The sequence below is a fragment of the Blautia sp. AF14-40 genome (assembly GCF_003479665.1).
GTDB lineage: Bacteria > Bacillota > Clostridia > Lachnospirales > Lachnospiraceae > Fusicatenibacter > Fusicatenibacter saccharivorans.
Window position 1 is genome coordinate 60799 of the sequence record NZ_QUHK01000003.1, and the last position, 57468, is coordinate 118266.

The window sequence follows — 57468 nt, forward strand, 5'->3', positions numbered from 1 at the left end:
TCGCTCTCCATCAGACACCCGCACAGCTGTCTTCCCCCCACAAATTCACACCGAACCACCCTCCTGACGAATCCAGACTCCTTTCCATCCGTCCTCCCAACCCCACATGCTCACGCCGATCCGCCTCCTGGCGGATCCAGACGCTTTACCCCCGTCCCCACCGTCAGACCTCGCGTGGCTTCGTACCTGCGGTGCAGCGGGCATAGAAAAAGAGGGCAAGAACTGTGAGCGCAGAAGGGGCCCGGAAAAATGGGATGACCTCTGGTGCACAATACCAGAGGTCAAAACGCACTGAGTCGGGAAAACATCAGGTTTCCTGACGAATTGCGTTGATTCTCATTTTTCCGGGCCCCTTCCGCGCCACAAGTTCCGCCCTCTTTTTCTCGCCCGCTGCACCGCAGGTACGAAGCCACGCGAGGTCGTCCGAGGTTGTCCGAGGTCGTCCGTATTCACCTCTACGCCTTCAGAATCGCGCTCAGCACATACTGATTATTTGAGAAGTTTTTCTGCGAAATATCCCCGAGTCTGATCAGGTCAACATCCAGCCACAGCTCCTCTGCTGCCACCATCATATTTGCAAACATAATCCCGAAATTCACCTCATCCCACTTCCGAAGCTTCTCCACACTGTGCTTCTTCGAGAAAATATGAATCCTGTTATCATACACCACAAATCTCCACGGCTGGCTGTTCATACTGGATGGCGACAGTCTCGCCGCTTCCAGCATCTGCGTCATCCACTGTCGCGGCACCTCTTTGAACACACAAAGATCCTCCAGCGGCAGTCTCTTTGCTTCACTTTGCCGTCTCGTATGCGAACCATGACTCTTACCAAAAGCGACGATCCCCACCAGCCGCTTTCCGTTCTTCTCAAGCTCCGCCTTTTTCACACGATTACTTCCGATAAAGCAGGTTCCCAGTCCGATACTGCACAGATACAGCACCATCTGTTCCATAATATAACCCACGTTCATCAGATATCGTTCTGACTCCTCCGAATAAAAAGCCATATAATACGGCGCCTTCACACTGAACATACTGAGCATTCTCTCCTGCCCTTTTCTGTTGTCCAGAATCGCCATATCCACACCGATGCCCGAAAACAGTGCCGGCATCTCCTTATAATGCTCCCAAATCTTATCCAAAGTCTGCGGCGGAAGCGTATCAAAACAATAATTCCTTACTGATTTTCTAACAAAAATAGCCTCATATAAATTCATACTCTCACCCTTACTTCATCTGCTATCCGTCTGTTTTTGTTACAGTTCACTGCTGAATGAACAGTAATATTTCTTTCATAGCCGGCCGCGGCCCGCTCCCCATTTTTACAGGAGCAAAGCCGCATTCCGAAAAATTTACGTTTAATCTTCCGCATTCGACAGAAATACGGAAATTCTCCCTCTTAATCGCAAATATTTTTCAATTTCCAGCTCATCCATTTTTACTCTGTAATAATATTGTAACATATTCAAAAACTTTTTCAAGGGAAAAACGCGCCAAATTTTGTATATTTTTCACACATATTTCCCATCAAATTTATGCAACTTTAAAACCTGTGCTTACGCTTCCGCGGTCAGCTTCTCCAGCTCCTCCACATAAGAAGCAAACACATCCAGCGCCTCTTCCACCGGCTCCGGCTTCGTCATATCGACGCCGCAGATCTTCAAAAGGTCGATCGGATCCATCGAGCAGCCGCCGCTTAAGAATTGTTTGTACTTCTCCACGATACCCGGCTCCCCTGCCAGGATCTTGCTGCTGATCGCAATCGCCGCCGAAAATCCCGTTGCATACTGATATACATAGAACGGTGTATAAAAATGCGGAATTCTCGCCCATTCCAGCGCGATCTGCGGATCCGAAATCATATCCGGTCCGAAATACTCCTTGTTGATCGACAGATACAGCTCCGAAATACCGTCCGCCGTCAGCGTGCCTTCCTCTGCCATCTTCTCATGAATCCGCTTCTCAAACTCCGCAAACATCGTCTGGCGGAACACCGTTCCCTTAAACTGATCCAGGAAATAATTCAGCAGGAAAATCTTCTCCTCTTTTTCTTTCGCATGCTTCAGCAGATAGCGGATCAGCAGTGCCTCGTTGCAGGTTGATGCCACCTCAGCGACAAAGAGGCGGTACTCCGCATACGTAAACGGCTGTGTATGGTTCGAATACCAGGAATGCAGCGAATGGCCCATCTCATGCGCCAGTGTGAAGACCGAATCGATATTTCCGTTAAAGCTCATCAGCACATACGGATGGGAATCGTAAGAACCCCAGGAGTAAGCACCGCTCTTTTTTCCTTCGTTCTCATAAACATCCACCCAGCGCTCCGAAAAGCCCTTGTCCAGCAGTGCCACATAATCATCCCCGAGCACGGCAAGCGCTTTCTTCACGATCTCGATCGCCTGCTCATACGTATATTTCTGCTCGTACTCTTTCGTCAGAGAAACGTAAACATCATACATATGAAGTTCATCCACACCGAGCAGCTTTTTACGCAGTGCCACGTAGCGGTACATCGCCGGCATTTTTGCATGAATCGCCTCGAGCAGCTTGTCGTAAACCGAAACCGGGATATTTCCGCCATCCAGCGATGCAGCCAGTGCAGATGGATATTTTCTTACATCTGCAAAGAATGCGGCCTGTTTCAGATTGGCACCGAACGTTGCGGCGAGCATGTTTTTGTGTTTTTCATACTCCGCATAATACTTCTCAAACGCTTCTTTTCTGACCCGGCGGTCCTTCGACTGTAAAAATCCGACGAAGGTGCCGTGGCTCAGTGGAACCTGATTTTCCTCTTCATCCGTGACCGGCTGGAATCTGAGGTCTGCGTTCGAAAATGCCGAGAAAATCTGATCCGGGCTGGATGCCATCTCTCCGGCTTTTGCAAGAACCGCCTCCATCTCCGGCGAGAGAATGTGCTCTTTCTTGCGGAAGTTTTCTTTTAATATGCGATCGTACAGACGGAGCGGCTCATATGCTTTTTCAAATTCTGTAACCGTCTCCTCGTCAAGCTCCAGGATCTCCGGCTCTACGAAAGAAGAGGCATCCGCAAGAACAGCCATCATGCTGTCCATCTTTCCGGCATAGCCCTGATACTTCTGATTTCCCATATCCTGGTGATATTTCTGGCTTGCATAGACATACAGGCTGGAAAAGACGCGGCTGATGTCATCAAGACCGGAAAGAACGTCATACAGCGCTTCTGCACTCTCTTTCATTGTTCCCTGTTTTGCGCGGAACGCTTCTATTTTCTTCGCAAGCTCCTGCTCTGTTTTCTCAAATTCTTCATCACTACCAAACAAACTCGAAAGATCCCAGCAGTACGCCGGATCCATCTCTTCTCTTTTTTTCAGTTTAATTTCTGCCATATTTCTCCCTTCATCCATCTTTTTAGACGGAACTATTTCTGCGGTTTTTCTTCTAATACTAATGTGCCGCACTTACGCTTAGTTTACCACAATTTAACCTCTAAATCTAAAATTTTTTCTTAATTTTCTTGACAAATCCATAAACCGATTGTATGATTGTACTATCAAATTAATACAGTAGTACAAAAGGAGTGAATGCCATATGCCATGGAATCTTGATTCCTCGCGGCCGATCTATCTGCAGATCATCGAGCGGGTACAGATGGACATCATCACCGGGCGCTATCAGCCGGGCGATAAGCTTCCGTCCGTCCGCGATCTCGCGCAGGAGGCCGCCGTCAACCCGAACACAATGCAGAAAGCGCTTTCCGAACTGGAACGCAGCGGACTGATCTATTCCCAGCGGACCAGCGGACGCTTTATTACCGAAGATAAGGAGTTGATTCATCAGATGAAAAAAGAACTTGCCGCCGCAGAAGTATCTGCTTTTGTTGCCCACATGAAACAGCTCGGCATAACCCCGGAGGAAATCCGGCAGCTACTTGCCGAAACGATTGAGGAGGAAGAAAATCATGAGTGAACTTGTAACGTGTAAAGACCTGACGAAGCGCTTCGGAAACCACACCGCGCTCGATCATCTCAACCTTTCCCTGGATTCCGGGAAAATTATCGGACTGCTGGGGCCCAACGGAAGCGGAAAGACGACGCTCTTAAAGCTGCTGAACGGACTGCTGACCCCGAGTGAGGGTGAAGTCCTCATCGCCGGAAATCATCCCGGTATTGAGACAAAACGGATCGTCTCCTATCTGCCGGATAAAATGTATCTCGGCAGCTGGATGCGCGTCTCGGATCTTTTAACGTATTACAGCGATTTCTTTGAGGACTTTGACATGTCCCGCGCCAATGCCATGCTGGAATCCTTAAAAATCAGCCCGAAGGACCGTTTGAAAACGATGTCGAAGGGAACGAAAGAGAAAGTCCAGCTCATCCTCACGATGAGCCGCCGCGCAAAGCTCTACTGCCTCGACGAGCCGATTGCAGGCGTCGATCCGGCAGCACGCGATTACATTTTATCTACGATTTTAAACAACTACGAACCAGACGCATCCATCCTCATCTCAACACATCTGATTTCCGATGTCGAAAATATTCTCGATGAGGTCATCTTTATCCAGGAGGGCCAGTTAAAACTGCACGCCTCGGTTGAGGATATCCGGATGCAGGAGGGTGAATCGATTGATTCTTATTTCAGGGAGGTATTCAAATGTTAAAAAAATGTCTGAATCATGAGTGGAAAGCATGCTGGAAAAACATGGCGCTGCTGAACGGTGCCGCCATTTTCATGGGCGCTCTCGGAGGCTTCGGATTCCTCTTTTCCCAGATTTCTGAGCTGCCGGATCTGCTGATCGTCCTCTATCTGTTTGCATACGTTTTGATTGTGATCGCCGCATCCGTCATGACACAGGTGCTGATGATCCAGCGCTACTATAAAAATCTTTTTACCGACGAAGGGTATCTGACCAACGTCCTTCCGGTATCGGCAACGGATCATATTCTCTCCAAAATGCTGGTTTTCGGCGCATGGAGCATCTTAAACGCACTTTCCGTTCTCGCTTCCTTCGCTTTTTTGCTTCTGCCGTCCGCAATCCGGTATTTTACCGCAAACACCCTGCTTTTTTACAACAAGACCATGACCTTTTCCGATTTTCTGTCCTATCTCTGGGCACAGATTACCGGTGTTGCCGATGCTGCTTTTTCCCTGATCGGCATCACGAACCACATCGGTATGGCACTGTTTTCCATCGTTGGCTTCTTCGCTTCGCTGTTCTTTGGCATTCTTCTGTTCTATGCCGCCATCAGCATCGGAAGCCTGGTATCCAGCCACAAAATTCTGACGGCTGTCCTCTCTTACATCGGCATGACTACCGTGATCCAGATCTTCGGCGGAATCAGCATCGTCCGTGTTTTCCAGGACTCCACACCGACTGCTGTGGTTACCACATCCTCGGTTTCCACACTTATCATCACCGTGGTGCTCTGCGTTGTTCTGTTCCTGATCTGCCGCTATATCTTAAGCAGACGGCTGAATCTTTCATAAAAATTGCATTAAAAAACGCCGCCGCGGACGAACCGAATCGTCTGCGGCGGCGTTTTGTATGCATGTTCTGCACTTATGCCAGATGCCAGATATCCTCGTTGTACTGTGCAATGGTACGGTCGGAGGAGAAGAAGCCTGCTTTTGCGATGTTGATCAGGCACTTCTTGTTCCATGCATCTTTGTTCTCGTAGTCTTTGTATACTCTTTCTTTTGTCTTGATGTACTCTTTCAGGTCGAGCAGCGTCATGAACCAGTCTTTGTTCAAGATCTCTTTGTAGAGTCTCTCCAGGCAAACCTTGTCGCCGATAGCAAGAAGCTCATCGCTGACGATGAAATCAACCAGCTTTGCAATCTCCGGATCTTCGTCATAGATGTCTTTTGAGCAGTAAGCAGCATCTGCGTACAGGTCGATGACATCCTGCGGTTTCTTTCCGAAGATGTAGATGTTCTCTTTTCCGACAAGATCGCCAATCTCAACGTTTGCACCGTCTTCTGTTCCAAGCGTCAGGGCACCGTTCAGCATGAATTTCATGTTTCCGGTTCCGGAAGCCTCTTTGGAAGCCAGGGAGATCTGCTCGGAGATATCTGCTGCCGGGATCACCTTTGCAGCTTTTGATACGTTGTAGTTCTCAAGCATAATCACTTTGAAGTACGGGCTTACCTCAGGATCGTTATCAATCAGCTCCTGCAGGCACAGGATCAGATGGATGATATCTTTTGCGATGATATAAGCCGGTGCAGCCTTTGCACCGAATACCATGGTGATCGGGGTTTTCGGCTTGTTGCCGCTCTTGATATCCATGTATTTGTAAATAGCGTACAGGGCGTTCATCTGCTGGCGTTTGTACTCATGAAGACGTTTTACCTGTACATCGATGATGGAATTTTCATCCAGCGCGATATTCTGTGTCTCATACAGGAACTGTTTGAGATCCAGTTTGCGGTTGTGTTTGATCTCCTCAAGTTTTGCAAGAACCTTCTTGTTGTCTTTGTATTTGAGCAGTTTTTCCAGCTCGTCGGCATCTTTTTTGAATCCCGGTCCGATCAGGCTCTCGATATACTGTGCCAGTTCACGGTTGCAGTGCAGCAGCCAGCGGCGGAAAGTGATTCCGTTTGTCTTGTTGTTGAATTTCTCCGGATAAATATCGTAGAACGGTTTCAGCTCGGAGTTTTTCAGGATCTCGGTGTGCAGTGCTGCAACGCCGTTAACAGAAAATCCGTAGTGGATATCCATGTGTGCCATGTGGACGCGCTGATCCTTGTCGATGATCGCTACTTTCTCATCTTTGTATTTCTTCTTTGCCTGTGCGTCCAGCTCGTGGATAATCGGCATCAGGTGCGGAACAACCTCCTCGAGGTAATCGATCGGCCATTTTTCCAGTGCCTCTGCCAGGATGGTGTGGTTGGTGTAAGCACAGGTCTTGCTTACAACATCGATGGCTTCCTGCATGGTAAAGCCTCTCTCCTGCAGCAGACGGATCAGCTCTGGAATGACCATGGACGGATGAGTATCGTTGATCTGGATCACAACGTGATCATACAGCTTATGCAGATCGTAGCCCTTCTGCTCGCACTCCATCAGGATGAACTGTGCGCCGTTGCTGACCATGAAATACTGCTGGTAGATACGAAGCAGCTGTCCGGCACGGTCGCTGTCATCCGGGTAGAGGAACAGTGTCAGGTTTTTCTGGATCTGATGCTTGTCAAAGTTGATGCTGTCTGATGGAACGATACTCTCGTCTACCGTATCTACATCGAACAGATGCAGACGGTTACAGCCATTGTTGTAACCCGGTACGTCGATATCATACAGGGTAGAATGCATCGTGAAGTTTTTATACGGAACTGCAAAGGATACCGGCTGTCTGACGAGCCAGCTCTCATTTGTGATCCATGGATTTTTCACTTCTTTCTGTTTGTGGTCGACCAGAAGCTGGCGGAACAGGCCAAAGTGATAATTAAGGCCGATACCGTCTCCCGGCAGGCCAAGCGTTGCGATGGAATCAAGGAAGCATGCTGCCAGACGGCCGAGACCTCCGTTTCCAAGGGACGGCTCCATTTCCATCTCCTCGATCTCGGTCAGCTCTCTTCCGTGAGCTGCAAGTGCTTTTTCAACTTCCTCGTACATGCCAAGGTTAATCAGGTTATTGGACAGCAGTTTTCCGATCAGAAACTCTGCTGAAATATAATACAGCTTCTTACTTCCGGTGTTTCTTTTGCGACCTGCCATCTCCTGTTTGGTGATAACCATCAGGGCTTCAAAGATTTCGCTCTTTGTGCAGTTGTCCAGATCTCTTCCAAAACGCTCTTTTAAGATTGCCTGAATTCTTTCTTCCATTTTTTTCTCCTCGTATTGCTGTGGATAAATTCCCACAGTGTCATTTAGTTGCGCTGCCATTCCGGATTTCCTGCAATTGGCAGCTTTCGCAGTTCCATTCAAAGCTTTTCCCTGAATGGGACGGTTCACTTCTGAATCACTTTTGGGGGCAGCGAAACAGCAAATATTTTACTGCTGCGCGATCCGCGACTTCGTAGATTCCCTTACGACGAGTTCCCCATCGTATACTTTGCTGCAGGGTTCTTCTTTTCCTGAAATTAAGGAAAACAGCATCTTTGCCGTCTCTGCAGCAAGCTGCTCCACCGGCTGGCGGATCGTTGTGATACTGGGTATATAATACTCTCCCGCATCAATTCCGTCAAATCCTGCAACGGAAATATCATCCGGCACGGTAAGCCCGGCCTCTTTTAAGGCACGGCACGCACCGATTGCCAGCGTATCCGCGGTGGCATACAGCGCGGAAAACTCCGTCTTTTTTTCCAGAATTTCTTTTGTTATCTTGTACCCTGTGGCGAAAGAATACGTGTCGTCCTTCGTCATATGAAATACCAGATCAGGGTCATAAGGTATCCCATGATCCAGTAAAGCCTGGCGGTACGCATTCAGACGGAGGCGTCCGATACTGATGTCGTCCTCGCAGGCGGTAATGATGGCAATGCGCCGGTGCCCGAGACCACAGAGATAATCTACCATCTTATAGCTTTCCCTGTAGTCATCGACCGATACGCTCGCGCACGGTTTTCCTCCGTCTGAAACCGCCCCGATTGTACTGATCACGTACGGAACCGGGATCTGCGCCATTTTCTCATGCGGATGCGTAAAGTTTCCGCCGAGGAAAATGATGCCGCGCAGCCGTTTTTCTTTGACGATCTCGATCGCGGAGTCTACCTCATTTGCCTTTTCCTCTACTCGCTCAATAATGCAGGCGTATTTCTTTTTTCGCACAACCTCTTCAATCACACTGATCATGTTGTTGAAGAACATGTTGTCCATGCCTTTTACCAGAATGGCAATCGCTTTGGCATTCGACCGCTTCAGGTTTCTGGCACTGTTGTTCGGTACGTAATTCGATTCGGCAATCACCTTTAAGATCATCTCTTTTGTTTCCGGATTGATGTCCGGATGATTGTTCATCGCTCTCGATACGGTACTCACGCCTACCTTACATTTGCGGGCAATGTCCCTGATTGTTACCTGTTCCATATTCTGCAGGCCTCTCCTTTAAACTCTGTACCTGTTCTGCCGGAATCTCTTCCGGCTTGTTTCCCCGGCCTGTTTTGCTTTCTTTCCAGCGCGTGTTTTTATTTTGTAATACGTGCTGTAATCTGTGTCAGCCGATGAATTCTCTTGGCCAGCTCCGGTGTAAACTGTCCCGGAAACAGGCGCCATTTCCAGTTATTTCCAAGTGTGGACGGATAGTTGATTCTTGCCTCCGTGCCAAGGCCTAAAAACTCCTGCATCGGAGTGACAGCCAGATTTGCCACACTCTCCATTGACATGCGGATAAAATCCCACGGCAGCTCCTCATCGGTACTCTTTGCATTTCCCATATACTCTTTGGAGAATTCGCGGTCTTCCTCACTCATGACATAATACCAGCCAAGAATCGTATCGTTGTCGTGTGTTCCGGTGTAAACAACACAGTTTCTCTCGTAATTGTGCGGCAGATAATCGCTCTCCTCACGGGAGTCAAAAGCAAACTGCAGCACCTTCATACCAGGATAGCCGGACTCTTTTACCATTTCGATCACGCTCTCGGTAAGGTATCCCAGGTCTTCTGCGATAACGTCCACATCGCCGAGCTTTTCTTTGACGGTATTGAACAGGTCCATGCCCGGTCCTTTTTCCCAGTGGCCGCGCTCTGCCGTCTGATCACCGAACGGGATGGAATAATATTCATCAAATCCGCGGAAATGGTCGATGCGGACAGTATCGTACAGTTTAAACACGTGAGCCAGACGTAACAGCCACCATGCATAACCTGTGCTCTTATGATAGTCCCATTTGTATAACGGGTTGCCCCAGAGCTGTCCGGTTGCGGAGAACGCATCCGGCGGGCATCCGGCAACTGCTTTTGGCTGGTTATCCTCATCAAACTGGAACAGAACCGGATTTGCCCAGGTATCGGCACTGTCAAATGCAACATAAATCGGAATATCACCGATGATGCGGATACCCTTTTCATTTGCGTATGCCTTCAGTGCTTTCCACTGTTTCAGGAACATAAACTGCTGGAATTTGTAAAATGCAATCTCCTCGGCAAGTTCTTCCCGTTTCTGATTCAGTGCTGCTTCTTCTCTGTCCTTTAATTCTGCCGGCCACTCACTCCAGCTGATTCCGCCGAGTGTATCCTTAATCGCCATATACAGCGCATAATCTTCCAGCCAGTAACCATTTTCCGATACAAATGCATCATATACGTCATCTGCCGCAAATCTTTCAAATGCTTTTCTGAGTACTTTGAAACGGGACAGATAAATCTTTTCGTAATCAATATACTCTGCATTGTCGCCGAAATCGCACGCATCACACTCTTCTTCTGTCAGAAGTCCCTCTTTTACCAGGGTCTCCAGATCAATAAAATATGGATTTCCTGCAAAAGTAGAGAACGACTGGTACGGCGAATCTCCATATCCCGTCGGTCCAAGTGGAAGAATCTGCCAGTAGCTCTGGCCGGCCTCCTCCAGGCGATCCACAAATTCATATGCTTCTTTCGAAAAACATCCGATTCCATATCGGGACGGCAGCGAAGCTACCGGAAGTAAAATACCACTTGCTCTCATTTTTTAACCCTTTCTCCTTGTCGTTTTTTCTATCCATCCGACCCCACAAATACATAATTCCTGTTCACGGATACGCAGCAAATTGTAACTTATGCAACCCCTATAGCCAGCTCATTTTGTTTCGTAAAAACAGGGCTGTCGGTATCTCGTCTGTATTTCCGGAAACGGTGTCGGTAACGTTTCCGGAACTCGTTATATTTACAATACCATACTCTGCATCAAAAAACAACCCCCAACCCCCTTATCATATTTACCAAATATTGAATACTCTGTTTATTCAAAACAACGAATTTGCATTTTTGTAACGATGCAAAGCCATACATAAAAAGACAGCATGCGGGGACGGAACCGCTTTGGTCACTTAAAAATCATGAATTTTTCAAGCCTCCCATATAGGTTCTGTCCCCGCATGCTGTCTTTTGCGGTATCTGTTTTTCACTTAAAACTCCAGAATAATCTTTGTTCCAGTTCCAAGTGTACTCTCAATTTTAATCTTCGCATCATGAAGAATCGCTCCATGCTTCACAATGGAAAGTCCAAGTCCCGTACCTCCCGTTTCACGGGAATGACTCTTATCTACACGATAGAACCGTTCAAAGATCCGCTCCTGATCTTCCTTTGCAATTCCGATTCCGGTATCTGCCACAGATACCACTGCCCGTCCGTTTCTTCCGCGGGAAACCGTCACTTCGACCTCACCGTCCCTGCGGTTGTACTTGATCGCATTGTCGCAGAGATTGTAGATCATCTCATAAAGAACCTGCCGTGCACCTTTGATCCGGCAACTCTCTCCTCTCAGTGTCATCTTCACCTGCTGCTCCTTTGCCCGTATGGAAAGATGTCCCTCGACATCACGGCAGATCTGCATCAGATCCACTTCCTCCATCGGGATCGACTGGTCGTTCTCGTCCAGTCTGGACAGCTTGATAATATCCTCGACAAGAGAGCTTAACCTGCTCGCCTCACTGTGGATTCTGCCCGCAAATTTGGGAATATCCTCCGGTTTTACCATGTTATTTTCGATGATCTCCGCATATCCGGAAATCGACATCAGCGGTGTTTTCAGCTCATGTGACACATTGGCTGAAAACTCACGGCGCATCACCTCGGCTTTCTGTTTTTCCGTCACATCCAGCACCAGGATGACCGCACCGGATACAACACGGTCCACACGCACCGGATTTGCAAGAAGCTGATAGACTCTTCCATTTATCTCCAGCATCCGTTCCTCGGAACTGCCCTCCAGCGCATGATCCAGTGCCTCCTTCAGCTGCTCGTTGCGGCTGACTGTCACGATATTGTGGTTAATGCACTCCTCCGCTGTCACATCAAACAGATTCTGTGCCGAACGGTTGATGGAAAGTACGACCGACTGGTTTGTCACGATCAGACCATCCTTCATATATTCCGTGATGGCAAGATACTCCTCCTGATTATGGCGGAGCTCCTCCATCTGCTGCTGAATCTGCTTCTGCTGCTGATGAATTCTTCCAAGCAGCGGACTCAATTCCTCATACGCTTTGTTGTCCAGCGGATGATTCAGATCAATCTCATTGATCGGCTTTACAAGCGCCTTTGTCATATGGCTGACCATCAGCAGCTCCACGACAAGGACTGCCGCAATCAGCACAGCCACCAGCCATATATTCCGCAGCATCACACCGAACACACTGTCTGTTGTCAGGGAAACACGGATGATTTTTCCATTGTCCAGGCGCAATGCCGTATAATATGTTTTGCTCCGCAGGGTCTCGGAATAACGGGAAATATTGCTTTCCCCGGTCTTTTCCGCCTCAATCACCTCCGGCCGCCCGGAATGGTTTCCCATCATGTTCTCATCCTCGACCGAATCAAACAGAACGGTTCCGTCCGTGTCAATCAGGGTAACCCGGCTTGCCGTAATCTTGCCGGCCGGTTTATCCAGACTGTCATCACCCATCTTGTCCAGAAAATACCTGTAATACTCACATTCATTTCTCACCGAAACACGAAGCTGCTCCGCCGTATTGTTGTACATTGCCCAGCTCATGGTGAAAAAAGTCAGGATAATCGCAGCGATAATCAACGCTCCCGCATGTTGAAAGACTTTTTTACGCATCTTACTTTCTCAGCCTCCTATCCGGTATCCCACGCCGCGGACCGTCTCGATCAGCTCGCCGCATTCGCCCAGCTTCTGGCGGAGTGTACGCACATGAACGTCTACCGTACGGGTTTCTCCGTCAAAATCATAGCCCCAGACATGGCCGAGCAGACGGTCTCTCGTAAGGACAATTCCTTTATTTTCCATTAAAAATTTCAGCAGTTCAAACTCTTTTAAGGTCAGGGTAACCTTCTCCCCTTTGGCCAGAACCTGATGCTGTTTCACCTGGATCTGCAGATCCCCGGTCTCCAGCACATCGTTTTCCTTCTCTTCTTTTCCGGCACGGCGCAGCACGGCACGTACCCTTGCGATAAATTCCATCATGCCGAACGGCTTGGTAATATAGTCATCGGCTCCGCAGTCAAGGCCCATGACCTTATCATACTCAGCGCCCTTTGCCGTTACCATAATGACCGGAATTTCCTTTGTTACTTCCGATGCCTTGAGGCGTGAAAGAATTTCAAGACCATCCTCTCCCGGAAGCATGATATCCAGGAGAATCAGATCCGGAAGCTGTTCTGCAATAGCTGCATTCAGCTCTTTTCCGCTTTCCAGGCCTCTTGCGGTAAAACCGCTCGATTCCAGTGTGTATACGATCAGTTCCCGTATATTTCTTTCATCTTCCACGCAGTAGATCATCTGTTATTCCCCTTTATGGTGACCGTTAATGGAGTACACAACCCATTCCGCAATGTTTGTTGCATGGTCACCGATTCTTTCATAATATTTTGCAATCATCAGATAGTCCAGAGACTGGACATCTGTGGTAATTCCCTTTCGCATACCCTGCAGAATTTCATCCTTGACCTCATCAAAAAGATCATCCACGATATCATCGAAATCGATAACCTCCCGTGCAAGCTTCAGATCCTGCTTAACGTATGCATCGATGCATTTTGTTACCATAGAAGCTGTTACTTTCGCCATATCCTTCAGACGGATGCTTGCATCCGGCACACCAAGACTCGTTACTTTTACGATATCCGCAATATCCGCTGCCTGGTCTCCGATCCGCTCCATATCGGTAATCATTTTTAATGCCGCAGATACCTGGCGCAGATCACGTGCTACCGGCTGCTGCTGTAAAATGATGCGGAAGCAGAGATCCTCGATCTCCCGTTCTTTCGCATCGACAACCTGGTCTTTTTTGATAATCTCTTCTGCCGCTCTCTGGTTTCCCTCCAGCAGAACCTCATATGTCCGTCCGATTGCCTGCTCGCAGAGTGCGCCAAGCTCAATCAGCTCCGTGTGCAGAATTTCCATCTGCTGCTCAAATCTTTCCCTCATATCAGCCAAACCTCCCTGTAATGTAATCCTCTGTCCGTTTATCCTTCGGCATGGAGAAGATCTGTTCGGTCTCTCCGTATTCTACTACCTCTCCTAACAGGAAAAATGCGGTTTTGTCGGAAATTCTGGCTGCCTGCTGCATATTGTGGGTTACCATGATAATAGTATAATCTTTTTTCAGTTCTACCGCAAGATCTTCGATTTTGGACGTAGAAATCGGATCCAGTGCCGAGGTTGGTTCATCCATCAGAAGAACCTCCGGCTGTACGGCAAGGGCACGCGCAATGCAAAGACGCTGCTGCTGTCCGCCGGACATGCCAAGTGCGCTTTTCTTCAAACGGTCCTTCACCTCATCCCAGATTGCCGCCTGTCGAAGAGACTGCTCCACAATATCATCCAGCTTTGCTTTGGAACGGACACCATGGGTTCTCGGTCCATAGGCAATGTTGTCGTAAATGCTCATCGGGAACGGATTTGGTTTCTGAAATACCATGCCGACCCGTTTGCGGAGTCCGTTGACATCCATTTTTCCGCTGTAGATGTTTTCTCCGTCCAACAGCATTTCACCGGTGATCCGGCAGCCCGGAACGAGATCGTTCATTCTGTTGATGGATTTTAACAGGGTCGATTTACCACAGCCGGAAGGTCCGATAAAAGCCGTCACCTCATTGGCATCAATGCTCAGATTGATATTTTTTAAGGCATGAAAGTCTCCGTAATAAAGATCCATATTGGATACATCTATTTTACTCATGTTTTTTCCTCGTCTCTCTTTTATTTCTTTGCAATTTTCTTCGCAATCATTCCGGAACAGCCGTTGATCAGAAGGACAATCAGCATCAGGATGACGCCGGTTGCATACATCTGATTCATATAAAGGCCTTCACTGGAAAGTGCATACATATGAACGGCAAGGGTACGGCCGGAATCCATAAGGCCTGCCACCTTTGCAATCGTTCCTGCTGTGAAAAGAAGCGCTGCCGTCTCTCCTACGACACGGCCTGTCGCAAGAATGACACCGGAAAGAATGCCGGGTACGGCAGATGGAAGAACAATTTTAAAAATCGTACGAAGCTTTCCGGCTCCCAGTCCAAAGCTTGCTTCCCGATAGGAATCCGGAACCGATTTTAAGGCTTCTTCTGCTGTTCGCATAATCAGCGGAAGAATCATGATGGCAAGGGTACAGGCACCGGACATCATCGAGTATCCCATTTTCAGGGTTTTCGTAAAAAACAGCATACCGAACAAACCGTAAACGATCGACGGAATACCGGAAAGGGTCTCTGCAGTAATCCGGATCAGGCCAACCAGCGTTCCGCGCTTGTTGGCATATTCAACCAGATAAATTGCCGAGAAAATGCCAAGCGGCGCAGCAAGCAGAAGGGAAAGTACCGTCATCGTAACAGTGTTGATGATCGCCGGAAGCATCGTAACATTCTCTGTATTATAGGTCCAGGCAAACTGCTCCAGTGTCAGGTTTTTCACGCCACGAATCAGAATGAATCCAACCAGGAAAACCAGAACGGCAAGTGCAAGAATGGCTGCTCCCCAGGTAATTCCGGTCAGCACGGAGGAAAAAACACTTTTGTGATACGTAACCTTTGTTCTTTCTTTTTCTTTTGTATTTATTTTTACAGCTTCCATTGTATTTACAGCTCCATTTCCTTTAATCACCATAAGGTACCCTCCGGTTCAGCATAGACACCGATAAATTGATCAGCAGGATAAAGACAAACAGCACAACACCCGTTGCAATCAGCGCTTCCCGGTGAAGTCCGGATGCATATCCCATCTCCAGTACAATATTGGCTGTCATGGTACGAAGGCCTTCTGTGATTCCTTTTGGCATACGAGGCTGGTTTCCGGCAATCATAATCACTGCCATTGTCTCTCCGATGGCACGTCCGATGCCAAGCACGATACCTGCCAGGATTCCGGATTTTGCTGCCGGGACAACTGCAAAGAAAACACTCTGGGAATGCGTGGCACCAAGACCAAGGCTTGCTTCATAGTAGGATTCCGGAACACTCGTAATGGCGGATTCTGTTACACCGACCACGGTCGGAAGAATCATAACGGCCAAAAGAATGGATGCCGTCAGCATTGTGTTTCCGTTTTTGCCGGTCAGCTGTGCCATCAATGGGACGATCACGACCAGTCCGAAAAATCCATATACGATAGACGGAATACCGGCCATCAGGTTAATACCTGATTTGCAGATGCCGTAAAACTTTTTCGGACAGTAACGGGAAAGAAACACCGAAGTAAGAATGGCAACCGGCACACCCATCAGGATTGCAAGGCCGGTCACGCAGATACTGCCGACAATCATCGGCAGGATACCGAAAATGTTGTTTCCCGGTTTCCACACGGTACCGGTCAAAAATTTCAGCGGTCCGATTTTAAAAATAGCAGGAACGCCATTCATGAACAGGAAAATGCAGATCAGTGCAACAGCCAGTACGGAGCAGCACGCCGCAATCAGGAATACAAGTTTCATGATCGTTTCTCTTAGTTTCATAAGATAAATCCTTTCATTTCATTGTTTCGCGGAGCGTGTTTGAAAAAGACTTTCGTTTTTTTCCTTACGAACTGCTTTTTCAAGCACGTTCCGAAAGACAGCTTCTTTTTCTGAACATTTTCGGATACGGAAGTAAGAGCGATTTTCCATTGTTCGCCCTTACTTCTTTTTCCATTGCTTTATACATTCTTTATTTTACATCTGCCCAGTCGGTTGTGTCGCCAACATAGATGCTCTTTACCTGATCGCTGATCAGCCCATCGGTCGGGTTCTCTTTGTTTACGATGACAGCAATACCGTCGGTTGCGATTACGGTTGCGGTAAGCCCTGAGGACTTCTCCTCATCCTTTAAGTCACGGGATGCCATACCGATGTCGCAGAGACCGTCGCTTGCGGAAGTGATACCTGTTGTGGAATCGCTCTGCTGTACTTCGATGTTAGCGTTTGAATTTACTTTTGTATAAGCCTCTTTTAATTTTTCCATCAGTGGTGTTACAGAGGAAGATCCTGCTACCACAACCTTTTCACCGCTGCAGTTTCCTTCGTAGGCTTTGGTATCTTTGATTGCAATATATCCGTCATCTGAAACAACCTGCTGTCCGTCGGTGCTTAAGATGTAGTCCATGAAATCCTGCGCATCTGCGGAAAGACCGTCTTTTGTTACAATGTTGAACGGACGGCTTACTTTATAGGAACCGTTTTCTACGTTCTCTGCACTTGCCTCTGCTCCGTCGATTTTCAGTGCTTTGACTTCATCATTTAAGGATCCAAGGGAGATATAACCGATTGCGTACTGGTTACCTGCCACTGTGCTCATCATAACGGAAGTATTGTTGGTGATCTGTGCATCAACGGTGGTGTTGTCTACTTTCTCACCTGCATCGTTTTTCTCTTCTACACCGAACAGCTCGATGAATGCACCTCTGGTACCGGAACCATCCTCACGGGAGATCACGCTGATCTGTCCGGAGAAATCTCCGCCTGCTGCGGTGCTGTCACCGTCTGTGCTGCCATCTGCCTCTGTTGCAGAAGCCTCTTTTGTAGTGTCTGCTGTGGAAGAACTGCTGCTGTCGCTGCTTCCACATCCTGCAAGCATTCCTGCAGCCATCATTGCGGTTAAGGTGATTGCAATTACTTTTCTCTTCATAATATTCTTTTCTCCTCTTTTCACACGGGATTTTTGTGATTTCTATTTTGTAAAATCGCAATCCCGATGTTTTTTACATTTCGTTTTTACAGGTATCATCATAACAACGGCGTGTAAAATGCAAAATCTCAGAGATGTTAAGTTTATGTAAAACATGAGTTTTTTCTTTTTTACATTCCATTTTTCCGGTCGTAAACCGCTCCGTCACATCTCTCGCAAGTGGCACATTTTTTCCGCGCAGTGCAATCCTGCCCAAAGGATCTTTTTCTCCGCAGGAAATTCCAACAAGATTTCCCATAGAAAAAAAGGCTCCCCGGAATACTCTTTTTTCAGAGTATTCCGGGGAGCCTTTTTCTAAAGCATATGCAAAAGCGGATATTCGCAATCCTCTTATTCCGTCACCGGCACGTCAAGCTTTTCGGACGCTTCTTTTAACAGGTCAATGATCGGCAGATGCTGCGGGCATACACTCTCACACTGACCGCACTGCACGCAGTCTTCTGCTTTTCCCGATGTTTCCAGCAGCTTTTTATAATAATTTTTCGCGCGGTCTTCTTCTCCATACAGGCGGATGGTATTCAATGCCTTGAACACATCCGGAATCGCGATTCCCATCGGACATCCGTCGCAGCAGTAACGACAGGCGGTACATGGAACCGCCGGACTCTTTTTCAGCGCTTCCTGTGCTTTGGCGATCACTGCTTTTTCTTCCTCGTTTAACGGTACAAAATTTCGGAAGGTTTTGATATTATCCTCCATCTGTTCCTCGTTTGACATACCGGAGAGCACGGTTGCAACACCCGGGAGGGAAGCCGCAAAGCGGAGTGCCCAGGACGCAATCGATGCATCCGGATGAACACGTTTCATCTCTGCTTCAATCTCTTTGCCTGCCGATGCAAGGGAACCGCCCTTTACCGGCTCCATAACAAGGAACGGCATATCGTATTTCCGAAGCACCTCATACAGACGTCCGGACTGGATCAGCGGATTGTCCCAGTCAGCATAGTTCATCTGGATCTGGACAATTTCAACCTCCGGATGCTCGGAGAGAATCTTGTCAAGCAGCTCCGGCGTTCCGTGGAAGGAGAAACCAAAGTGTTTGATCAATCCCTCTTCTTTTTTCTTCTTGGCCCAGTTGAAACAGTCGTATTTCACATAGCCTTCATAGTTTGCGCCGTCTTCTACGCTATGCAACAGGTAATAATCAAAGTAGCCTGCTCCGGTGCGCGCGAGCTGATCGTTGAAAATGCGGTCACGGCCTTCGATGCCCTCGTCCATCATCCACTGCGGGAGTTTTGTCGTCAGAGTAAAGCTTTCTCTCGGATGACGCTCTACCAGCGCTTTTTTCACGATGCTCTCCGATTTTCCGCCGCAGTACATATAGGCGGTGTCAAAATAGTTCATTCCGGAGGCAAGGTACGCATCGACCATTTTACAGATCTGCTCCAGATCCAGTTCTCCGTCCTTCTCCGGAAGGCGCATCATGCCAAATCCTAATTTCGGCATTTTTGTTACATCTACACTCATGGTAAAATCCCCTTTCTTTTCCGCGGAAAACCTTCGTTTTCTCAGTATTGTTGAGAAAATTGTAGCATTAAAGTATACTTGAAAGTCAATAGTTTTTTTTATTTTCGTCAAAATTTTTCTTTGACTTTTTCCGTTTCCGGTGGTATTCTGATAAAAAATTATGATTACAAAAGGAGTAGCACTATGATCTGGAAAAACCAGTTTCTTCACCTCACAAATGGCGATGTTTCAGCTGTTTATGGGGATAGTGCGCTCTTTTTTAAGTAAACTTCACATCTTGTATTCTTAAAATCACACAGAAAATGCACGTATCTCCCCATCAGAATTTTACTATATTTTGACAAGGAGATTTTTTTATGTCTGAGAAAAATACCAGAAAACAAATACGAACTTTATATCTTATGACCACGGTCGGCTATTTTCAGATTGCGGCGGCTTCGTGGGTTGCACTGCTCGCACTCCGTGGATTTTCGCTGCTGCAGATCGGGATGCTCGAAAGTATTTTCCATATCGTGAGCCTCTGCTTTGAACTCCCCTCCGGCGTTGTCGCCGATGTTTTCGGGCGACGGAAAACGCTGATTGCAAGTCAGATGGCCTCCCTGATTTCCGGTACGCTGATGATTTTTTCCACCGGCTTTGCTACAACGGCGCTTGCGCTTGGATGCAGTGCGCTCAGCTATAACCTTGCATCCGGCACACGGGAGGCACTTGCGTATGACAGTCTGAAGCAGAACGGGGACGAATGGTTTTATGCCCGTTTTTCTTCTACCGAAATGATGCTGTACCGTATCACCAATTCCACCGCAACGCTCTGCGCAGGCCTTGCCCTGTGGCTGGGATACCGGCGCGCGTATGCGATTGATCTCTTCTTCGGGCTGATTGCGCTTGGCATTTCATTCCGCCTTGCGGAAGTAAAAACGGACGCAACACCAGTTCATGATCCTGTTGGACAGGAAATCGTTTCGGTTGTGCAGGAAAGCTGGCAGTTTCTTGTCCGTGAGAAAAAAGCAAGAAATATTATGCTGGTGAACGCACTCATCGGTGCCGTTTCTACGCTGGTTCTCTTCTTTTTACAGGCGAAGCTGCCACTCACCGGCATGAACAGCGCGCTGCTTGGACCTGCCCTCTTCGTGATGGGACTCGGCGCGGCACTGGGATCGCGGATGACAGCATACTTTCACAAATACCGCTACCGCGCGATTCTGCTGTTTGGCACGATCGGTGTACTTTTCGCCTTTCTTATGAGCTTTACCGGACTGCCGGCCCTTATGGTCTTCGGCGGATTTATCGGATCCTTTTCCGATGATTTTCTTGAAGTCCGGACCGATATTCTGCTCAATGACATGATCCCGTCCAAGCAGCGGGCGACGCTGATGTCGGTGAACTCGTTTGTCTTTTCCATGATTATGATCGTCCTTTCCACCGTATTTGGATGGATCATGTGATCGTCAAAAATTTACTTACATTGAAAAAAACGCTCATCAGTTTTTTTGCTGATGAGCGTTTTTTTCAAAAAATGATCAAACACCGCCGCTCCCTGCCAGAGCGCCGTCCGGGGTCTGCGGGGGTGTGCTTCCCCCCTCCACATTCCCCACCACTTTTTCTTTCTTCAACCACTTCCAGACATCGCCATATACGCGGTACTTCTCTTTCTCGTTCAGTATTTCATGCCGCATTCCCGGATACAGCTTTCCTCTGACATTGCGGTACCCGATCAGCCGCATATGGTCAATGGATTTTTTAAAGCGCCGCACATTCACATAACACGGATCATCCCCGCCGGACAAAAACAGCACCGGCAGCTTCCGGTTTGTGCAATGCCATCCATGGAATCCATACGTCTCCTTCAGCAGATCATTCAGCGCAAAAAAAGCATCATCCGAAAACGTAAAGCCACAGAGTGGGTTTTCTTCATACTCCCGCACCACCTCCGGGTCCGAACAGCACCAGGCGAACCGGCTCTTCTCATCCGCAAACCGCGCCGCAAACGATCCAAACGACATCGCCTCCAGAAGATTGCTCCGATGCTCATCCCCGAGCACCGCCGCTTCTGCGTGTCCTACAGCCGCACCCAGCGGCCGCAGATAATTCTTGCTCGGTGAACCACACACAATCAACGCATCCAGCTCCCTATCATGCTCCTTCGCATACGTGCGCACAACCAGGGATCCCATACTGTGTCCCATCAGAATAAACGGCAGATCCGGGTACTCTTTTTTTGCCCATACCGTAACCTGAAACAGATCCTCCACAAGCCCTGCGCCGCCTGCGCCGTACATAAATCCGAGATCCTGCTCCGACTTCACACTCTTTCCGTGCCCGCGGTGATCATGAATCACACACACTACACCGTGTTCCGCCATAAACTCCATAAACGGCAGATACCGCTCCTTGTATTCGCTCATTCCATGGCTGAGCTGCAGAAGCGCCGTCCGCTGTACGCCCTCCTCCGGCTCCACCACAAGCCCGTCAAGCATCAGTCCATCCACCTTCGACTGAATCGTAAAACCTCTTTGCATTGCACCTTCCCCTTTCTTCCAGAACGATGCCGAACTGCCCGAAATTCTAAACCTCCGTGTCCTCCGAAATTTCCGGTGGAACCGCAAACGACAATGTAATCCGATCGTAGCACTCCTCGCACAGATCAAACTCATGCTTTTCCAGGTCCTTCCCGGAAAAGTACCCCCACGTCGTGTCGACCGAGCAGATCCCCTCCAGCAGCATTCCATTCTGTATTTTCATGCTTTTTCCGCAGCAGTTACACACCGCCGCTTCCAGCTCATTTGTGTTTTTGTTGTATTTCCGCATTTTTCTTCCTCCCGTGTATCAAAAAACGTTTCTTTCTTCGTTCCTGACACAAAACAGAAATCAGATTCTCCTGTGTCCTGTCGATTGTAACACATCTTTCCCGCCATTCCTACTGGGAATGAAAGGAAAGTCCTGTGCGTTAAATGCGTATACAATAACGATTTCTCTCTACCTCTTCGGAACCGATTCATCCGTCCGGCTCATCAGCACTGCGTCCTCCTTCGGGAGATCGTAGTACCCCTTCCGCATGCCGTCCTGTACAAAGCCGAGGCTCTCGTACAGATTCCATGCCGGCGTATTGCCGATGCGCACATCCAGATGAATGACGCGCACCTTTCTCTCCTGCATCCGACGGAACAGCTCTTCCATCAGTGCACGGCCGATGCCGCGTCTTCTCGCTTTTTCTGCCACGCAGACATTTGTGATCTCACTTTCATCAAAGGAAATCAGGATTCCGAGATATCCTAAAATTTCACCGTCCTCCTCTGCTACAAGAAACAGTGCGTCGTCACGGATCAGAAATGTAAAAAATCCGGTTTCTGTCCACGGAATCGAAAAGTTGGCCTCCTCAATCGGCATCACCTGCTCCAGATCATCGATCTGCATTTCACGGATTGTGATCATTCGCTTTTTTCTCCGTTCTCCTGTTTTTTCACCACATCGGCATGCTTCACAGATTCCCGCTCCGCTCTTTCACGCTCCGCCTGCGATTTTCTCAGGTATTCCGGCTCGTGCTCTTCTGCCGTCTGAATCTTACCTTCTTTGTAATAAACCTCAGCCAGTGCTCCGACGGCTGCCGCTCTCTGGCGGTTGACGTGTGCCGGTGCAAAGGAAAACGGAATCGTCAGCAGTGCCTCTAATTTTTCCCGGTAAACCGCAACGCCGTCCCCGAGGAAAATCACTTCGTGGTCGAGGCAGTTCAGGCCCTCCGCCAGTGCCTCAATGCTCATCGTATCCTGTTCCCAGACCGTATCGAGACGATGATCCGTGTAGCAGTAAACTCCGGTATAGACCTGGTTTCTTCTCGCATCCATGATCGGGCAGACAAATTTGTCAGTATCCCAGATATTGTACGCGATTGCCGCCGTCGTTGGAATGGAAATCAGTGGTTTTTCAAGTGCCAGACCAAGTCCCTTGGCTGTTGCAGAACCGATGCGAAGACCGGTAAACGAGCCCGGACCTCCGGCAACTGCAATCGCATCGATCGTCGAAAGATCCAGCTCTGTCATGTTCGAGATTTCATCCAGCATCGGAAGCAGAGTCTGGGAATGTGTTTTTTTATAATTTACGGTGTATTCCGCAAGCAGTGTGTCATTTTCAACAACAGCCACCGAAGCCACCAGGCCGGAGCTGTCCAGTGCAAGTATTTTCATAATTTTTTGTTTCCTTTCCGATATTTCCTTCCTGTGCAACTCATTTTGGCAGTCTGCCGGAAACAGGAATCTTTACGATTTCCTTTTGTTTTTCCACCACATTCAGGATTTTTTTCTTTTATTCCACCGTAATTTTCCGGTAATCAAACCCTTTTTCGAGGTCTTTTTCTATCGTAATCGAAATCGCACCCTCCGGGATCAGCTCTTCAATCAGTTCTGCCCATTCGATCAGGCAGACACCCTCACCGAAAAAATAATCATCGTATCCGATTTCTTCCATTTCTTCTATATCACCGATCCGGTAAACATCGAAATGATAAAATGGCAGACGTCCTTCAGTATATTCCTGAATAATGGTAAATGTGGGACTGTTGACTGCCTCTGTGATGCCAAGTCCTTTTGCAAAGCCCTGCGTCAGAACGGTTTTTCCAACACCAAGGTCTCCGTTTAATGTATAAATCTGGCCAGGCTTCGCCGCTTTTCCCAGCTTTTCGCCAAGGGCAAGCGTCTCCGACGCAGAATTTGTTTCTATGATCATATGCTTTCTTCTCCTCTTTTTCTGCCTATCATTTTAACACAAACAAAAAGGTAATACAACCGCAGAACGAAACCGCTTTTCCTTGTGCTTTTCCTTGTGCTTTTCCTTGCTTTTTCTATCTGTTTTCGCTATACTATGTATCAGAGTTTCGCGGCCCAAAAACGTCCCACTCCTGTTTTTTCGGCCCGGAAAACGCGGTAAAACACGCTCTGCGCTTTTGTCCGCGTAAATCAAAAAGGAAAGAGATCAAAACTGTTATGCTGACTGTAATGAAATTTGGCGGAAGCTCCGTCGCAGATCTTGCGCACATCCGCAATGTAGCACAGCGCTGCATCGAAAAACAGCAGGCCGGAAGCCAGGTCGTTGTCGTTCTCTCCGCGATGGGAAAAACGACGGACGGACTGATTGCAACCGCAAAACAGATTACGGAAAAACCGTCCCGCCGCGAGATGGATATGCTTCTTGCCACCGGTGAACAGGTTTCCGTTTCCCTGATGGCCATAACCATGATTCAGATGGGCGTCAGTGCTGTTTCTTTAAATGCCTGGCAGGTACCGATGCACACGACCTCCGATTATCAGAACGCGCGCTTCAAACGGATCGACACCGAGCGCATCCGTAAAGAGCTGGATGACAACAAAATTGTCATTGTCACCGGCTTCCAGGGGATCAACAAATACGATGATATCACAACGCTCGGACGCGGCGGCTCCGATACGACTGCGGTTGCCCTCGCTGCAGAGCTGCACGCGGATGTCTGTGAAATCTACACGGATGTAGACGGCGTCTACACCGCAGATCCGCGGATTGTACCGAATGCGCGCAAGATGGAAGAGGTAACTTACGATGAAATGCTGGAGATGGCTTCGCTCGGCGCAAAAGTCCTTCACAGCAGATGCGTGGAAATCGCAAAAAAATACGGCGTGGAACTTCTGGTCTGCTCCAGTCTGAACCGGAATTCCGGAACGATGGTAAGGGAGAAAACCAAAATGGAAAAAATGTTAATCAGCGGCGTGGCTGCCGACAAAAATGTGGCAAAAATCCGTGTTGCAGGCCTTGGCAACGATCCGGAGAGCACGTTCCACCTCTTAAATTTACTGGATCGGAACAATCTGAACATCGATGTCATGATCCAGTCACTCGGAAAGGACGGCACAAAGTCCGTTTCCTTTACCGTTGCAAAGCCGGATATGCTGCGCACAATCGATGTGCTGAACGACAATAAGGATTCGCTCGGCATCAAAAAGCTGGATTATGACGAGAACGTGGCAAAGGTTTCCGTCATCGGAGCCGGTGTCCGCTCCCATTCAGGCGTGGCTGCCAAAATGTTCGGTGCGCTCGCCAATGCAGGAATCAATACCGAGATGGTTACCACCTCGGAAATCCGCATCACTGCCCTGATCGACGAAGCATACGCAGATCAGGCGATGCGTGCGATCCACGAGACATTCCTGGAGTAATGATCTGAAAAAGGTGGTTGACCCCTTTGATACCAGATTGCTACGTACTTTGCACTCCAGCAATCATCAAAAACATTCGTAATCCGCTCATTTTTCTTCGAAAAATGGCTGCTTACGTCTTATCAAAAAATCGTAAAAAAATCAGGAGGAAAACAATGATGTCTAACCCAATTGTTACAATTACTATGGAAAACGGCGATGTGATGAAAGCAGAGCTTTACCCGGAAATCGCCCCGAACACCGTAAACAACTTCATCAGTCTGGTAAAAAAAGGCTTCTATGACGGCCTGATCTTCCACCGTGTCATCCCGGGATTCATGATCCAGGGCGGAGATCCGGCAGGCACAGGCGCCGGCGGCCCGGATTACTGCATCAAGGGTGAGTTCTCCCAGAACGGATTTGAGAACAACCTCGCACACACCCCAGGCGTTCTCTCCATGGCACGTACCATGTTCCCGGACAGCGCAGGAAGCCAGTTCTTCATCATGCACAAAGCTGCTCCGCATCTGGACGGCGCATACGCTGCTTTCGGAAAAGTAACAGAAGGCCTGGAAGTCGTAGATAAAATCGCATCTGTCAACACCGACTACAGCGACAAACCGCTGCAGCCGCAGAGAATGGCTACCGTTACCGTTGAGACCTTCGGCGTCGAGTATCCGGAACCGGAGAAATGCTAAGGATGAACGATGAACTGATGTTAGTTGAACCGTCGGAGGAATACTTCGCCGAGCTCGCCGCCTACCGGAACGATTTTCTGGAAAACAGCGATTCCATGGACGGCTGCGGACCGCTTCGCCGGTTTGATGATATGAAGGCGTATCTTGAAGATACCATGCGGTATACCAGAGAGGAGACTCTGCCGGAGGGCATGGTTCTCGCAACACAGTTTCTGTGCATCCGCAAATCAGACAACCGCCTTGTCGGCATGATTCAGGTGCGCCACTACCTGAACGATTTTCTGCGCACCTTTGGCGGCCATATCGGCTACTCCGTCCGCCCGTCGGAACGCAGAAAAGGCTATGCCTCCTGGATGCTGAAAAATGTGCAGCCGTACTGCAAAAGCCTCGGCCTTTCCGAAATTCTGGTCTGCTGCCTGGATACCAACGAGGGAAGCCGCAGAACGCTCTTGAAAAATGGCGGCCGGTTCGACGGCACCGCTTATCGTGCCGATGAAAACAAAACACTGGAGCGTTACTGGATCACCCTGTGATTTTTAATCTTCCATTTCGCATAGCTCTGAATAGTTTCACAAATTTTTCTTGACATCCATGTCATTTCACTTTATAATTTGGAACTGCAAGCGAACATTTCTGTTCTTATGCAAAATATATGCCCCTGGTAAAAAACCGACGGACAGGCAGGGGTAGTTGCCGAGCGTGGTTAAGAGCCACATTATTGATTGCGTTAAAAGCGCAAATTTTATGAGTTGATTACTTTATAATCGATGCTCTACGACGAGCACATCATCTTATGAAACGGTCAATAAGAGTACGTGACTATATATTTCTGCATAGGAAAGCAGGGGGAAGCTTGGATTTTTGCATATCCCCTGAAGTTTGCACAATACGATCATGTATAAATTTCGATTTTTAGACAGATGATGCACGTCATCTGTCTTTTTTTCGTGCTTATAGCCAAAGATGAACCCAACACCATTTTCTGGAAAAGGAGAACAAAATTATGTCAAAAGTTATGATCATCGGATGCGGCGGTGTTGCATCCGTAGCCATTCACAAATGCTGCCAGAACAGTGAAGTATTCTCTGAAATTATGATTGCAAGCCGCACACTTTCCAAGTGCGATGCTTTAAAAGAAAAGCTGGCTCCGACCACAAAAACGATTATCACAACAGCAAAGGTGGATGCCGACTGCACGGAAGAATTAATCGCCTTAATCAAACAGTATCAGCCGGACGCTGTATTGAACCTGGCTCTTCCTTATCAGGATCTTACCATTATGGATGCCTGCCTTGCATGTAAGGTTCCTTACATTGATACTGCAAACTACGAAGCAGAAAACACGGATGATCCGGCATGGCGTGCGATCTACGAAAAGAGATGCGAAGAGCTTGGCTTTTCTGCTTACTTTGATTACTCCTGGCAGTGGGCCTATATGGACCGTTTCAAGGAAGCCGGCATCACCGGTCTTCTCGGAACCGGCTTTGACCCTGGTGTCACCAGCGTTTTTGCAGCCTATGCACAGAAACACTATTTCGATGAAATTCACACGATTGATATTCTGGACTGCAACGGCGGCGATCATGGATATCCGTTTGCAACCAACTTCAATCCGGAAATCAACCTCCGCGAGGTATCCGCTCCCGGTTCTTACTGGGAAAACGGCCACTGGGTGGAAATTCCGCCAATGTCGATCAAACGGGAATATAACTTCGATGAGGTAGGCGAGAAGGATATGTACCTTCTTCACCATGAAGAAATTGAGGCTCTTGCCAAAAACATCCCGGGCGTAAAAAGAATCCGCTTTTTCATGACCTTCGGCCAGAGCTATCTGACCCATATGAAATGTCTGGAAAATGTAGGACTTCTCTCGACCACTCCGATTACCTTCAACGGACAGCAGATTGTACCGATCCAGTTTTTAAAAGAGCTTCTTCCGGATCCTTCCACTCTTGGTCCGCGCACCGTGGGTAAAACCAACATCGGCTGTATTTTTACCGGTATCAAGGACGGAAAAGAAAGAAGCATTTACATTTACAATGTCTGTGACCACCAGGAATGCTACCGGGAAGTAGAGTCTCAGGCGATTTCCTACACCACCGGCGTTCCGGCCATGATCGGAACCATGATGGTCGTGAACGGCCTCTGGAACAAGCCGGGTGTCTACACCACAGATGAATTCGATCCAGATCCGTATATGGAAGCACTCAACAAGTGGGGTCTTCCGTGGAAGGTCGTAGAAAATCCTGTTTTAGTAGATTAAGCCTATGTGTAAGATAAACGAACTGCCAACTCCCTGTTTTGTCATTGATGAAGGCAAACTGGAAGAAAACTTAAAGATCCTGCACCAGGTAGAAGAACGCACCGGTGCAAAAATTCTGCTGGCTCAGAAATGCTTTTCCTGCTTTTCGGAATATCCGCTGATTGGAAAATATATCAGCGGAACAACTGCCAGCGGACTCTATGAGGCGCGGCTTGGAAAGGAAGAAATGGGGCTGGAGAATCATGTGTATTCTCCGGCCTACCGCCCGCAGGATATGGAAGAGCTCGCACAGATCTGCGATCACATTATTTTCAATTCAGAAAAGCAGCTCCGAACGTACCTCCCCGTACTTAAGGCTTCCGGAACCGCAAAAGCCGGACTTCGCATCAACCCGGAATGCTCCACGCAGGAAGGCCATGCGATTTATGATCCCTGTGCGCCCGGCTCCCGCATGGGCATCCGCGCCTGCGATTTTACAGACGAACTGGCCGATCTTGTGGACGGTCTTCATTTTCATACCCTCTGTGAACAGAATTCGGATGATCTGGAAACCACGCTGCGCGCCGTGGAAGAAAAATTCGGCAAGTGGCTTTTTAAAATGAACTGGCTCAACATGGGAGGCGGACATCATATCACCCGTGATGATTACGATATCGAACGCCTGATTTCCTGTATCAACCATATGAAAGAAACGTATGGTCTTCAGATTTACCTGGAGCCCGGGGAAGCAGTTGCCTTAAACGCAGGCTACAATGTCACGGAAGTTCTCGATATTGTTGAAAATAACGGAAAAATTTTAATTCTTGACACTTCCGCTGCCTGCCATATGCCGGATGTGCTTGAGATGCCGTACCGCCCTCCGCTCAAAGGCAGCGGACTGCCTGGGGAAAAGCCTTATACCTACCGCCTTTCCTGCAATACCTGCCTGGCGGGCGACGTAATCGGCGAATATTCCTTCGATTCCCAAATCCGGATCGGTGACAGACTGTATTTTGAAGATATGGCGATTTATTCGATGGTAAAAACCAATACCTTTAACGGAATCCCACTCCCTTCCATCGCGGTGATGGACAAAGCTGGAAACTGCCGAATGATAAAGGAGTTTGGATATGAAGATTTCAAAAACCGATTGTCTTAGAACCCCAAAAGCCGATGGCTTTTACATGCCGGGCGAATTTGAGCCCCACGAAGGCACGCTGATGATCTGGCCATGGCGCCCCGGCTCCTGGAATTACGGCGCAAAAGCGGCAAGAGCGGCATTTGCAGAAATTGCAGAAGCAATTGCCGCTTATGAGCAGGTTTATCTTTTCGTCCGGCCACAGGATAAAGCATCGGCACAGGAACTGCTTTCCTCCGACCGGATTCATCTGATCGAAGCCCAAACGGAGGATGCCTGGGCGAGAGATACCGGCGCTACGTTTGTAATTAACGATCAGGGTGGGCGAAGAGGCATTCAATGGGAATTCAACGCCTGGGGCGGCCAGTATGACGGTCTGTACTCCCACTTTGAACATGACCGTGAGGTTCCGGAACGAATCTGCAATTTTCTCGGAGATTCCTTCTATAATGCCCGCCCCTTTGTTCTGGAAGGCGGCTCCATCCATGTTGACGGGGAAGGAACCCTGCTTACGACCGAAGAATGTCTGCTGAGTCCGGGGCGCAATCCTTCTCTTACAAGAGCGGAAATTGATGAAAAGCTGCGTCAGTATCTTTCGGTCGAGAAAATCATCTGGCTGCCTTTTGGTATTTACAACGATGAAACCAACGGCCATATCGATAATATGTGCTGCTTTGTAAAGCCAGGAGAAGTACTTCTTGCCTGGACAGATGACGAAAACGATCCTCAGTATGCCAGAAGCAGAGCCGCTTTTGATCTTCTCTCCCATACCGTTGACGCGAAGGGACGAAGCTTTGTAATTCACAAGCTGCCCATTCCAAAGCATCCCATCTGTATTACAGAAGAAGATCTTCTCGGCTATGATTTTGAAGCTGGCGAAGACCAGCGGGAAGCCGGGGAACGCCTTGCTGCCAGCTATATCAATTTTTATCTTGCCAATCACTGTGTCCTTCTTCCCCGTTTCGGCGATGAAAACGATACCGTGGCTGCAGAAATTCTTGGAAAATGCTTTCCGGATCGACGGATCCTCCCTGTCGATGCACGCGTCATTCTGACCGGCGGAGGCAACATTCACTGTATTACCCAGCAGATTCCGGCAAAGAAAAGAGGAAACAGATTATGAGAAATATAAAAATTGCCGCACTGCAGTTTTCGTGCTGCAGTCAGGTACAGGAAAATATAGACAAAGCAGAGACTCTGGTCCGTGAAGCCGCTTCCAACGGAGCCAATCTCATCCTTCTTCCTGAATTGTTTGAAAGACCGTATTTTTGTCAGGAAAAGCGATACGATTATTATGATTATGCCATGCCCTTGACAGAAAATCCCGCCGTCCGGCGCTTTCAGTCCGTTGCCGTAGAACTTGGAGTCGTGATTCCGGTCAGCTTTTATGAAAGGGATGTTCAGCGCCTGTTCAACTCGGTTGCCATGATTGATGCAGACGGATCCATTCTTGGCGTTTACCGCAAGACTCATATCCCGGACGACCATTTTTATCAGGAAAAATTCTATTTCACTCCCGGGGATACGGGATTCAAGGTCTTTGAAACACGTTTCGGAGCCGTCGGCGTCGGCATCTGCTGGGATCAGTGGTTTCCGGAAACAGCACGATGTATGGCTGTGCAGGGGGCTGAAATCCTGCTCTATCCTACCGCGATCGGAAGTGAGCCGATCCTGAATGTAGACAGCAGCGGGCACTGGCGACGCGTTATGCAGGGACATGCGGCCGCAAATCTTGTTCCGGTTGCTGCTGCAAACCGGATTGGTACTGAAACCGTAATGCCCTGTGAAGAAAATGGCGGCCAGTCCTCTTCTCTTACTTTCTACGGTTCTTCCTTTATTGCCGATGCAACCGGCGAACTCGTGGCATCTGCCGGAAGAGATACCGAGGAAATCCTGTACGCCTCCTTCGATCTGGATGCCCTGCGCGAAGAACGTTTTTCCTGGGGGCTTTTCCGTGACCGGCGGCCGGAAACTTATCGTATCATGACGAAACAGTAAAGCTCTGTCTCTTCCTGTTGTAACTCTTCCTACAGCGGTGCGCTGCATCACATATTCTAACTACAAAGGAGAACCGCTATGCAATATGGAATTTTATGTCTGCTGCCGCCTGCGGCGATGCTGATTTTTGCATTAAAAACGAAAAAATCTTTCGAAGCTCTGATTTTCGGAACCCTGGTTGCCTATCTCATCATGTATAAAACGGCTTTTATCGGACCCTGGTGTGATCTGCTGCTTTCGGAGATCAGCAACGCAGATAACCAGTATATTCTTCTTCTCTGCGGACTGTTCGGAGGCTTCATCTTCCTGCTCCGCGAGGCAAAAGGAACACTTGGTTTTTCCAACCTGTTAAGCCGCTTCTGTAAAAATGAACGGATCACCATGATGATGTCGGTATTTCTCGGAATCATTATTTTTGTCGATGATTATCTCAACATCATGACCGTTGGAACCTGTATGAAGGATGTCTGTGATAAACGAAAAGTCCCACGCCAGGCCCTTGCCTATATCATTGACTCAACCGGTGCACCTGTCTGTGCACTGATTCCCTTTTCCACCTGGGTAGTTTTTTATTCCGGTGTTTTTATTCAGGAACCGGGCATTCTCAATATGGGCTTTTCCACCGGTATGAGTGTTTACTTAAAAGTGCTTCCTTATATGTTTTATCCCATGGCTGCACTTCTGGTTGTCATTCTGTTTGCCTGCAAACTGATGCCAAAGCTCGGAAAAATGAAAGATGCCTATACCGATCTGGAAAAGAAAGAGCAGACACCGGAGCATCCAAAAATGCACAATGCCCCTTCCGTTGACATTGCCATGGCCGGAATGAGCGTTGATTACCCGCCCGAAAATACCAATGCCGGAAATATACTGGATTTTCTGATCCCCATCGGAATTCTGATCGGTGTGACAGTAGCCACACAGGATATGATGCAGGCGATTATTCTTGCTCTTGCTTCCTGTATGATTCTTTATCTTCCGCGGAAAAAAATGACCTTTACGCGGTACGTGGAACTGTTCTTTGCCGGCTTTGCAGATATTCTTCCGGTTCTCGCCATTCTTCTTGCATCCTTTATGATCAAGACTGCCTGCGGCGAAATGGGACTCTCGGAATACGTCATCAACCTGTGTGTTCCGTATATGAATGCCAAAACACTGGCAGCTATTATTTTTGTTGTCATTGCAGTTCTGACCTTTGTCACCAGCTCTTTCTGGGGAATTGAGGCCGTAGCCGTTTCCATCGTTGTTCCGCTTGCCATCGCCCTTGATGCTAATGTACTTCTGGCACTTGGCGCTGTCGTATCCGGCGGTGTTTTCGGAAGCCATGCATGCTTCTATTCCGACGCAACGGTTCTTTCCTCCGCGACCTGCGAGATTGACAATATGTCACATGCCGTGTCGCAGTTTCCTTACGTCCTGATCAGTGCTGCTCTCGCCGTATCGGGATTCTTAATCTGCGGAATTTTTGCTCTTTAAAGACACACAGGAAATTTCAACGAAGTTTCCTGTAAATTAAAAAAGCCTCCGACGATAGGATTTTTCTGAATTCGTCGAAGGCTTTTTTTGTTTTTTTATTCTTTTACACTCAACCGCACCAGCGCACGCTGCAGCTTGGCTTCGGCAATACGGTATTCTTTGTCCGTCAGACCGCCGTTTGCCAGCGCCTGCTCGGCCCTGTGTTTGGCAGCCTCGGCGCGCTCTGCATCAATATCCTCTTCCCACTCCCAGGTCGTTGCCAGGACACGGCAGACCCCGTTCATCATGGAAAGCATTCCGCCGATGCAGGCGGCATTTCTTCTCGTTCCGTCCTCCAGCACAATATGCGCCTCGCCCATACCGAGTGCAGTGCAGTAATTGCAGTGCCCAGGCAGAATTGCCAGGTCGCCGCTGATGGTTCTGCAGACAACTCGCGCTACGTCACCCTCATAGAGAAGTCCGTCCGGCGTGCCGACACGTAAAGGAAATGTACTCATACGTCATTCCTCCTTTACTGATTCAGTGCTTTTGCTTTTTCAAATACCTCGTCGATGGTACCTGCAAACAGGAAGCAGCTCTCCGGAAGATCGTCGCACTCGCCGTCAAGGATCATGCGGAATCCACGCAGAGTTTCTTTTAACGGCACATATTTTCCTTCCATACCGGTAAACTGCTCCGCTACCGAGAAGCTCTGGGACAGGAAACGCTGTACCTTACGGGCACGGCTGACCGTCAGCTTATCCTCCTCGGACAGTTCATCCATACCCATGATGGCGATGATATCCTGCAGCTCTTTGTATCTCTGCAGCACCTGCTGTACGGCACGTGCTACCTCATAGTGCTCATGGCCTACGATTTCCGGTGTCAGGATACGGCTGGTAGAATCGAGCGGATCAACAGCCGGGTAAATACCCTGGCTGGAGATTTCACGGGAAAGTACCGTCGTGGCATCCAGATGGGTAAACGTTGTTGCCGGAGCCGGGTCGGTCAGGTCATCGGCCGGCACGTAAACAGCCTGTACCGATGTGATGGATCCCTTTCTTGTGGAAGTAATACGCTCCTGCAGTGCGCCCATCTCGGTTGCCAGCGTCGGCTGGTATCCTACTGCGGACGGCATACGGCCAAGCAGAGCCGAAACCTCGGAACCTGCCTGCGTAAATCGGAAAATATTATCGATGAACAGCAGCACATCCTGATTTTTCACATCACGGAAATATTCTGCCATGGTAAGGCCGGAAAGTCCGACACGCATACGCGCTCCCGGCGGCTCGTTCATCTGTCCATAGACCAGTGCTGTCTTGTCGATAACACCGCTCTCTTTCATCTCGTTGTAAAGGTCATTTCCTTCACGGGTACGCTCTCCGACACCGGTGAAAACGGAAAGTCCGCCGTGTGCCGTTGCCACGTTGTGGATCAGCTCCATGATAAGGACTGTTTTTCCAACGCCGGCACCACCGAACAGACCGATTTTTCCGCCCTTGGCATACGGGCAGATCAGGTCAACGACCTTGATTCCGGTTTCGAGGATCTCCGTTGCCGGAACCTGTTCCTCATAGGACGGCGGATCGCGGTGGATCGGCCATTTTTCTGCTGTTTCCGGTGCCGGCTTATTGTCTACGGTCTCACCGAGCAGGTTGAACACGCGGCCTAAGCACTCCTCTCCGACCGGAACGGCGATCGGGCCGCCCGTGTCAACTGCTTTTGTTCCGCGGACAAGTCCGTCTGTGGACTTCATGGCAATGCAGCGGACCATGTTGTCGCCCGTCTGCTGCGCCACTTCCACAACCAGCTTCTCGCCGTGGTTGTCTATCTCGATGGCATTCAGAAGTGCCGGCAGCTCTCCTTCCGGAAAACGGATGTCCAGAACAGGACCCGTTACCTGCACAACCTCGCCAATGTGTTTTTCACTCATTTAACGACTTCTCCTCACTTTTCTTGTTTCCACTCTTACACGCCTTCCGCACCGCCGACAATCTCCGTGATCTCCTGCGTAATGCTTGCCTGACGGGCACGGTTGTAATACAGATTGAGCTGTTCAATCATCTCCTCTGCATTTCCCGTTGCCGCCTCCATTGCGGTACGGCGTGCCGCAAGCTCACTTGCTACACTCTCACAGATACCGCCGTAGATCAGGCCGCCTAAGTATTCCGGCACAATCGCTTCGAATACCTCGACACCGTTTGGCTCATACAGGATCAGATTCCGGATTTTTTTCGCTTCCGGATCCTCTCCGTCCTCTTTTGCAATGTCAATCAGAGGCAGGATCGGCACGGAAACCGGCATCTGCGACAGCATCGACACGAATTTTGTGTAACAAAGCTCCACATGTCCGAAGGTCCCTTTCCGGAACTCACGGCACAGTGCGCGCGCGATCTCAAAGCTGTCTGCCACAGAAAGATTTGCGATCTCGGCAAAGCTGTCCGTCAGAATGTCCAGCTTCCGGGATTTTGCATACTCCACTGCCTTTTTGCCGACCGGAACCACACAGATCTCTTTTCCTTTGGCATCTGCCTCAAAGCATCGGAACAGATTCGCGTTGTATCCGCCCGCAAGGCCGCGGTCTCCGGCAACCAGCACGTAGCAGCATTTCTCGTTTTTTGCCTCTTTTGCATAAATGGAATAAAATTCCGTGTTTCCTTTTGCAATATCCTGCAAAGTGCGGTACAGCTCCTGAAAATACGGACGGCAGGTATCAGCCCGCTCCTTCGCTTTTCGCAGCTTGGAGGACGCTACAAGTTCCATCGCCTTGGTAATCTGCATCGTGCTTTCGACACTTTTGATCCGCAGCTTTACGGCTTTCATGTTTGCAGCCATAGGCTCCTCCTTCTTTCCTTATTTTGCAGGTCTTGTATTGATAAAGTTTTCGGTGTACGATTCGAGCGCACTTTTCAGCTTCTCTTCGGTATCTGCCTCGAGTTTTCCGGTTGCGGAAATCTCCTGCATCACGGCAGCACCCTCTGCATCGGTATCAAGCCAGGTATACAGTCCGTCCTCATAGGCGCGGACATCCTCAGCTGCAACCTTTGACAGAATTCCTTTCGTTACCGCATAAAGAATGGCCACCTGTTTTTCTACCGGAACCGGTGCATTCTGGTTCTGTTTTAATACTTCCACGATACGCACACCCTGCTCCAGACGCGCCTTTGTATCGGCATCCAGGTCGGATCCGAACTGTGCAAAGCTTGCCAGCTCGCGGTACTGGGAATAGATCAGTTTCAGAGTTCCGGCTACCTTCTTCATCGCCTTAATCTGCGCATTTCCACCGACACGGGATACGGATACGCCAGGGTTTACCGCCGGCATAACGCCCGAGTGGAACAGCTCTGTCTCAAGGAAAATCTGGCCGTCTGTGATGGAGATGACGTTCGTCGGAATATAGGCGGAAATATCGCCTGCCTGGGTCTCAATGATCGGCAGAGCCGTCATGGATCCGCCGCCGTGTTCATCGTCCAGCTTTGCGGCACGCTCCAGAAGTCTGGAATGGAGATAGAAAACATCTCCCGGATAAGCCTCACGTCCCGGCGGACGGCGGATCAGCAGTGAGAGTGCACGGTATGCAACCGCGTGCTTACTTAAATCATCATAAATGATCAGCACATCTTTTCCCTGATACATAAAGTACTCGCCCATGGCACAGCCGGAATACGGTACGATATACTGCAGCGGGCTCGCTTCGGATGCCGTCGCTGCCACGACGATGGTGTACGCCATTGCGCCGTTCTTCTCAAGATTTTCTACTAAGGACGCTACTGTCGAACGTTTCTGTCCGATGGCAACGTAGATACAGATCACATCCTTGCCTTTCTGGTTCAGAATGGTATCGGTTGCGATCGTTGTCTTTCCGGTCTGACGGTCTCCGATGATCAGCTCTCGCTGACCTCTTCCGATCGGAACCATGGAATCGATCGCTTTAATACCGGTCTGCAGCGGCTGATTAACACCTTTTCTCTCACAGATGCCCGGTGCCGGGCTTTCAATCGGACGGTACTCTGCTGCCGTAATCGGGCCTGCGCCGTCGATTGGCTGGCCAAGCGCGTTGACAACGCGTCCGATCATGCCTTCTCCGACCGGAACCGAAACAACCTTTCCCGTTCTTTTTACAAGCTGTCCCTCGCTGATGTTCTCGCCGGAACCGAATAAAACGACAGATACGCTGTTTTCCTCGAGGTTCTGTGCCATTCCATAGCTTCCATCCTCAAATTCCAGCAGCTCGCCTGCCATGCAGTTCGAAAGACCGCTGGCTCTTGCGATTCCGTCTCCGACCATCAGAACGGTGCCTGTCTCATCCTGCCGGATCGCATTTTCATAATATTTGATCTGGCTGCGGATGACCTTGGATATTTCTTCTGGTTTCAGTTGCATTTTTTCCTCCTACACCACTGTATCGCTGATTCTTCTAGAAAGCTCGGCCAAACGTCCCTTTACGGTTCCGTCAAACAGCTTTCCGTCGAGCTCCACGCGGACACCCGCCAGAACGGACGGATCGGTTTTCAGTTCCATCACGACCGTTTTTCCGCTCATTGTTTCCAGTTTTTTCTTCAGAAGCTCTTCCTGTTCCTTCGACAGGGATGCTGCGCTCGTCACAACTGCCTCGGCAATGTTGTGCGCCGCAAAGTATCTGCGCTGAAACGCTTCCTGGCATCCGCCGAATTCCCGGAGAAGATTTTTTTCACACAGCAGTTTGATAAAATTGACCAAATACGGTTCCGCCTGGCTGCCAAATGCCGCGTCGATCAGCCCGATCCGCTCTTTTCGCGGAATCGAAGGCTCCGATAAAAGGCGCGGATACTCCGGATTTTCCCGGAACAGAGCTCGGATCTCCTTCATCTCGGAAAGGATTTCCTCTTCGAGATGCTCCTCCTGGGCCAGCTCATACAGGCTTCCACCGTATACTCTGGCAGTTTCTGTCATGATGCTTCACCTACATTCGATATAAATTCATCTATCAGCTTCTCATGGTCTTTTTCATTAATCTCGCGCTCAATGACTTTTCCGGCAATATCCATGGCAATGCCGCCGATCTCGCCTTTGACTTCATTGACCGCTTTCTTTTTCTCCTGGGCAATCTCTTTTTCTGCCTTGTTTTTCAGAGCAGCTGCCTGTTCGGAAGCCTCTTTTACGATTTTCTCGCTCTGCAGCGTCGCTGTCTTTCTGGCGCTTTCGAGAATCTCGTTGGCCTTTGCCTTGGCCTCCTGCATATTCTGCTCATATTCCTCTTTGATGGCGTTGGCTTCTTTTTTTGCCGCCTCTGCGTCTGTAATCTCCGCATCGGCTGCCGCACGCCGTTTTTCCAGCATCTCATTGATCGGTTTGAAAAGGAACCGTTTGATCAGATACATCTGGATGAAGAGGTTGCAGATCTGTGCGATAAAAGTCCAGGGGACAATTCCTACCAGTTCCTGAACCTGCATAGTTTCTTTCCTCCTAGCAATCATTTACTCCTTGCAACTATTTCAGGAAGTTCATGAACATTCCCGGTGCTACGAAGATCAGAAGCAGGCCGGTTACGAAACCGTAAATACCTGTGGTCTCTGCGATCGCACAGCCAAGAAGCATCGTACTTGTTACATCACCTTTGCATTCCGGCTGACGTCCGATTGCCTCAAGTGCCTTTGCTACGGCGTTACCTTCACCGATACCAGGTCCGATACCTGCGATCAGGGAGCATCCTGCGCCGATTGCGCATCCTGCGAGAGCGATACCTTTTGCTAAAATCTGAAAATCCATCTTGTTTTCCTCCTGTATTTTCTTTTTGTAAACCTCATTTTTTAATCTCTTTAGCCTTCCTCTGCTGCATTCGCAATGTACATGACAGTCAGCATACAGAAAATAAAGGCCTGCATCACGCCGGAGAACCAGTCAAAATAGACCGACAGAACAGCCGGAACACCGACGTCCAGAATCGGGATCTGTGAAAGAGTTCTTCCGAGCACGCCGGGAAGCAGTCCCAGCAGCTTTCCGCTTGCCAGTGCCAGAGATCCGTAGATCAGGGCATTGATGACAACGCCGGAAAGAATGTTTCCAAAGTGACGGCACGCCATACTGATCGGCGTTGCGAGCTCCGACAAAACGTTAAACGGTGTCATAACCGCAATCGGAGTCGTGAATCCTTTCAGATATCCGCCAAAACCGTTGGTTTTGATTTTCTGTGTGGTGATCATGATGAAAACCACAACAGCCCAGGCCGCCTCGGTAGAAAGATCTGCTGTCGGACTTCGAAGTCCGATCAGACTGATCAGGTTTGAGACAACGCTGGTCGCGAAAAGTGCCGACACAAAAGGAATCAGATACCGAAATTTTTCTCCCATGTTGCCGATGACGAATTTATTTGCGGTCTCCACAATCATTTCTGCCACCGCCTGGCGTTTGGAGATGTTCCGTATCTTCAAATCTCTTGTGAGCCAGATGCAAAGTCCGGTAATGAGTGCCATTACAATCCAGCTTACCACCAGCGTTTCGCTGATCTGAATTTTCCCGAACAGCGGAAAATCGATCGGGATCGTAAAAAAGACTTTTGCACCGGAGATATCAACCTCCATTCTCTTTTCTCACCTCCTCTGTATGAGATAAAATAAAAAATTTGAACCTTTTGTCAAAGCGGATCTTCACAATCCGCTTCGCTGCTTGCTCATAACCGAATCGCTGCTTCGCTGTTTCGGTTTCAAAACGCCGTCCCGTCTTTGCGGCTTTCGCCAAAGATCAGGTTCAGCGCTTTATGCTGTTTTTTATGCCCTTCAGCTTGATGGCCGTTCCCGGAATTAAAAGCGGCAGGATTCCTGCGGCAAACTGAAAGCATGGAAGCACAATCGCCAGAATTGCCCAGAGCATCTGCATCAGGTTTCTCTGCGAATAGCTTGCCTGCATCCGCCGTTTTGCTCCCGCCTCGTCTGTCTCGGACACTGCTTTTTGTACTGCCATGCCCATCAGGAAAAAGTTCAGCACCGCAACGGCACCGCCTCCGATTCCCCCGAGGATCACCCGATAGTCAAATGGGATTTTTTCCGGCCAGATCAGGTGCAGGATCAGAAACCCGACCCACATCACAACCACGCCGACAACAGTATAGATGGCAACATTTTTCGTCTCCTTTTTTACGGCCGGCTGGACCTTGTCTCCGAAATTGCTCATATCGCCTTGTTTCCTTTCTAATGGATTTTCCCCTTAAAATCAGTCTGAAATCTTTTCTCTGCCACTTGATCTTCGTCAACTGTGAAAACTTTTTCAGACACGTTCTAAATATGTCGGTTGAAAGACACCCGCTTTTTCTTCTTTTTTCCGTCCGGCTCCGTCTCGATGCGTTTCTGATGCCGCAGAACGCTCTGCCCGAATTTCCAGGCTGTCACGGCACCGCCTCCGATCCCAAAGAAAAAGCCGAGCAGATAAATCCATGTTCCAACCGAAAAGCGGTCGCAAAGCCACCAGCAAAGTGCCAGACAAAGAAAAAGAGGCGTCACAAGGGACAGTCCGAATTGTGTCAACATTGTGAGATTGGTAATCATCCCCGTCCACTTCTTCATATCCTGTCCCTTTCTGCCGTCTCTTTTTTGTCAGACTTTCGGGTCTGCGTTCTGTCTTCCATTTTTGTAACCGCTTAGTCAGATTGTACCATAAACGTTTTCATAAGACAAATGAATTTGTATATTTTCCAAATTATTTGTTTTTATTTACATTCTTTTCATAATAATTGGAACAATTTTCTCATTTTGTCCCATTGCAAAATTGCAGCGTTCACCTCGCTTCTTATTTTTTGAAAAAAATTGCGGTTTTATTCCACACATACTGCCGTTTTTTCTTTCCAACCGGAAAGCTGATAGCTTACCTCATAGTGTCCCGGCTCCAGCAGGTATCTGCCGTTTTCTTCTGATCCGAGCACTTCTGCAACCGCTTCTTTTTCACTTTTGGCAACCATTGGAAGTATGGCCTCTGCGGTACAGTCGAACGGAACATCCATGGTGATGGTCACGTGCTCTTTGTCGGAAAGCTCCCAGCGAATGCTGTACATTCCCGATGCAGAATCATATTTTGCCTCTGCATACCTCAAATCCCAGTTCAGCGTCGGTGCAAACTGTACGGTCCTGACACCCGGATGGGATTCCATCGTGTTGATGCCGGCAACGTGACGGAACATCCATTCCTGGATGGAGCCGTAAGCATAATGGTTCATACTGTTCATACTGATGCCGGAAATCGTACCGTCCGCAAGAAGGGAATTCCAGCGTTCCCAGACGGTAGTTGCACCAAGCTTAACCTCATAAAGCCAACCCGGAAATTCCTCGTTCAGCAACAGTTCGTAGGCAAGATCATTCATGCCGTTGTCGGTGAGCACATTGTTCAGCAATGGTGTTCCGACAAATCCCGTCTTCAGTTTGTGGTTACTCTGCTCAAACAGCTTCAGAAGCTGCCGTTTTGTCAGCTCTTCGTTCTTTGACAGATGGTATTTCAGCGTCAGCAGCAGCGCCGTCTGTGTTTTGATGCAGCAGCGGCCTGTTGCGCTGTAATATTCTTCCTGTACCACAGCAAACTGCTCCTCGGACAGCTTCTGATACTTCTCCTGCTCCTCGCGGTATCCCAGCACACCGGCCGCTTTTGCCACGATTCCTGCGCTGATCGCATAATACAGGTTTGCAATAAACTCCTCGTCCGTTGCACCCATGACCTGCTCAGCGCCCTGCACCGGATTGTCAAGCGCCAGCCAGTCGCCAAAGTGGAATACATATCTCCAGCCATGGTTGTCCCCATCCACTTTCGTGATGTAGTCCACCCACGATTTCATGCTCACAAACTGATCTTCCAGAATGCTCTTGTCCCCGTAAAACAGATACAGATTCCACGGAATGATGCACGCCGCATCGCCCCAGACACACGCTGCATCTTCCACGCCGCACGACGGCACCACATGCGGAACCTTTCCACCGAGCACGCTCTGTTCTTTTGCCATGTCGTACAGGTATTTTGCATAGAATGCATACGTATCTTCGAGATACATTGCCGTCGGCGAGAATACCTGCGCATCTCCCGTCCATCCCATACGCTCGTCACGCTGCGGGCAGTCGGTTGGAACATCTACAAAATTGCACTTTAAGCCCCAGCGCACATTGCTGATGAGCTGATTGACCAAATCACTTCCTGTTTTCATCCAGCCTGTCGCTGTGATGTTGCTGTAATAAGAAAGACCCGTGAAATCCTCTTTTTTCAGATCCGGAATGCCTTCGATCTTCACGTAACGGTAGCCGTAGAACGTAAAATGCGGCACAAGATCCATTTCGGTTCCATCGGAAATATAGATGTATTCGGATTTTGCACTCCGCAGATTGTCATTGTAGAAATTGCCGCGCTGCAAAATCTCACCTGTCTGAACATGAACTTTGGTTCCTGCCGGCACGTTGACATGCAGCTTGAAAATTCCCGTAAACTCCTGCCCCATATCGAAGACCAGCTCGCCGGCCGGAGTATGAAGCAGTTCTTTAGGTTCAAACGTCTCATGAATCGTCACCGGAAGGCTCATGCGTTCCGTCAGTTCTCCTTTTGGTGCCTCACAAAAAACCGCCTTCTCCAATGGCAGTTCCGACAGCGTGTCGTCCCGGTGCTCACCGTCGTAAAGATTCGAGAATGCAATTTTACTGCGCCGCACCTGCCACGATTCATCCGTGCCAATCACCTCTTCCGAACCGTCCGCATACGTCAGATGCAGCTCCGCAATCAGCTTCCACTCATTGCCGTAAAATCCCTTGTCCTCAAACGCACTGAATCCAAACCGCGCCTTGTACCAGCCGTTTCCAAGCAGCACACGGAGCATTCCCTGTTTTGAAACCTCCTCTGTCACATCATACGTCTGATACTGTACCCATTCATTGTAATCATTGCTGTACGGCGTCAGGTACTCATCCCCGACACGCTTCTCATCCACATACACCTCATACAGTCCAAGTCCGCAGACATACAGCCTGGCCTTCGCTACCTCTTTTGCCGGAACAATTTCTTTTTCAAAATATGGATGACGGTTCTCCTTACTGTCACAGGAAATCCATTTTCCTGTCCATGCTTCATTCCGTTTTCCGGTCTCAAAAAACTGTACTTCACTCACCGCCGTCTCCCCGGCATCACTGCCCGCTTCCACGTTCCAGTAATACCGCGTTCTCGGCTCCAGATCCAGCTTCACCGGATAGAAAAGACTGCTCGCCTTATCATCCTCTCCGGAATCAAACAGCAGATGCTCCATCGCTGCATCCGATGCTACACGGATTCTCGCATAGCTCTGTTTTTTTCCTTCCGCGTCTTTCACTTTCCAGGAAAAGACCGTTCTCTCCATTCGGAACCCCATTGGATTTTCCAGATGATTCACCTGTGCGTGATAAATTTTCATTTCAATATCCTCCTCCATCTTATTTTTGAAAATTCCCCCATTTTTTCTCATTTTATCATGATCCCTTTCGAGAAAAAAGGTTCTGTTTTGCAGGAAAAAACATCTTTATTTGCACCATTTCCTGCCCACCAGACATCTCCCCGGATTGCCAGAAAGTATGGGACATTTTCTCTTTTTCGGGCCACACCGAAACTAATAAGAGCCTGTGCTTTCCTTTCCCCTCAGCCGCAGTGCGATCCTGCCCGGAGGGCTTTTTACTTTACAGGAAAATTCAACGAAGTTTCCTGTAAAGTAAAAAAATGCCGGATTCTTTGAACCGCCCCAAGAAATCAGATTTTTTAGATCTAACTTTTTAGGACGGTTCATCCGACATTTTTCCGGAATTTTCCGGCTCTATCTTCAGTTTCTATCTTCAGTTCAGCAATTCATCCGCCAGCGTTCTCTTCGGCACATAGTGCACATCATTTTCATCCCGGTAATAATTCGTATTCCCATCCTCCGGCACATCTACCAGATGAATCTCCTCCGCCGGTTTTCCAAACGCCACAATCAAAAGCGGCCGGATCTCCTCTGGCAGTCCAAGCACTTCCATCACCTCGCCCGCCTGAAAATTCCCGATCATGCAGCCGCCAAGCCCCTGCTCCACAGCCGCAAGCAGCATCGTCTGCGCCACAATCCCGACATCCTTCTGATACCGGTTCAGATTCTCATCAATCCTCTTATCCTGGCAGATCACAACAAAACCCGTCGGCCGTTTTCCCGGATGCGGCAGTACCATATCCGGCAGCGCCCGCGCCCACTTCGTCAGACCCTGCACCTTCTCCACTTCGTCCGGCTCCCACGCCAGAAAATACTTCAACGGCTGCTTATTCACACTCGAAGGACAAAGCCGCGCGCAATCCACAAACCCTTCCAACGTCTCCCGCGAAATCCTCACCGACTCATCAAAACCACGATAACTCCTGTTTTTTAATACCAGATCCTTTAACATCATTCTTCATCCTCCTGTCTTAACTTTTCTTTCTATCTCCCACTCTACCACACCTCCCACCCCCTATCAATCACCTTTTTCTCATTTTCCCTCTTGACATACTTTGATATTCAAAGTATTATATATCTAGTTTTCAAAACTATATAGTAAGGTTTTTAACATTACATTTTTACCAATACCAGACCCCGTGCCCGCCGCCGCGCCGGGGATGTTCCTCCAGGATGGCGCATTTGCAGGAGGCCTGCAAACTCTTAGGCTATGGAATTTTGCGTTGCTTGAAAAAACGGCACTGTCTGAGCGCAGCGAGTTCGCCGTTTTTTCAAGCGCCCTTAGCAAAATCCCAAAGCCTTAGAGTTTCCTGGCCTCCGAAACCGCGCCATCCTGGAGGAACATCCCCGGCGCGGCGGCGGGCACGGGATCGTCCATTTATCAAAAAGGAGAATTCATATGTTACCAAATTTAAAAATAGGAAATCTCACCGCCAAATACCCCATCATCCAAGGCGGAATGGGCGTCGGCATCAGCCTCTCATCCCTCGCCGGTGCCGTTGCCAAAGCAGGCGGAATCGGCGTCATCTCCGCCGCCCAGCCCGGCTGGCGCGATCCGGAATTCGCGCGTGATCCCTTAAGTGCCAATCTCCGCGCACTCGCCTTCCACATCCGCCGTGCCAAAGAAATCTCAAACGGCGGCATCATCGGCGTCAATATCATGTGCGCCCTGACCCACTACGAGGAATACGTCCGCTGCTGTATCGAAAACGGAGCCGATCTCATCATTTCCGGGGCCGGTCTCCCGACTGATCTGCCAAAATACACAGCGGGAAGCTCCATCAAGCTCGCCCCTATCGTTTCCCCGCCCCGGACTGCCAAGGTTCTTCTGAAGCTTTGGGACAATCACTATCACCGCGTTCCTGATCTCGTTGTCATCGAAGGTCCTGCAGCCGGAGGCCATCTCGGCTACTCCGCCGAAACCGTGGAAGAAACAGCACGGCGCGGCTACGATGACGAAATCCGGGAAATTCTGCAGATTGTACATGGCTACGAAGAAAAATATGCCTGTACCATCCCCGTCGTCTTTGCCGGAGGCGTCTACACCCATGAGGATATCCTTCACTATCTGTCGCTTGGCTGCGCAGGCGTCCAGATGGCTACCCGTTTCGTTGTCACGGAAGAATGCGATGCCGATCCCCGCTACAAACAGGCATACCTGAATGCAAAAAAAGAAGATATCACGATCATGCACAGTCCGGTCGGCATGCCGGGCCGCGCAATCCGCAATCCGTTTCTGACGGAACGCGAACAGGAACGGGAAAAAATCTCACACTGCTACCAGTGCCTCAAAAAATGCGACAAAGCCTCCATTCCCTACTGTATTACCACTGCCCTGACCCGCGCTGCCGATGGCGATACCGACAACGCTCTCCTTTTCTGCGGAGAAAATGCATGGCGTCTCGATCACATGACCACCGTGCCGGAGCTGATGGCGGAACTGGCCGGGGAATCCCTGCCGGACAGCAAAAAATAAAAAATTTAGTAGTGACTTTCCTTCCCAATAATGTTACAATCTTCTTTATGGTGTCAGCATAAAAAATCTTCAAGAACTGACCATAAACCCAAAATTTTTGTAACACACAAAAGGAAGGAACTCTATGAACAAACACAACAAATCCCGCAGCTCGTTTTCCGGCAAAATCGGTTACGTGCTGGCTGCAGCAGGCGCTTCCGTCGGACTTGGAAATATCTGGCGTTTTCCCTACCTCGCAGCAAAATACGGCGGAGGAATTTTCCTCCTCATTTATATCCTGCTGGCGCTCACCTTCGGCTACTCCATGATCGTTGCCGAGTCCGCCATCGGACGCATGACACGAAAAAGCCCGGTCGGCGCTTTCCAGTCGTTCGGCAAATCGAAATGGCTTTCCGCCGGGGGCTGGATCAACGCCATTATCCCGATTCTGATCGTTCCATACTACTCTGTCATCGGAGGATGGGTCATCAAATATCTGATCGAATACGTGAAGGGCAACAGTACCCTGCTCGCAGAGGACGGCTATTTTTCCGGCTTCATCTCAAACGGAGTTTCCACAGAGCTCTGTTTTGCCGTTTTCTGCCTTATTACGGTCGCCATCATCTACGCCGGTGTGCGAAACGGCATTGAACGCGTTTCCAAGGTGATGATGCCGATTCTGATCGTCCTTTCCGTTATCATTGCCGTTTATTCCGTAACAAGACCGGGCGCACTGGCAGGCGTGAAGTATTTCCTTGTTCCGAACCTCAAAAACTTTTCATGGATGTCCGTTGTTGCCGCCATGGGACAGATGTTCTACTCCCTCTCGATTGCGATGGGTATTCTGATCACCTTTGGCTCCTACATGAAAAAAGACACCTCGATCGAGGATTCCACACGCAACGTCGAAATCTTTGACACTGCCATTGCGATCATGGCAGGCCTAATGATCATTCCTGCCGTCTTTGCCTTCTCCGGCGGAAATCCGGATACCCTGCAGGCAGGACCTTCCCTGATGTTTATCACCATCCCGAAGGTATTCGCCAATATGGGCTTTGGCACTGTGATCGGTATTCTGTTTTTCCTTCTGGTGCTGTTTGCCGCACTGACCAGCTCCATCGCACTGACAGAAAGCGCCGTTTCCACCTTTGAGGATGAGCTCGGCTGGGGCCGTAAAAAATCGACCGTTCTGATCGGCGTTATCATGATTGCGCTCGGAACGCTCTCCTGCCTTGGCTACGGACCGCTTTCCTCCGTCACCATTCTTGGCATGCAGTTCCTGGATTTCTTCGACTTCCTGACGAACTCCGTGATGATGCCAATTGCTGCCATTGCCACCTGTCTTCTCGTTTCGAGAGTCATCGGTGTGGCAAAAATCGAGGAAGAAATCATCCACGGTGAGAGCCGCTTCCGCAGAAAGAAAATCTTTCTTGTCATGATCCAGTATCTCTGCCCGGTGTTTGCACTGATCATTCTGTTCAGTTCCGTGGCAAATGCATTCGGCTGGATCACCATGTAATGAATCTGTAAACGATGAAAAAAGATTGTTTTCGAAACACGATCACGATTTCGAAAACAATCTTTTTTTATCCAAATCTGTCACACCAGCATCAGGAATCCGTCAGCAGCAGAATATCTTCCTCCTTCAGATACAGCTCCTTTGGAATCCCCATTTCCGGACTCCAGTCTGTTTTTGCGATCTTCCACTGCAGCCAGCTGCATTCGGCATTCTTCCGGAACGAAATGTTCCATTCAAACGGATCTTCCCAGATTTCGGATTCGTTGACCGGAAATACATTTTCCTCACCCGGCCTTTCTACTGTGGCCAGAAAATGTGCCCGGATGCCGACTGCGCGGATATCGTCTGCAATTTCCCGCTCCTTTACGTGCAGCGTTACGCCCCAGTCCACGGCCCGCAGCGTGTGCGCATCCACCCGCTCGGCCGCCGAAATGTTCTTGCAGCCCGACAAAATTGCCGCTGTGCGCGTCTTCGGATTCTGGAAAAATTCCTTCAGCGGTTCCATGACTTCCATCTTTCCCCGGTTCATACAGCTGACCGTATCGCAGAGGCGGTACACCTCATCGCGGTTGTGTGATACGAAGATGACCGGTTTTCCGGCCTCCTTCAGATGTTTGTACATCTCCTGCTCCAACTGCCATTTCAGATAGGTATCGAGCGCTGAAAACGGCTCGTCGAGCAGAATCAGCTCCGGCTCTGCTGCGAGCATCCGTGCCATCGCGACGCGCTGTTTCTGTCCGCCGGAAAGCTGTCCCGGGATCTTTTTCTCCAGCCCTTCCAGCTGAAACTGGCGGATCAACGATTCCGTCCGGCTCCGGTCCGGCCGTTTTCCCATGCCTGCCTCAATATTCTGCACAACATTCATATGCGGAAACAGGGCGTAATCCTGGAACATATAACCGACTTTCCGCTTCTGCGGCGGCAGATTGATTTTTTTCTCCGAATCAAACAGCACCTTGCCGTCAAGGACAATCCGCCCTTCATCCGGCTTTTCGATTCCGGCGATACACTTTAAGGTCATGCTTTTTCCACAGCCCGACGCGCCGAGAATCGCAAAAATCTCCCGCTCCGCCCGGAATTGCATATGCATAAAAAATCCGTCCAGCTTTTTCGTAATATCTACTTCAAGCGCCATTCTTTATCCTCTACCACTGTTTCTGATTTTTCTTTCTCCGGTTACCGAGAAGGTTCATTGCCGTCATCGCAAGGAATCCGACGAGCAGTACGACAACAGACCAAAACCCCGCCGTTTTATAATCCCCGTCCTGAATCACCATTGCGATTTTCTGGGAAACGGTACCCGTCTTTCCCGGAATATTTCCGGCCAGCATCGACGTCGCACCGTACTCACCGAGCGCCCTTGCAAATGCCAGTACCGTACCGGAGAGCACGCCGGGACCTGCCGATGGGATGACCACTTTCCAGAAAATCTTCCACTCCGACATACCAAGCGTCCGCGCCGCATAGATCAGGTTCGTATCCACCTGCTCAAATGCCGCTCTCGTATTGCGGTACATCAGCGGAAACGCGATAATCGTTGCCGCCAGAATACAGCCAAGCCATGTCTGTACTGCCTTGATACCGAAATTCTCATACAGTGCAGCACCAAACGGACGGCGGAGGCTGAAAATCAGAAGCAGGAAAAAGCCTGCAACGGTCGGCGGCAGAATCATCGGAAGTGTCAGAAAGCCGTCAATTACGGCACGCGCGCCGGGACGCAGCTTCATCACCGCACGCGCGGCAAAAATACCAAAGAAAAAGGACAGAATCGTCGCCACAATACCGGTCTTGATCGAAATGACAAGCGGGCTCCAGTCCAGTGACTGTAAAAAATCCAGTATTTCCTGCATAACATTTCCTTTCTATCCACGGCAGCCCTGCATACCTGCATCACGCATCCTGCCCGGATTTTCTCTGATGCAAAACCACCGTCCGTAGAAACGAAATCTTTCTTTTTCGGACGGTGATTCCAAATCCCTGCTGTTTTTTGTGGGATCTTCTTTTTATTCTGCCTCTGTATCAAAGTAATAATTCCGGAAGATGGCGGCTGCCTCATCAGAAGTCAGAAACTCTACAAAGTCTTTCGCTGCTGCCTGCTCGGTCTCATCTGCCTCTTTGTTGACAACCTGTGCTGCCGGGTAGATGACATTTCCGGTCAGATCGTACGGAACGACCTGCAGAACCTTCAGACGGTCCTCCAGACCGTAGGTATCGGAATAATAAACCGTACCAACCTCGTTGGATCCCTCTGCAACTGCGGAAGTAACGGCTCCTACGTTTGCACACTCATTGATTTCCACGCCGCCGAGCGCTTCGGAAACCTGCTGGGTTGTGATGGCCGATACGTCGTCTGCTTTCTCCAGAATGCCTGCATTGACCAGTGCTTCTCTTGTGTATTTTCCAACCGGAACGGAACCGTCTGCCAGTGCGATGCTGGATGCCTTGTTCAGATCCTCCAGGCCCGTAACTTCTGTATTGCTTCCCTCATAGGTTACAACGCAGACCTGATTGTTTACGATATTGTGGCGGGTTCCCTCAACCAGAAGATTCTCTTCCTCAAGCTGATCCATCTGTTTTGCTGCTGCGGAGAAGAATACGTCGCAGGATGCACCCTCTTCGATTTGTGTCATCAGGGTTCCTGAACTGTCATAGCTTCCAACCAGTTTGACATTCGGCTGGGTCTTATTGTACTCGCTGATCAGCGTCTCCATTACGGAGTTCAGGCTCTTTGCGGCAAATACGGTGACAGTGGTATCGTCAAATACTTCGCCGTCTGCTGTGCTCTTGGCGCTGGATGCGCTCTCTGCTTCCGAAGAAGCGCTGGATGCAGATGTGCTCTCTGCCTTGGAGCTGCTCTTACTTGAAGAATCTGTGGAATTGGAAAATCCGCATGCGGCAAGAGAAAGTGCCATAGCTGCCATCAGAAGAATGGATACGGTTTTCTTTTTCATGATAATTGACTCCTCATTTTGTATATTTACGTATGAAGCGCCGGATGTGCACCTTTTCGTTTTCCGGTTTTTGCTGACCGGATCTGAATGAGCTGTGCGGCAATGCTGATTGCAATCTCCGCCGGCGTCTCGCTTCCGATCTCGATTCCGATCGGGGCATAGACACTGTCGAGCTGTTCTCCGGTAAAACCCTGCGCTTCCAGTTTTTCGCGCACATACTTTGTCTTTCTGCGGCTTCCCACCACACCGATGTACGATGCGCCGGTGCGAAGCGCAAACGCCTCGGCATCCGCATCGCACCGGTGGCCGCGTGTCACAATCACGAGATAATCATTTTTCCGGATCGAAAGAATCTCGTCCAGTTTCGTAAAATCCACCAGCATGGTCTGCCCGGCGTCCGGGAACAATGCTTTGTCCACATATTCCTCCCGGTCATCGAGTACGATACAGCAGAAATCCAGATGATGCAGCACCGGAACGAGTTCCTGGGCCAGATGGCCGCCGCCGAACAGATAAACCTTTCCGTCGTAGCAGAATTCCTCGGCGTAATACGTTTTCCCGTCCAGTTCCAGAATCCGGCAGTGGCCCGCTTTTTCCTGTGCCGCCGGAAGCATTTCCCACGCTTCTTTTTCCAGCACGCGGATACCGGTTCCGTCCAGCGCAAAAAAAATCCAGTAACTGCGGTACCGCTCCTGCGCCGCAAGCGCCTGCGCCAGACTTTCTGCTTCGCCGTGCGCTCCATTCATAAAATAGAAGCACACCTTCACTCTGCCGCCGCAGACCATGCCAAGCCCCTTCCCCTCTCCGGTTCCGAGATCGTATTCTCTGTATTCACTTTTCTTCTCCTGCACCAGCTCCTGCGCATGCAGAACCGCCTGATATTCCAGGTTTCCGCCGCCGATAGTTCCGAAAACCCGTCCTTCCCGGCCGACCAGCATATAGGCGCCCGTCGTGCGCGGAATGGAGCCGTCCCCTTCGGTGATAAAGGCAAGAACCGTGTCCTGTCCCTCTTCCAGCTGTGCAAGCAGTTTCCGGTAAAGTTCGTCCATGTTTCCTCTCCTTGTGTCTGATCTCTGGTCTACTTTTCCGTCACCAGTTCGATGGTGTCACCCTTTTGAATCGTGCCGCCGCGCAGCACCACCGCGAAAACGCCCTCCCGCGGCATGATGCATTCACCCATGCGTTTGAAAATCTCGCAGTGGCTGTGGCACTCCTTTCCGATCTGCGTCATCTCAAGCAGCGCATCCCCGCAGGAAAACCGCGTGCCGACCGGCAGATTCCGGAAATCATATCCTTCCACGATCAGGTTTTCCCCGAAGGCGCCGAGCGGAATATCCGCCCCCTTTGCACGGAAGGCTTCTATTTTTTCATACGACAAAAGGCTCACCTGGCGGTGCCAGTGCCCGGCGTGTGCATCGCCCTCGATGCCCCAGTCTTCCACCAGCTTCGCCGTTTCCACCTCGTGCTTTGCCGTTCCCCGTTTTTCACTGATACAGATTCCTATGATTTTTCCCATTTCTTTTGTTTCCTCTTCTTTTCGAACCGCCGTCATTTCATCCGCCGATACCGGACATCAGGTGATGCTCTGTCATATCCTTCGGCCGTTCAAAACAGTGTTCCATCGGCTTTTTTAAGATTGCCTGTGCCATCACATCCCGCAGATCCGCCGCCGTTCCGTTCTGCAGAACCTCCCGCAGATCCACGCCGTTCTCATAGCAGAGACAGAGCTTTAAAAAGCCGCGGCTTGTCAGCCGTACGCGGTTGCAGCTTCCGCAGAACTTTCCGTGGATCGCGCTGATAAAGCCGACGGGCATCGACAGCTTTTCGTACCGCACATAAGCCGCAGGACCGTTTCCTTCTTTTTCCTGGTCCGGCGTACATGCCCCATACCACTGTTCCAGCTCTGTTTTCAGCGCCTCATTCGACGGACCCACGTACGATTTTCCGGCGCCCACCGGCATCACCTCGATGAACCGCACCGGGACTTTTTCCTGCTCTGCAAATTCAATCAGTTCCTGCGCATGCAGTTCTTTTCGATGCACCGCATTCAGCTTCACTAAAAGACCCGCCTCTTTGGCCGCGCAGATACCCTGCTTTACCTGCTCCAGCGCATCGCGTCCGGTAAGCGCCGCAAACTCTGCCGCATCCACTGTATCCAGGCTCACATTCACACTGTCACAGCCGGCCGCCTTCAGATCCCTCGCACACGATGCCAGGCGTACGCCATTCGTCGTGATCCCAACGGATGCGGTGCCCGGCACTGCTTTTATTTTCTGCACCAGCTCCACGCACTCTTTTCTTACCAGCGGTTCCCCTCCGGTAATCCGGTAATGCGTGATGCCAAGCCCAGCCGCGGCGTGCACAATCTTCAGCATCTCTTCGACGGTAAGCGGTGGATTCTGTTCCGCCTGCTCCAGTGCACAGCCCGCCGCACTCTCCGGCATACAGTACCGGCATCTCAAATTGCACGCGTCCGTGATGGAAATCCGCAGGTAATCTATCGTTCTGCCATACTGATCCTTCATCGTTTATCTGCCTTTTCCAAAACCGCAGTTCGGGAAGGTGCAGACCTTGCAGTTCAGGCAGAGACCGCCCTCGCCAAGACCGGCCAGCTCCTCCGCTGTCACCTCATCATCTGCAATGAGGCGCGGCAGGACAAGATCGAAAATCGTCCGTTTCGAATACATGACGCATCCCGGCAGGCCGACGATCGGTGTTCCGTTTTCGGCATACGCCAGAAGGAACATGGCTCCCGGCAGCACCGGCGCGCCGTAGGAAACGATGCGTGCTCCGGTATTTTTGATCGCCAGCGGCGTCTTGTCGTCCGGATCCACACTCATTCCTCCGGTGCAGAAGACAAGATCGGCACCCGCTTCCATCGCGCGGCGGCATCCGTCTGTGATCTTCGATGCATCATCATCGTAAACCTCATGAAAGATCATCTCCGCGCCGAATTCTGCCAGCTTTTCCTGGATAACCGGTGTGAAGGTGTCCTCGATCCGATGGTAATACACTTCATTTCCCGTTGTCAGAACCGCAAATTTTTTCTTGTGGAACGGCTTTAAGGTCAGGATCGGCCCGTAGGAACAGACTGCCTGTGCCGTCTCCATCTTCTCTTTTTTGATGACGAGCGGAATAATTCTCGTTCCCGCCAGTTTGTCGCCTTTTTTCACGTATGTATCACCGTGGCGCGTCGCAATCATCATCTCGCCGAGGCTGTTTACTTTTTTCAGCTTCTCGCGGTCCACTTTCAAAAGGCCGTCGCAGTCCGCGATCAGTTCAATTTTTCCTTCTTTGACATCGGACGGATGCATGTGATCGTTTTTACACATATCGTAAAGAATCTGTGCCGCCTCATTTTCATGCAGCATTGTATCGTCCTTTTCCCAGATGTAAATGTTGTCCTTTCCGACACTTAACAGCACCGGAATATCTTCTTCTGTAATGATGTGGCCTTTGCGGAATACCGCATCTTTTGTCACACCTTTGATAATCTGTGTAATATCGTGGCAGAGCACCTGGCCTACCGCGTCTTCTGTTTTCATCAGTTTCATCTGAAACGCCTCACTTTTTCTATTTGAATCTATTCCAGTTCCCCGCAGATCACTTCCAGCACGCTTCCGGCGATGCACCGCGCCTTATCGGAAATCGTGAAGCAGTTCTGCAGTTCTTCTTTCCGCGGATCGATGTCCGCAATCTTAAATCCCTTCGTCACCGGATAGCCGTCGCGGATCAGCCCGCGCAGCAGACCGGAAAGAGATGCTTCCACAGGTACCGTCCCGTTTTCTGTCTCAATCTCTGCAATCACAGCCCTGGCTTCCACAATGTCTCCGATCGAAGCCGCATTCCGCAGAATACCTTCCGCCTGTGCATGCATCACACGCTCTTTTCCGTACCCGCCGATGATGCCCGGAATGCCAGTGTTCGGAACCGCGCTTCCGCTTCGGATCACGCGTCCAAGATTATGACCGCGCTTCGTCTCAATTACAACATCCACATCTTCTCCTGCCGTAAAGCCCGGTCCGAGGGCAATCACAAGCGGCGCCATCTCTTTTGTCGTCCCGAGATTTTTCTTCGCCAGAATCGCATCGACCACGACGGCCGGGCGAAGTGCTGCAATGCTTAGTCCCGCCGGATCCACGAGCACCGGAACACCATCTTTCTTCCAGATCCGTTCCATTTCCTGTTCCAGAAGTTCTTTCCGGTTCTTTTTCTCTGCGAGATCCACGTCCATGCGCACGGCTTCCACGTCCTCTACCCTGGCACTGCCGGCATATACCGCTTCGCTCAAAGCCACCTGCCGCCGGATCGCCGCCGGGTGCTCTGCTTCCAGAACCAGCAGACGAAAGCCCGCTTTTTTCAGACGATGGATCGTACCGGTTGCAAGATCTCCTGCTCCCCGTACCACGATCAGATCTTTCTTTTTCATCTTCGCTGTCTTCCTTCTTTCGTTTCAGCAGCAGCCGTTTTCTTCCGTCTTCCGCGGCCTGCTTCGTTATTCTTGTTCGAGAATAACGCTTTTTCCATTAATAAAAATACAGGAAAGGACCCGTTTTGTCAACGTGTCCCCGTAAAAAATGTTATTTTTCTTCTGTTCCAAACCACTTCTGAAACGACGCATCGGCGCCTGCGCGGACTTCTTGTTCAAACTTCCGGTACCGCTTCAGGAATTCTTTTCCCTCCGGGGTCAGTACCGTCTGGCCGCCGTTGCTGCCGCCCCGGTTGCCCTGTACCAGCGGGATGCCGAGATCCTCCTCGGCGCGCTTTAAGATTTTCCATCCCTTCGAGTACGCCATCTGCATGCATTTGCAGCCCTTCGAAAGGGAGCCGGTTGCTTCCACATGCTCCATCAGCTCCGCCACACCGGGACCGAAGGCATGATCCGTCCGGCTGACGCGCAGCCGCATGTCGTACCGCAGCTTCTGTCGTAATGTTTCTTCTTTTTCTTCCATTTCCACCTCACACCTCTACAACAGCACACGGTACTCCGCCTCATAGGCAAGTCCCGCCGTCTGAAGTGCCGCAAGGATTTCTTTTCCCTCTTCCGGCGCTGCTTTCCAGGAAAGGCCGCAGCCCGCCGTAATTTCCCGCGGAACGGGGATCATCCTTCCCGGCAGGCCGTGCGCTCTCGCATACTGCTCCATCTGCATCGCCTGCGTTGTCCCCGCAAACGTCAGAATCCAGGTTTCTTTTCGCTGTCTCATATCGTTTCTTCCTTTTTCCAGCTTCTTTTGTATCCCGGATGCCGGCTGCCGCCTCTCTCACTGCTGCATTTCTTCTTCGGCAAACTCCCGCAGAGCCTGCGCGGCAATCCGGACTTCTTCTTCCGTCAGTACATGGGAAAAGCTGAACCTCACGGCTCCCTGCTCCCGTGTCCCGAATGCTTCGTGCATCAGCGGCGCGCAGTGTGCCCCGCTTCGGACTGCAATACCATAGTTCTCATACAGCCAGTCGCTGACATATCCCGAATCACAGGAGCCGATGTTTAATGCCGCCGTTGGTACCCGCTGCTGCAGATCGTCTGTTCCATATAAAGTAAGTCCCGGGATTCCCTGAATTTCCTCCAGAAAGAGGTGCATCAGCTCCCTCTCTCTTTTGTAAATCATTTCAATCCCCGTCTTCTCCAGATATTCCAGCGCTCCCAGAAGTCCCGCAATTCCGTGGACATTTAAAGTTCCCGCTTCCAGGTGCTCCGGCATCGCCGCAGGCTGTTCTTTTTCATAGCTTCGGATTCCGCTTCCGCCCATTTTGAGCGGCCGGATCGAAAGTTCGGGACGGACGTAGATTCCGCCGGTTCCCTGCGGCCCTAATAGTCCCTTGTGGCCGGAAAAGCAGAGCACGTCGATCCCGCTTTTCTGTACATTGATCGGCAGAATCCCCGCTGTCTGCGCCGCATCGACGATCAGAAGCAGGGAATGGTGTTCCGCAATTTCGCACACCCGCGCAAGATCCGTGATATTTCCGGTCAGGTTGGAGGCATGCGTAACGACAAACGCTTTCGTGTTTTTCCGCACTGCCGCTTCCATCTGATCGTAATCGATCCTTCCAGATACATCCGCCGGAATCACGGAAAGCTCCAGTCCCTGTTTTTCCAGTGCATACAGCGGGCGCAGAACGGAATTATGCTCGCAGACTGTCGTGATCACATGATCCCCCGGCCCGAAGAGTCCGAAAATTGCCGTGTTCAGTGCCTCCGTATCGTTGCACGTAAACGCAATCCGCTCTGGACTCTCCGCGTGAAACAACTCTGCCAGCCGCATTCTCGTCTCAAAGACGATGCGGCCCGCATCCAGTGTCGCATCGTGTGCACCGCGGCCTGCATTTCCACAGCCGCGCAGTGCCTGGATCATACGCTCCTCTGCTTCTTTTGGATGCCACAGCGACGTTGCCGCCGAATCGAGGTAAATCATGGCTTAATCACGCGGTCTGCGCTGCTCATGCGCTCCACGATGTCATACATGTTGGTCACACTGCCGACCTGCAGCTTTTCAGTGATGCCGTAGAAGTTCAGGCATGTTCCACAGGTCAGAATTTCAACGCCGCGCGCTGCCAGATCTTTCAGATCCTCCAGGGACTCGGAACCCTCGCAGGTCAGCTTTGCACCGCCGTTGTAGCACAGAATCGTATCCGGCAGCTCATCCTGCTGGGTCAGTGCATAAAGGAAGCTCTTCATCAGAATTTTACCCAGCTCCTCGGCTCCTTCGCCCATATGGTCTGCAGAAAGAACGACGAGTTTTGTTTTCTTTGCCGCCGGTACGAGGCATACGGTTTTCTCTTCTGTTTCAGCCGGCTCTGTTTCCGATACGGTGAACTCCACATGATACTCTTTTTCTTTCTTCTCTTTTACCAGAAAGCCATATCCTTTCTGCTGCGCCATTTTTTCCAGGTTCTGCACGGCGATTTCATTATCCACCAGAACCTCCACTTTTCCGCTTCCCGCAAGTTCTGCAATCGCATTTTTTGCCTTTACCAGCGGTACCGGGCACACATCACCCATTGCGTTTACTGTCTTTTTCTCCATCTCTGCCATTTTTCATTCTCCCTGCCTTACCATTTCCTGCTCTGTGTCACATAAATTTCGGTTCCTGCCGGCTCTGTGATTTTTCCAACGATTGCTGCCGGAATCCCCTGCTCCAGCAGTTTTCTCTGCATTTTTTCTGCATCCACGGCATCCACGGCCATCAGAAGCCCTCCCGATGTCTGCGGGTCAAACAGCACCTCC

Annotated in this window: 57 protein-coding genes (1 of these 57 only partly in view); 14 read left to right on the plus strand and 43 right to left on the minus strand. The window is 49.9% G+C overall.

What is annotated here, in order from left to right:
- Positions 1 to 455 precede the first annotated feature (455 nt).
- Entirely contained in the window at positions 456 to 1220 is a 765-nt protein-coding gene (locus DWW13_RS03400) for a nitroreductase family protein (RefSeq protein WP_022462268.1), read from the minus strand.
- Positions 1221 to 1559: 339 nt separating this feature from the next.
- Positions 1560 to 3368: an oligoendopeptidase F gene (pepF, locus tag DWW13_RS03405; RefSeq protein ID WP_226906295.1), complete on the minus strand. Its 1809-nt coding sequence runs from the start codon at positions 3366 to 3368 to the stop codon at positions 1560 to 1562.
- Positions 3369 to 3570: 202 nt separating this feature from the next.
- Here pepF and DWW13_RS03410 point away from each other — a divergent pair, with 202 nt between their 5' ends.
- Genes DWW13_RS03410 through DWW13_RS03420 form a run of 3 tightly spaced genes read left to right on the plus strand, consistent with a single transcriptional unit; the run spans position 3571 to position 5466 of the window.
- Complete coding sequence (locus tag DWW13_RS03410) at positions 3571 to 3948, plus strand: GntR family transcriptional regulator (protein WP_022462266.1); 378 nt, start codon at positions 3571 to 3573, stop codon at positions 3946 to 3948.
- Entirely contained in the window at positions 3941 to 4639 is a 699-nt protein-coding gene (locus DWW13_RS03415) for an ATP-binding cassette domain-containing protein (RefSeq protein ID WP_055227982.1), read from the plus strand. Before DWW13_RS03410 ends, DWW13_RS03415 begins: the two co-directional genes overlap by 8 nt.
- Entirely contained in the window at positions 4633 to 5466 is an 834-nt protein-coding gene (locus DWW13_RS03420) for a hypothetical protein (protein WP_118719236.1), read from the plus strand. Before DWW13_RS03415 ends, DWW13_RS03420 begins: the two co-directional genes overlap by 7 nt.
- 73 nt (positions 5467 to 5539) lie before the next feature.
- On the opposite strand, the gene DWW13_RS03425 is transcribed toward DWW13_RS03420, so the two are convergent.
- The 11 genes from DWW13_RS03425 to DWW13_RS03480 all read right to left on the minus strand — a co-directional run bounded on the left by DWW13_RS03425 (position 5540) and on the right by DWW13_RS03480 (position 19209).
- Entirely contained in the window at positions 5540 to 7804 is a 2265-nt protein-coding gene (locus DWW13_RS03425; RefSeq protein ID WP_055227980.1) for a glycogen/starch/alpha-glucan phosphorylase, read from the minus strand.
- Between the two features lie 168 nt (positions 7805 to 7972).
- Entirely contained in the window at positions 7973 to 9007 is a 1035-nt protein-coding gene (locus DWW13_RS03430; RefSeq protein ID WP_117802081.1) for a LacI family DNA-binding transcriptional regulator, read from the minus strand.
- 98 nt (positions 9008 to 9105) lie between these two features.
- Entirely contained in the window at positions 9106 to 10587 is a 1482-nt protein-coding gene (malQ, locus tag DWW13_RS03435; RefSeq protein ID WP_118719238.1) for a 4-alpha-glucanotransferase, read from the minus strand.
- Between the two features lie 439 nt (positions 10588 to 11026).
- On the minus strand, positions 11027 to 12685 hold the full coding sequence (locus tag DWW13_RS03440) for a sensor histidine kinase (protein WP_118719240.1): 1659 nt from the start codon (positions 12683 to 12685) through the stop codon (positions 11027 to 11029).
- Between the two features lie 9 nt (positions 12686 to 12694).
- Positions 12695 to 13366: a winged helix-turn-helix domain-containing protein gene (locus DWW13_RS03445; protein ID WP_022462258.1), complete on the minus strand. Its 672-nt coding sequence runs from the start codon at positions 13364 to 13366 to the stop codon at positions 12695 to 12697.
- Positions 13367 to 13369: 3 nt separating this feature from the next.
- Entirely contained in the window at positions 13370 to 14014 is a 645-nt protein-coding gene (gene phoU / locus DWW13_RS03450) for a phosphate signaling complex protein PhoU (RefSeq protein WP_118697653.1), read from the minus strand.
- A 1-nt stretch (position 14015) separates the two neighbouring features.
- Positions 14016 to 14768: a phosphate ABC transporter ATP-binding protein PstB gene (gene pstB, locus DWW13_RS03455; protein WP_117802078.1), complete on the minus strand. Its 753-nt coding sequence runs from the start codon at positions 14766 to 14768 to the stop codon at positions 14016 to 14018.
- 20 nt (positions 14769 to 14788) lie between these two features.
- Positions 14789 to 15691 carry a phosphate ABC transporter permease PstA gene (pstA, locus tag DWW13_RS03460; protein WP_226906296.1) on the minus strand — a complete coding sequence of 301 codons (903 nt, stop codon included), beginning with the start codon at positions 15689 to 15691 and terminating at the stop codon, positions 14789 to 14791.
- A complete protein-coding gene (gene pstC, locus DWW13_RS03465; RefSeq protein ID WP_226906297.1) occupies positions 15681 to 16535 on the minus strand; it encodes a phosphate ABC transporter permease subunit PstC in 855 nt (284 codons plus the stop codon). Before pstC ends, pstA begins: the two co-directional genes overlap by 11 nt.
- Positions 16536 to 16725: 190 nt before the next feature.
- A complete protein-coding gene (locus DWW13_RS03470; protein ID WP_118719242.1) occupies positions 16726 to 17682 on the minus strand; it encodes a substrate-binding domain-containing protein in 957 nt (318 codons plus the stop codon).
- 390 nt (positions 17683 to 18072) lie between these two features.
- Positions 18073 to 19209 (minus strand): aldo/keto reductase, encoded by a 1137-nt coding sequence (locus DWW13_RS03480; RefSeq protein ID WP_226906298.1) that lies wholly within the window; start codon positions 19207 to 19209, stop codon positions 18073 to 18075.
- A 356-nt stretch (positions 19210 to 19565) separates the two neighbouring features.
- On the opposite strand from DWW13_RS03480, the gene DWW13_RS03485 reads away from it, so the two are divergent.
- Complete coding sequence (locus DWW13_RS03485; RefSeq protein WP_118719244.1) at positions 19566 to 20654, plus strand: MFS transporter; 1089 nt, start codon at positions 19566 to 19568, stop codon at positions 20652 to 20654.
- Positions 20655 to 20729: 75 nt separating this feature from the next.
- Here the strand turns inward: DWW13_RS03485 and DWW13_RS03490 are convergent, their stop codons facing one another.
- The 5 genes from DWW13_RS03490 to tsaE all read right to left on the minus strand — a co-directional run bounded on the left by DWW13_RS03490 (position 20730) and on the right by tsaE (position 23928).
- On the minus strand, positions 20730 to 21728 hold the full coding sequence (locus tag DWW13_RS03490; RefSeq protein ID WP_118595005.1) for an alpha/beta fold hydrolase: 999 nt from the start codon (positions 21726 to 21728) through the stop codon (positions 20730 to 20732).
- 46 nt (positions 21729 to 21774) lie between these two features.
- Positions 21775 to 22017 carry a hypothetical protein gene (locus DWW13_RS03495; RefSeq protein ID WP_022462249.1) on the minus strand — a complete coding sequence of 81 codons (243 nt, stop codon included), beginning with the start codon at positions 22015 to 22017 and terminating at the stop codon, positions 21775 to 21777.
- A 168-nt stretch (positions 22018 to 22185) separates the two neighbouring features.
- Positions 22186 to 22641 (minus strand): ribosomal protein S18-alanine N-acetyltransferase, encoded by a 456-nt coding sequence (rimI, locus tag DWW13_RS03500; RefSeq protein WP_179964627.1) that lies wholly within the window; start codon positions 22639 to 22641, stop codon positions 22186 to 22188.
- Positions 22638 to 23390: a tRNA (adenosine(37)-N6)-threonylcarbamoyltransferase complex dimerization subunit type 1 TsaB gene (gene tsaB, locus DWW13_RS03505; RefSeq protein WP_117509348.1), complete on the minus strand. Its 753-nt coding sequence runs from the start codon at positions 23388 to 23390 to the stop codon at positions 22638 to 22640. The genes rimI and tsaB overlap by 4 nt, the downstream gene beginning before the upstream one ends.
- Positions 23391 to 23508: 118 nt before the next feature.
- A complete protein-coding gene (tsaE, locus tag DWW13_RS03510; RefSeq protein ID WP_022462246.1) occupies positions 23509 to 23928 on the minus strand; it encodes a tRNA (adenosine(37)-N6)-threonylcarbamoyltransferase complex ATPase subunit type 1 TsaE in 420 nt (139 codons plus the stop codon).
- A gap of 257 nt (positions 23929 to 24185) precedes the next feature.
- Here tsaE and DWW13_RS03515 point away from each other — a divergent pair, with 257 nt between their 5' ends.
- The 8 genes from DWW13_RS03515 to DWW13_RS03550 all read left to right on the plus strand — a co-directional run bounded on the left by DWW13_RS03515 (position 24186) and on the right by DWW13_RS03550 (position 32919).
- Complete coding sequence (locus tag DWW13_RS03515; RefSeq protein WP_118719246.1) at positions 24186 to 25388, plus strand: aspartate kinase; 1203 nt, start codon at positions 24186 to 24188, stop codon at positions 25386 to 25388.
- A 158-nt stretch (positions 25389 to 25546) separates the two neighbouring features.
- The gene (locus tag DWW13_RS03520) at positions 25547 to 26065 is read left to right on the plus strand and encodes a peptidylprolyl isomerase (protein WP_055227969.1); all 519 of its coding nucleotides are present in this window, start codon (positions 25547 to 25549) and stop codon (positions 26063 to 26065) included.
- 2 nt (positions 26066 to 26067) lie between these two features.
- Complete coding sequence (locus DWW13_RS03525; protein ID WP_158579739.1) at positions 26068 to 26598, plus strand: GNAT family N-acetyltransferase; 531 nt, start codon at positions 26068 to 26070, stop codon at positions 26596 to 26598.
- 470 nt (positions 26599 to 27068) lie between these two features.
- On the plus strand, positions 27069 to 28328 hold the full coding sequence (locus DWW13_RS03530; protein WP_022462242.1) for a saccharopine dehydrogenase family protein: 1260 nt from the start codon (positions 27069 to 27071) through the stop codon (positions 28326 to 28328).
- A gap of 4 nt (positions 28329 to 28332) precedes the next feature.
- Entirely contained in the window at positions 28333 to 29466 is a 1134-nt protein-coding gene (gene nspC, locus DWW13_RS03535) for a carboxynorspermidine decarboxylase (RefSeq protein ID WP_118719250.1), read from the plus strand.
- The gene (gene aguA, locus DWW13_RS03540) at positions 29438 to 30568 is read left to right on the plus strand and encodes an agmatine deiminase (protein ID WP_118719252.1); all 1131 of its coding nucleotides are present in this window, start codon (positions 29438 to 29440) and stop codon (positions 30566 to 30568) included. Before nspC ends, aguA begins: the two co-directional genes overlap by 29 nt.
- Positions 30565 to 31443 (plus strand): N-carbamoylputrescine amidase, encoded by an 879-nt coding sequence (aguB, locus tag DWW13_RS03545; protein WP_118719254.1) that lies wholly within the window; start codon positions 30565 to 30567, stop codon positions 31441 to 31443. Before aguA ends, aguB begins: the two co-directional genes overlap by 4 nt.
- Positions 31444 to 31521: 78 nt before the next feature.
- Positions 31522 to 32919 (plus strand): Na+/H+ antiporter NhaC family protein, encoded by a 1398-nt coding sequence (locus tag DWW13_RS03550; RefSeq protein ID WP_117813758.1) that lies wholly within the window; start codon positions 31522 to 31524, stop codon positions 32917 to 32919.
- Between the two features lie 95 nt (positions 32920 to 33014).
- Here the strand turns inward: DWW13_RS03550 and atpC are convergent, their stop codons facing one another.
- The 12 genes from atpC to DWW13_RS03610 all read right to left on the minus strand — a co-directional run bounded on the left by atpC (position 33015) and on the right by DWW13_RS03610 (position 44276).
- On the minus strand, positions 33015 to 33416 hold the full coding sequence (gene atpC, locus DWW13_RS03555) for an ATP synthase F1 subunit epsilon (protein ID WP_022462237.1): 402 nt from the start codon (positions 33414 to 33416) through the stop codon (positions 33015 to 33017).
- Between the two features lie 14 nt (positions 33417 to 33430).
- Positions 33431 to 34831, minus strand: a complete 1401-nt coding sequence (atpD, locus tag DWW13_RS03560) for a F0F1 ATP synthase subunit beta (RefSeq protein WP_022462236.1) — start codon at positions 34829 to 34831, stop codon at positions 33431 to 33433.
- 35 nt (positions 34832 to 34866) lie between these two features.
- Positions 34867 to 35733, minus strand: coding sequence for an ATP synthase F1 subunit gamma (atpG, locus tag DWW13_RS03565; protein ID WP_055220552.1), 867 nt, complete (start codon positions 35731 to 35733; stop codon positions 34867 to 34869).
- Positions 35734 to 35751: 18 nt separating this feature from the next.
- Positions 35752 to 37281, minus strand: coding sequence for a F0F1 ATP synthase subunit alpha (atpA, locus tag DWW13_RS03570; protein ID WP_055220549.1), 1530 nt, complete (start codon positions 37279 to 37281; stop codon positions 35752 to 35754).
- A gap of 9 nt (positions 37282 to 37290) precedes the next feature.
- On the minus strand, positions 37291 to 37830 hold the full coding sequence (gene atpH, locus DWW13_RS03575; protein WP_022462447.1) for an ATP synthase F1 subunit delta: 540 nt from the start codon (positions 37828 to 37830) through the stop codon (positions 37291 to 37293).
- Complete coding sequence (atpF, locus tag DWW13_RS03580) at positions 37827 to 38330, minus strand: F0F1 ATP synthase subunit B (RefSeq protein WP_022462448.1); 504 nt, start codon at positions 38328 to 38330, stop codon at positions 37827 to 37829. Before atpF ends, atpH begins: the two co-directional genes overlap by 4 nt.
- Before the next feature lie 37 nt (positions 38331 to 38367).
- Positions 38368 to 38646, minus strand: a complete 279-nt coding sequence (atpE, locus tag DWW13_RS03585; RefSeq protein ID WP_022462449.1) for an ATP synthase F0 subunit C — start codon at positions 38644 to 38646, stop codon at positions 38368 to 38370.
- 50 nt (positions 38647 to 38696) lie between these two features.
- Positions 38697 to 39458 carry a F0F1 ATP synthase subunit A gene (locus DWW13_RS03590; protein WP_022462450.1) on the minus strand — a complete coding sequence of 254 codons (762 nt, stop codon included), beginning with the start codon at positions 39456 to 39458 and terminating at the stop codon, positions 38697 to 38699.
- Positions 39459 to 39624: 166 nt separating this feature from the next.
- On the minus strand, positions 39625 to 40047 hold the full coding sequence (locus DWW13_RS03595) for a hypothetical protein (RefSeq protein ID WP_055227959.1): 423 nt from the start codon (positions 40045 to 40047) through the stop codon (positions 39625 to 39627).
- Positions 40048 to 40151: 104 nt separating this feature from the next.
- Entirely contained in the window at positions 40152 to 40436 is a 285-nt protein-coding gene (locus tag DWW13_RS03600) for an AtpZ/AtpI family protein (protein ID WP_055227958.1), read from the minus strand.
- Positions 40437 to 40684: 248 nt separating this feature from the next.
- Complete coding sequence (locus tag DWW13_RS03605) at positions 40685 to 43282, minus strand: alpha-L-rhamnosidase (protein ID WP_118719397.1); 2598 nt, start codon at positions 43280 to 43282, stop codon at positions 40685 to 40687.
- Positions 43283 to 43694: 412 nt separating this feature from the next.
- Complete coding sequence (locus DWW13_RS03610; RefSeq protein WP_226906299.1) at positions 43695 to 44276, minus strand: nitroreductase family protein; 582 nt, start codon at positions 44274 to 44276, stop codon at positions 43695 to 43697.
- A gap of 444 nt (positions 44277 to 44720) precedes the next feature.
- Here DWW13_RS03610 and DWW13_RS03615 point away from each other — a divergent pair, with 444 nt between their 5' ends.
- Positions 44721 to 45797 carry an NAD(P)H-dependent flavin oxidoreductase gene (locus tag DWW13_RS03615; protein ID WP_118699958.1) on the plus strand — a complete coding sequence of 359 codons (1077 nt, stop codon included), beginning with the start codon at positions 44721 to 44723 and terminating at the stop codon, positions 45795 to 45797.
- 124 nt (positions 45798 to 45921) lie between these two features.
- Positions 45922 to 47295 carry a sodium-dependent transporter gene (locus tag DWW13_RS03620; RefSeq protein WP_117760655.1) on the plus strand — a complete coding sequence of 458 codons (1374 nt, stop codon included), beginning with the start codon at positions 45922 to 45924 and terminating at the stop codon, positions 47293 to 47295.
- A 91-nt stretch (positions 47296 to 47386) separates the two neighbouring features.
- Here DWW13_RS03620 and DWW13_RS03625 read toward each other — a convergent pair whose 3' ends face one another.
- From DWW13_RS03625 to selD, 13 genes are all read right to left on the minus strand, one after another.
- Positions 47387 to 48430 (minus strand): sulfate/molybdate ABC transporter ATP-binding protein, encoded by a 1044-nt coding sequence (locus DWW13_RS03625; protein ID WP_117804723.1) that lies wholly within the window; start codon positions 48428 to 48430, stop codon positions 47387 to 47389.
- 10 nt (positions 48431 to 48440) lie between these two features.
- Complete coding sequence (gene modB, locus DWW13_RS03630; RefSeq protein WP_118595023.1) at positions 48441 to 49145, minus strand: molybdate ABC transporter permease subunit; 705 nt, start codon at positions 49143 to 49145, stop codon at positions 48441 to 48443.
- Positions 49146 to 49298: 153 nt separating this feature from the next.
- Positions 49299 to 50246, minus strand: coding sequence for a molybdate ABC transporter substrate-binding protein (gene modA, locus DWW13_RS03635; RefSeq protein WP_118719256.1), 948 nt, complete (start codon positions 50244 to 50246; stop codon positions 49299 to 49301).
- A 26-nt stretch (positions 50247 to 50272) separates the two neighbouring features.
- Entirely contained in the window at positions 50273 to 51295 is a 1023-nt protein-coding gene (locus DWW13_RS03640; protein WP_117802064.1) for an XdhC family protein, read from the minus strand.
- 29 nt (positions 51296 to 51324) lie between these two features.
- A complete protein-coding gene (locus DWW13_RS03645; protein WP_022462461.1) occupies positions 51325 to 51762 on the minus strand; it encodes an MOSC domain-containing protein in 438 nt (145 codons plus the stop codon).
- A gap of 37 nt (positions 51763 to 51799) precedes the next feature.
- A complete protein-coding gene (moaA, locus tag DWW13_RS03650; protein ID WP_117509363.1) occupies positions 51800 to 52771 on the minus strand; it encodes a GTP 3',8-cyclase MoaA in 972 nt (323 codons plus the stop codon).
- A gap of 3 nt (positions 52772 to 52774) precedes the next feature.
- Complete coding sequence (locus DWW13_RS03655; RefSeq protein ID WP_055227949.1) at positions 52775 to 53800, minus strand: molybdopterin-binding protein; 1026 nt, start codon at positions 53798 to 53800, stop codon at positions 52775 to 52777.
- A gap of 29 nt (positions 53801 to 53829) precedes the next feature.
- Entirely contained in the window at positions 53830 to 54675 is an 846-nt protein-coding gene (yqeB, locus tag DWW13_RS03660; protein WP_022462464.1) for a selenium-dependent molybdenum cofactor biosynthesis protein YqeB, read from the minus strand.
- Positions 54676 to 54826: 151 nt separating this feature from the next.
- The gene (locus DWW13_RS03665) at positions 54827 to 55198 is read right to left on the minus strand and encodes a winged helix-turn-helix domain-containing protein (RefSeq protein ID WP_022462465.1); all 372 of its coding nucleotides are present in this window, start codon (positions 55196 to 55198) and stop codon (positions 54827 to 54829) included.
- Between the two features lie 15 nt (positions 55199 to 55213).
- Complete coding sequence (locus DWW13_RS03670) at positions 55214 to 55450, minus strand: DUF3343 domain-containing protein (RefSeq protein WP_022462466.1); 237 nt, start codon at positions 55448 to 55450, stop codon at positions 55214 to 55216.
- Positions 55451 to 55507: 57 nt separating this feature from the next.
- Positions 55508 to 56656 carry an aminotransferase class V-fold PLP-dependent enzyme gene (locus DWW13_RS03675; RefSeq protein ID WP_118719258.1) on the minus strand — a complete coding sequence of 383 codons (1149 nt, stop codon included), beginning with the start codon at positions 56654 to 56656 and terminating at the stop codon, positions 55508 to 55510.
- Positions 56653 to 57267, minus strand: a complete 615-nt coding sequence (gene yedF / locus DWW13_RS03680) for a sulfurtransferase-like selenium metabolism protein YedF (protein ID WP_082424948.1) — start codon at positions 57265 to 57267, stop codon at positions 56653 to 56655. The genes DWW13_RS03675 and yedF overlap by 4 nt, the downstream gene beginning before the upstream one ends.
- A gap of 26 nt (positions 57268 to 57293) precedes the next feature.
- A protein-coding gene (selD, locus tag DWW13_RS03685; RefSeq protein ID WP_055220516.1) for a selenide, water dikinase SelD crosses the window boundary here: on the minus strand, positions 57294 to 57468 show its end. 869 nt of this gene lie beyond the right edge of the window; 175 of the gene's 1044 nt are visible here — the last part of the coding sequence; the start codon falls outside the window, past its right edge; it ends in the stop codon at positions 57294 to 57296.

Bases quoted from the DNA above. Each gene is read 5' to 3' on its own strand.
- DWW13_RS03400 (WP_022462268.1), bottom strand. From the start codon at position 1,220: ATGAATTTATATGAGGCTATTTTTGTTAGAAAATCAGTAAGGAATTAT.
- pepF (WP_226906295.1), bottom strand. From the start codon at position 3,368: ATGGCAGAAATTAAACTGAAAAAAAGAGAAGAGATGGATCCGGCGTAC.
- DWW13_RS03410 (WP_022462266.1), top strand. From the start codon at position 3,571: ATGCCATGGAATCTTGATTCCTCGCGGCCGATCTATCTGCAGATCATC.
- DWW13_RS03415 (WP_055227982.1), top strand. From the start codon at position 3,941: ATGAGTGAACTTGTAACGTGTAAAGACCTGACGAAGCGCTTCGGAAAC.
- DWW13_RS03420 (WP_118719236.1), top strand. From the start codon at position 4,633: ATGTTAAAAAAATGTCTGAATCATGAGTGGAAAGCATGCTGGAAAAAC.
- DWW13_RS03425 (WP_055227980.1), bottom strand. From the start codon at position 7,804: ATGGAAGAAAGAATTCAGGCAATCTTAAAAGAGCGTTTTGGAAGAGAT.
- DWW13_RS03430 (WP_117802081.1), bottom strand. From the start codon at position 9,007: ATGGAACAGGTAACAATCAGGGACATTGCCCGCAAATGTAAGGTAGGC.
- malQ (WP_118719238.1), bottom strand. From the start codon at position 10,587: ATGAGAGCAAGTGGTATTTTACTTCCGGTAGCTTCGCTGCCGTCCCGA.
- DWW13_RS03440 (WP_118719240.1), bottom strand. From the start codon at position 12,685: ATGCGTAAAAAAGTCTTTCAACATGCGGGAGCGTTGATTATCGCTGCG.
- DWW13_RS03445 (WP_022462258.1), bottom strand. From the start codon at position 13,366: ATGATCTACTGCGTGGAAGATGAAAGAAATATACGGGAACTGATCGTA.
- phoU (WP_118697653.1), bottom strand. From the start codon at position 14,014: ATGAGGGAAAGATTTGAGCAGCAGATGGAAATTCTGCACACGGAGCTG.
- pstB (WP_117802078.1), bottom strand. From the start codon at position 14,768: ATGAGTAAAATAGATGTATCCAATATGGATCTTTATTACGGAGACTTT.
- pstA (WP_226906296.1), bottom strand. From the start codon at position 15,691: ATGGTGATTAAAGGAAATGGAGCTGTAAATACAATGGAAGCTGTAAAA.
- pstC (WP_226906297.1), bottom strand. From the start codon at position 16,535: ATGAAACTAAGAGAAACGATCATGAAACTTGTATTCCTGATTGCGGCG.
- DWW13_RS03470 (WP_118719242.1), bottom strand. From the start codon at position 17,682: ATGAAGAGAAAAGTAATTGCAATCACCTTAACCGCAATGATGGCTGCA.
- DWW13_RS03480 (WP_226906298.1), bottom strand. From the start codon at position 19,209: ATGAGTGTAGATGTAACAAAAATGCCGAAATTAGGATTTGGCATGATG.
- DWW13_RS03485 (WP_118719244.1), top strand. From the start codon at position 19,566: ATGTCTGAGAAAAATACCAGAAAACAAATACGAACTTTATATCTTATG.
- DWW13_RS03490 (WP_118595005.1), bottom strand. From the start codon at position 21,728: ATGCAAAGAGGTTTTACGATTCAGTCGAAGGTGGATGGACTGATGCTT.
- DWW13_RS03495 (WP_022462249.1), bottom strand. From the start codon at position 22,017: ATGCGGAAATACAACAAAAACACAAATGAGCTGGAAGCGGCGGTGTGT.
- rimI (WP_179964627.1), bottom strand. From the start codon at position 22,641: ATGATCACAATCCGTGAAATGCAGATCGATGATCTGGAGCAGGTGATG.
- tsaB (WP_117509348.1), bottom strand. From the start codon at position 23,390: ATGAAAATACTTGCACTGGACAGCTCCGGCCTGGTGGCTTCGGTGGCT.
- tsaE (WP_022462246.1), bottom strand. From the start codon at position 23,928: ATGATCATAGAAACAAATTCTGCGTCGGAGACGCTTGCCCTTGGCGAA.
- DWW13_RS03515 (WP_118719246.1), top strand. From the start codon at position 24,186: ATGCTGACTGTAATGAAATTTGGCGGAAGCTCCGTCGCAGATCTTGCG.
- DWW13_RS03520 (WP_055227969.1), top strand. From the start codon at position 25,547: ATGTCTAACCCAATTGTTACAATTACTATGGAAAACGGCGATGTGATG.
- DWW13_RS03525 (WP_158579739.1), top strand. From the start codon at position 26,068: ATGAACGATGAACTGATGTTAGTTGAACCGTCGGAGGAATACTTCGCC.
- DWW13_RS03530 (WP_022462242.1), top strand. From the start codon at position 27,069: ATGTCAAAAGTTATGATCATCGGATGCGGCGGTGTTGCATCCGTAGCC.
- nspC (WP_118719250.1), top strand. From the start codon at position 28,333: ATGTGTAAGATAAACGAACTGCCAACTCCCTGTTTTGTCATTGATGAA.
- aguA (WP_118719252.1), top strand. From the start codon at position 29,438: ATGAAGATTTCAAAAACCGATTGTCTTAGAACCCCAAAAGCCGATGGC.
- aguB (WP_118719254.1), top strand. From the start codon at position 30,565: ATGAGAAATATAAAAATTGCCGCACTGCAGTTTTCGTGCTGCAGTCAG.
- DWW13_RS03550 (WP_117813758.1), top strand. From the start codon at position 31,522: ATGCAATATGGAATTTTATGTCTGCTGCCGCCTGCGGCGATGCTGATT.
- atpC (WP_022462237.1), bottom strand. From the start codon at position 33,416: ATGAGTACATTTCCTTTACGTGTCGGCACGCCGGACGGACTTCTCTAT.
- atpD (WP_022462236.1), bottom strand. From the start codon at position 34,831: ATGAGTGAAAAACACATTGGCGAGGTTGTGCAGGTAACGGGTCCTGTT.
- atpG (WP_055220552.1), bottom strand. From the start codon at position 35,733: ATGGCTGCAAACATGAAAGCCGTAAAGCTGCGGATCAAAAGTGTCGAA.
- atpA (WP_055220549.1), bottom strand. From the start codon at position 37,281: ATGCAACTGAAACCAGAAGAAATATCCAAGGTCATCCGCAGCCAGATC.
- atpH (WP_022462447.1), bottom strand. From the start codon at position 37,830: ATGACAGAAACTGCCAGAGTATACGGTGGAAGCCTGTATGAGCTGGCC.
- atpF (WP_022462448.1), bottom strand. From the start codon at position 38,330: ATGCAGGTTCAGGAACTGGTAGGAATTGTCCCCTGGACTTTTATCGCA.
- atpE (WP_022462449.1), bottom strand. From the start codon at position 38,646: ATGGATTTTCAGATTTTAGCAAAAGGTATCGCTCTCGCAGGATGCGCA.
- DWW13_RS03590 (WP_022462450.1), bottom strand. From the start codon at position 39,458: ATGGAGGTTGATATCTCCGGTGCAAAAGTCTTTTTTACGATCCCGATC.
- DWW13_RS03595 (WP_055227959.1), bottom strand. From the start codon at position 40,047: ATGAGCAATTTCGGAGACAAGGTCCAGCCGGCCGTAAAAAAGGAGACG.
- DWW13_RS03600 (WP_055227958.1), bottom strand. From the start codon at position 40,436: ATGAAGAAGTGGACGGGGATGATTACCAATCTCACAATGTTGACACAA.
- DWW13_RS03605 (WP_118719397.1), bottom strand. From the start codon at position 43,282: ATGAAAATTTATCACGCACAGGTGAATCATCTGGAAAATCCAATGGGG.
- DWW13_RS03610 (WP_226906299.1), bottom strand. From the start codon at position 44,276: ATGATGTTAAAGGATCTGGTATTAAAAAACAGGAGTTATCGTGGTTTT.
- DWW13_RS03615 (WP_118699958.1), top strand. From the start codon at position 44,721: ATGTTACCAAATTTAAAAATAGGAAATCTCACCGCCAAATACCCCATC.
- DWW13_RS03620 (WP_117760655.1), top strand. From the start codon at position 45,922: ATGAACAAACACAACAAATCCCGCAGCTCGTTTTCCGGCAAAATCGGT.
- DWW13_RS03625 (WP_117804723.1), bottom strand. From the start codon at position 48,430: ATGGCGCTTGAAGTAGATATTACGAAAAAGCTGGACGGATTTTTTATG.
- modB (WP_118595023.1), bottom strand. From the start codon at position 49,145: ATGCAGGAAATACTGGATTTTTTACAGTCACTGGACTGGAGCCCGCTT.
- modA (WP_118719256.1), bottom strand. From the start codon at position 50,246: ATGAAAAAGAAAACCGTATCCATTCTTCTGATGGCAGCTATGGCACTT.
- DWW13_RS03640 (WP_117802064.1), bottom strand. From the start codon at position 51,295: ATGGACGAACTTTACCGGAAACTGCTTGCACAGCTGGAAGAGGGACAG.
- DWW13_RS03645 (WP_022462461.1), bottom strand. From the start codon at position 51,762: ATGGGAAAAATCATAGGAATCTGTATCAGTGAAAAACGGGGAACGGCA.
- moaA (WP_117509363.1), bottom strand. From the start codon at position 52,771: ATGAAGGATCAGTATGGCAGAACGATAGATTACCTGCGGATTTCCATC.
- DWW13_RS03655 (WP_055227949.1), bottom strand. From the start codon at position 53,800: ATGAAACTGATGAAAACAGAAGACGCGGTAGGCCAGGTGCTCTGCCAC.
- yqeB (WP_022462464.1), bottom strand. From the start codon at position 54,675: ATGAAAAAGAAAGATCTGATCGTGGTACGGGGAGCAGGAGATCTTGCA.
- DWW13_RS03665 (WP_022462465.1), bottom strand. From the start codon at position 55,198: ATGGAAGAAAAAGAAGAAACATTACGACAGAAGCTGCGGTACGACATG.
- DWW13_RS03670 (WP_022462466.1), bottom strand. From the start codon at position 55,450: ATGAGACAGCGAAAAGAAACCTGGATTCTGACGTTTGCGGGGACAACG.
- DWW13_RS03675 (WP_118719258.1), bottom strand. From the start codon at position 56,656: ATGATTTACCTCGATTCGGCGGCAACGTCGCTGTGGCATCCAAAAGAA.
- yedF (WP_082424948.1), bottom strand. From the start codon at position 57,267: ATGGAGAAAAAGACAGTAAACGCAATGGGTGATGTGTGCCCGGTACCG.